The sequence below is a fragment of the Psychrobacter sp. 1Y4 genome (genome assembly GCF_051847555.1).
Window position 1 is genome coordinate 173,014 of the sequence record NZ_JBPYDE010000003.1, and the last position, 57,671, is coordinate 230,684.

46 protein-coding genes and 1 tRNA gene (2 of these 47 only partly in view) are annotated in these 57,671 nt (G+C 42.1%); 22 read left to right on the plus strand and 25 right to left on the minus strand.

Features of this window, described 5'->3' with window-relative positions:
- From exaC to ACS8FC_RS03605, 11 genes are all read left to right on the plus strand, one after another.
- On the plus strand, window positions 1–930 hold the 3' portion of the coding sequence (exaC, locus tag ACS8FC_RS03555; RefSeq protein WP_439295889.1) for an acetaldehyde dehydrogenase ExaC. The gene continues 597 nt to the left of window position 1, outside the view; only the last 930 of its 1,527 coding nucleotides appear in the window; the start codon falls outside the window, past its left edge; its stop codon occupies window positions 928–930.
- A 137-nt stretch (window positions 931–1,067) separates the two neighbouring features.
- Window positions 1,068–2,096 (plus strand): alcohol dehydrogenase AdhP, encoded by a 1,029-nt coding sequence (gene adhP / locus ACS8FC_RS03560; protein ID WP_299216969.1) that lies wholly within the window; start codon window positions 1,068–1,070, stop codon window positions 2,094–2,096.
- Between the two features lie 231 nt (window positions 2,097–2,327).
- Entirely contained in the window at window positions 2,328–3,770 is a 1,443-nt protein-coding gene (eat, locus tag ACS8FC_RS03565) for an ethanolamine permease (protein WP_439295890.1), read from the plus strand.
- Between the two features lie 60 nt (window positions 3,771–3,830).
- A complete protein-coding gene (locus ACS8FC_RS03570; protein WP_439295891.1) occupies window positions 3,831–5,210 on the plus strand; it encodes an ethanolamine ammonia-lyase subunit EutB in 1,380 nt (459 codons plus the stop codon).
- A gap of 65 nt (window positions 5,211–5,275) precedes the next feature.
- On the plus strand, window positions 5,276–6,229 hold the full coding sequence (eutC, locus tag ACS8FC_RS03575) for an ethanolamine ammonia-lyase subunit EutC (RefSeq protein ID WP_439295892.1): 954 nt from the start codon (window positions 5,276–5,278) through the stop codon (window positions 6,227–6,229).
- A 40-nt stretch (window positions 6,230–6,269) separates the two neighbouring features.
- Window positions 6,270–6,596 carry a DUF779 domain-containing protein gene (locus ACS8FC_RS03580; protein ID WP_439260461.1) on the plus strand — a complete coding sequence of 109 codons (327 nt, stop codon included), beginning with the start codon at window positions 6,270–6,272 and terminating at the stop codon, window positions 6,594–6,596.
- Window positions 6,597–7,014: 418 nt separating this feature from the next.
- Complete coding sequence (locus ACS8FC_RS03585) at window positions 7,015–8,655, plus strand: ABC transporter substrate-binding protein (protein WP_439260460.1); 1,641 nt, start codon at window positions 7,015–7,017, stop codon at window positions 8,653–8,655.
- Window positions 8,656–8,819: 164 nt separating this feature from the next.
- A complete protein-coding gene (locus ACS8FC_RS03590) occupies window positions 8,820–9,836 on the plus strand; it encodes an ABC transporter permease (RefSeq protein ID WP_299216983.1) in 1,017 nt (338 codons plus the stop codon).
- Between the two features lie 139 nt (window positions 9,837–9,975).
- Window positions 9,976–10,887, plus strand: coding sequence for an ABC transporter permease (locus ACS8FC_RS03595; protein WP_299216986.1), 912 nt, complete (start codon window positions 9,976–9,978; stop codon window positions 10,885–10,887).
- Window positions 10,887–11,963, plus strand: a complete 1,077-nt coding sequence (locus tag ACS8FC_RS03600) for an ABC transporter ATP-binding protein (protein WP_439295893.1) — start codon at window positions 10,887–10,889, stop codon at window positions 11,961–11,963. The genes ACS8FC_RS03595 and ACS8FC_RS03600 overlap by 1 nt, the downstream gene beginning before the upstream one ends.
- Window positions 11,960–12,931: a peptide ABC transporter ATP-binding protein gene (locus ACS8FC_RS03605; RefSeq protein WP_439295894.1), complete on the plus strand. Its 972-nt coding sequence runs from the start codon at window positions 11,960–11,962 to the stop codon at window positions 12,929–12,931. Before ACS8FC_RS03600 ends, ACS8FC_RS03605 begins: the two co-directional genes overlap by 4 nt.
- A gap of 188 nt (window positions 12,932–13,119) precedes the next feature.
- Here the strand turns inward: ACS8FC_RS03605 and ACS8FC_RS03610 are convergent, their stop codons facing one another.
- From ACS8FC_RS03610 to ACS8FC_RS03625, 4 genes are all read right to left on the minus strand, one after another.
- The gene (locus tag ACS8FC_RS03610; protein WP_439260453.1) at window positions 13,120–13,440 is read right to left on the minus strand and encodes a hypothetical protein; all 321 of its coding nucleotides are present in this window, start codon (window positions 13,438–13,440) and stop codon (window positions 13,120–13,122) included.
- 457 nt (window positions 13,441–13,897) lie between these two features.
- Complete coding sequence (locus ACS8FC_RS03615; protein ID WP_439260451.1) at window positions 13,898–14,581, minus strand: nuclease-related domain-containing protein; 684 nt, start codon at window positions 14,579–14,581, stop codon at window positions 13,898–13,900.
- Window positions 14,582–14,750: 169 nt separating this feature from the next.
- Complete coding sequence (locus ACS8FC_RS03620; protein WP_439260821.1) at window positions 14,751–15,461, minus strand: pirin family protein; 711 nt, start codon at window positions 15,459–15,461, stop codon at window positions 14,751–14,753.
- 149 nt (window positions 15,462–15,610) lie between these two features.
- Window positions 15,611–16,564 carry an MBL fold metallo-hydrolase gene (locus tag ACS8FC_RS03625; protein ID WP_439295895.1) on the minus strand — a complete coding sequence of 318 codons (954 nt, stop codon included), beginning with the start codon at window positions 16,562–16,564 and terminating at the stop codon, window positions 15,611–15,613.
- 247 nt (window positions 16,565–16,811) lie between these two features.
- Between ACS8FC_RS03625 and ACS8FC_RS03630 the strand changes: the two genes are divergently transcribed.
- On the plus strand, window positions 16,812–18,074 hold the full coding sequence (locus tag ACS8FC_RS03630) for an alpha-hydroxy-acid oxidizing protein (protein ID WP_439295896.1): 1,263 nt from the start codon (window positions 16,812–16,814) through the stop codon (window positions 18,072–18,074).
- Window positions 18,075–18,926: 852 nt separating this feature from the next.
- Here the strand turns inward: ACS8FC_RS03630 and tkt are convergent.
- Together tkt and serS are read right to left on the minus strand one after the other, a co-directional pair.
- Entirely contained in the window at window positions 18,927–20,924 is a 1,998-nt protein-coding gene (gene tkt / locus ACS8FC_RS03635; RefSeq protein ID WP_439295897.1) for a transketolase, read from the minus strand.
- Window positions 20,925–21,202: 278 nt separating this feature from the next.
- Window positions 21,203–22,489 carry a serine--tRNA ligase gene (gene serS / locus ACS8FC_RS03640; RefSeq protein WP_439295898.1) on the minus strand — a complete coding sequence of 429 codons (1,287 nt, stop codon included), beginning with the start codon at window positions 22,487–22,489 and terminating at the stop codon, window positions 21,203–21,205.
- Window positions 22,490–23,016: 527 nt separating this feature from the next.
- Between serS and ACS8FC_RS03645 the strand changes: the two genes are divergently transcribed.
- Both ACS8FC_RS03645 and ACS8FC_RS03650 read left to right on the plus strand, forming a co-directional pair.
- Window positions 23,017–23,679, plus strand: coding sequence for a YcxB family protein (locus tag ACS8FC_RS03645; protein ID WP_439260437.1), 663 nt, complete (start codon window positions 23,017–23,019; stop codon window positions 23,677–23,679).
- A gap of 213 nt (window positions 23,680–23,892) precedes the next feature.
- Window positions 23,893–24,378, plus strand: a complete 486-nt coding sequence (locus ACS8FC_RS03650; RefSeq protein ID WP_439260436.1) for a Dps family protein — start codon at window positions 23,893–23,895, stop codon at window positions 24,376–24,378.
- A 106-nt stretch (window positions 24,379–24,484) separates the two neighbouring features.
- Here ACS8FC_RS03650 and ACS8FC_RS03655 read toward each other — a convergent pair whose 3' ends face one another.
- The 3 genes from ACS8FC_RS03655 to ACS8FC_RS03665 all read right to left on the minus strand — a co-directional run bounded on the left by ACS8FC_RS03655 (window position 24,485) and on the right by ACS8FC_RS03665 (window position 27,523).
- Window positions 24,485–25,192 (minus strand): DUF2057 family protein, encoded by a 708-nt coding sequence (locus ACS8FC_RS03655; RefSeq protein WP_439260435.1) that lies wholly within the window; start codon window positions 25,190–25,192, stop codon window positions 24,485–24,487.
- Window positions 25,193–25,291: 99 nt separating this feature from the next.
- Complete coding sequence (gene hda / locus ACS8FC_RS03660) at window positions 25,292–26,095, minus strand: DnaA regulatory inactivator Hda (RefSeq protein ID WP_299217015.1); 804 nt, start codon at window positions 26,093–26,095, stop codon at window positions 25,292–25,294.
- Window positions 26,096–26,416: 321 nt separating this feature from the next.
- Window positions 26,417–27,523, minus strand: coding sequence for an AI-2E family transporter (locus tag ACS8FC_RS03665; RefSeq protein WP_439295899.1), 1,107 nt, complete (start codon window positions 27,521–27,523; stop codon window positions 26,417–26,419).
- Window positions 27,524–27,883: 360 nt separating this feature from the next.
- Between ACS8FC_RS03665 and purM the strand changes: the two genes are divergently transcribed.
- Window positions 27,884–28,933: a phosphoribosylformylglycinamidine cyclo-ligase gene (gene purM, locus ACS8FC_RS03670; protein ID WP_439295900.1), complete on the plus strand. Its 1,050-nt coding sequence runs from the start codon at window positions 27,884–27,886 to the stop codon at window positions 28,931–28,933.
- The gene (gene purN / locus ACS8FC_RS03675) at window positions 28,933–29,640 is read left to right on the plus strand and encodes a phosphoribosylglycinamide formyltransferase (RefSeq protein WP_439295901.1); all 708 of its coding nucleotides are present in this window, start codon (window positions 28,933–28,935) and stop codon (window positions 29,638–29,640) included. The genes purM and purN overlap by 1 nt, the downstream gene beginning before the upstream one ends.
- A 152-nt stretch (window positions 29,641–29,792) precedes the next feature.
- On the opposite strand, the gene ACS8FC_RS03680 is transcribed toward purN, so the two are convergent.
- Window positions 29,793–31,172 carry an NAD-dependent succinate-semialdehyde dehydrogenase gene (locus ACS8FC_RS03680; protein WP_439260431.1) on the minus strand — a complete coding sequence of 460 codons (1,380 nt, stop codon included), beginning with the start codon at window positions 31,170–31,172 and terminating at the stop codon, window positions 29,793–29,795.
- Between the two features lie 379 nt (window positions 31,173–31,551).
- Complete coding sequence (locus ACS8FC_RS03685) at window positions 31,552–32,541, minus strand: LysR family transcriptional regulator (protein WP_439260430.1); 990 nt, start codon at window positions 32,539–32,541, stop codon at window positions 31,552–31,554.
- 681 nt (window positions 32,542–33,222) lie between these two features.
- On the opposite strand from ACS8FC_RS03685, the gene ACS8FC_RS03690 reads away from it, so the two are divergent.
- Together ACS8FC_RS03690 and ACS8FC_RS03695 are read left to right on the plus strand one after the other, a co-directional pair.
- On the plus strand, window positions 33,223–34,809 hold the full coding sequence (locus ACS8FC_RS03690) for an isocitrate lyase (RefSeq protein ID WP_299217030.1): 1,587 nt from the start codon (window positions 33,223–33,225) through the stop codon (window positions 34,807–34,809).
- Between the two features lie 197 nt (window positions 34,810–35,006).
- Window positions 35,007–36,605, plus strand: coding sequence for a CYTH and CHAD domain-containing protein (locus tag ACS8FC_RS03695; RefSeq protein ID WP_439295902.1), 1,599 nt, complete (start codon window positions 35,007–35,009; stop codon window positions 36,603–36,605).
- Between the two features lie 121 nt (window positions 36,606–36,726).
- On the opposite strand, the gene ACS8FC_RS03700 is transcribed toward ACS8FC_RS03695, so the two are convergent.
- Window positions 36,727–37,242, minus strand: coding sequence for a L,D-transpeptidase family protein (locus ACS8FC_RS03700; protein ID WP_439260428.1), 516 nt, complete (start codon window positions 37,240–37,242; stop codon window positions 36,727–36,729).
- Between the two features lie 136 nt (window positions 37,243–37,378).
- On the opposite strand from ACS8FC_RS03700, the gene ACS8FC_RS03705 reads away from it, so the two are divergent.
- Entirely contained in the window at window positions 37,379–38,632 is a 1,254-nt protein-coding gene (locus ACS8FC_RS03705; protein WP_439260427.1) for an alpha/beta hydrolase family protein, read from the plus strand.
- A 136-nt stretch (window positions 38,633–38,768) separates the two neighbouring features.
- Here ACS8FC_RS03705 and ACS8FC_RS03710 read toward each other — a convergent pair whose 3' ends face one another.
- The gene (locus ACS8FC_RS03710; RefSeq protein ID WP_299217041.1) at window positions 38,769–40,007 is read right to left on the minus strand and encodes an argininosuccinate synthase; all 1,239 of its coding nucleotides are present in this window, start codon (window positions 40,005–40,007) and stop codon (window positions 38,769–38,771) included.
- 470 nt (window positions 40,008–40,477) lie between these two features.
- Between ACS8FC_RS03710 and pyrC the strand changes: the two genes are divergently transcribed.
- From pyrC to ACS8FC_RS03725, 3 genes are all read left to right on the plus strand, one after another.
- Complete coding sequence (gene pyrC / locus ACS8FC_RS03715; RefSeq protein ID WP_439260425.1) at window positions 40,478–41,557, plus strand: dihydroorotase; 1,080 nt, start codon at window positions 40,478–40,480, stop codon at window positions 41,555–41,557.
- Between the two features lie 276 nt (window positions 41,558–41,833).
- Entirely contained in the window at window positions 41,834–42,493 is a 660-nt protein-coding gene (gene rnt, locus ACS8FC_RS03720; protein ID WP_439260819.1) for a ribonuclease T, read from the plus strand.
- A gap of 520 nt (window positions 42,494–43,013) precedes the next feature.
- A tRNA-Glu gene (locus tag ACS8FC_RS03725) sits at window positions 43,014–43,089 on the plus strand.
- A gap of 232 nt (window positions 43,090–43,321) precedes the next feature.
- Here the strand turns inward: ACS8FC_RS03725 and ACS8FC_RS03730 are convergent.
- From ACS8FC_RS03730 to ACS8FC_RS03785, 12 genes are all read right to left on the minus strand, one after another.
- Window positions 43,322–43,942, minus strand: coding sequence for a BLUF domain-containing protein (locus ACS8FC_RS03730; RefSeq protein WP_439260424.1), 621 nt, complete (start codon window positions 43,940–43,942; stop codon window positions 43,322–43,324).
- Between the two features lie 427 nt (window positions 43,943–44,369).
- Window positions 44,370–45,119, minus strand: a complete 750-nt coding sequence (ispD, locus tag ACS8FC_RS03735; RefSeq protein WP_439295903.1) for a 2-C-methyl-D-erythritol 4-phosphate cytidylyltransferase — start codon at window positions 45,117–45,119, stop codon at window positions 44,370–44,372.
- A 123-nt stretch (window positions 45,120–45,242) separates the two neighbouring features.
- Window positions 45,243–45,551: an FtsB family cell division protein gene (locus ACS8FC_RS03740; RefSeq protein ID WP_299217052.1), complete on the minus strand. Its 309-nt coding sequence runs from the start codon at window positions 45,549–45,551 to the stop codon at window positions 45,243–45,245.
- 123 nt (window positions 45,552–45,674) lie between these two features.
- Entirely contained in the window at window positions 45,675–46,991 is a 1,317-nt protein-coding gene (eno, locus tag ACS8FC_RS03745) for a phosphopyruvate hydratase (RefSeq protein ID WP_439295904.1), read from the minus strand.
- 317 nt (window positions 46,992–47,308) lie between these two features.
- Window positions 47,309–49,657 carry a heavy metal translocating P-type ATPase gene (locus tag ACS8FC_RS03750; RefSeq protein WP_439295905.1) on the minus strand — a complete coding sequence of 783 codons (2,349 nt, stop codon included), beginning with the start codon at window positions 49,655–49,657 and terminating at the stop codon, window positions 47,309–47,311.
- A 389-nt stretch (window positions 49,658–50,046) separates the two neighbouring features.
- Complete coding sequence (locus ACS8FC_RS03755; RefSeq protein ID WP_058369205.1) at window positions 50,047–50,271, minus strand: heavy-metal-associated domain-containing protein; 225 nt, start codon at window positions 50,269–50,271, stop codon at window positions 50,047–50,049.
- A gap of 179 nt (window positions 50,272–50,450) precedes the next feature.
- Window positions 50,451–50,705, minus strand: a complete 255-nt coding sequence (locus tag ACS8FC_RS03760; RefSeq protein ID WP_439260417.1) for a heavy-metal-associated domain-containing protein — start codon at window positions 50,703–50,705, stop codon at window positions 50,451–50,453.
- A 27-nt stretch (window positions 50,706–50,732) separates the two neighbouring features.
- Window positions 50,733–51,608 (minus strand): 3-deoxy-8-phosphooctulonate synthase, encoded by an 876-nt coding sequence (gene kdsA / locus ACS8FC_RS03765; protein ID WP_439260416.1) that lies wholly within the window; start codon window positions 51,606–51,608, stop codon window positions 50,733–50,735.
- 222 nt (window positions 51,609–51,830) lie between these two features.
- Window positions 51,831–53,465 (minus strand): CTP synthase, encoded by a 1,635-nt coding sequence (locus ACS8FC_RS03770; protein ID WP_058369208.1) that lies wholly within the window; start codon window positions 53,463–53,465, stop codon window positions 51,831–51,833.
- A gap of 230 nt (window positions 53,466–53,695) precedes the next feature.
- On the minus strand, window positions 53,696–54,826 hold the full coding sequence (locus ACS8FC_RS03775; RefSeq protein ID WP_439295906.1) for a porin: 1,131 nt from the start codon (window positions 54,824–54,826) through the stop codon (window positions 53,696–53,698).
- Window positions 54,827–54,995: 169 nt separating this feature from the next.
- Window positions 54,996–56,042, minus strand: a complete 1,047-nt coding sequence (locus tag ACS8FC_RS03780) for a porin (protein ID WP_439295907.1) — start codon at window positions 56,040–56,042, stop codon at window positions 54,996–54,998.
- Between the two features lie 598 nt (window positions 56,043–56,640).
- Window positions 56,641–57,671 carry the final stretch of a malate synthase G gene (locus ACS8FC_RS03785; protein WP_439295908.1) on the minus strand. It continues 1,168 nt past the right edge of the window, so only the last 1,031 of its 2,199 coding nucleotides appear in the window; its start codon lies off the right edge, out of view — the gene reads right to left on this strand; the stop codon is at window positions 56,641–56,643.

Here is a 57,671-nt window from a genome sequence, read left to right on the forward strand (position 1 = left end):
ATGCTAGAAACCATCGGCATCGCTGATATTTTGCCAAAAGGCGTACTAAATATCGTGAATGGTTTTGGTGTCGAGGCAGGTAAACCATTGGCTTCTAACCCACGCATTAATAAAGTGGCTTTCACTGGCGAAACGACCACCGGTCGTCTTATCATGCAGTATGCTAGTGAAAACATTATTCCAGTAACGCTTGAGCTTGGTGGTAAGAGTCCAAATATTTTCTTTGCCGATATCATGGACGAAGATGATGATTTCTTAGACAAAGCAGTAGAAGGCTTAGTGATGTTTGCCTTGAACCAAGGTGAGGTCTGTACTTGCCCATCACGCGCTTTAGTACATGAAAGCATTTATGATGAATTTATGAAACGCTGTATCGCTCGCGTCGAAGCTATCAAAATGGGCAATCCATTAGACACTGACACCATGATTGGTGCGCAAGCCAGCTCAGATCAATTAGAAAAAATCCTCTCTTATCTCGATATCGGTAAAAAAGAAGGTGCAAAAGTCTTAGTGGGCGGCGAAAAAGCTAAACACAATGGCGATCTTGGGGAAGGTTACTATGTGCAGCCGACTATCTTCGAAGGTACTAATGACATGCGCGTGTTCCAAGAAGAAATCTTTGGACCAGTACTTGCCGTCACAAAGTTCAAAGACGACGACGAAGCGATGAGCATTGCTAATGACACGTTATATGGTCTTGGCGCTGGGATTTGGACACGCAGTGTACATAAAGCGTATCGTTTCGGACGTGGTATCCAAGCGGGTCGTGTATGGACCAACTGCTATCACATCTATCCGTCGCATGCTGCTTTCGGTGGTTATAAACAGTCCGGTATCGGCCGTGAAAACCATCTAATGATGCTCGATCATTATCAGCAAACCAAAAACATGCTGGTGTCTTACAGTCCTAAAAAAATGGGCTTCTTTTAAATCTATCCCTCAATGCACTTTATGGCAAAGCCGTAAAGTGCGACCTTGATGCTTACCAAGCATCTACATCTAACATAATTGGCGGTTTGAACGATTGAGTTGAGCGTTAGTGACTGCTAGTAATAAGGAGTTACACCATGAGTAACAAAATGAAAGCTGCGGTTCTGCATGAATTCAACCAACCTCTGCAGATTGAAGAAGTAGACATTCCGACCCCAGGTGCCGGTCAAATCGTAGTCAAAATGCAAGCATCAGGTGTCTGTCATACTGATTTGCATGCGGTTGAAGGAGATTGGCCAGTCAAACCTAGCCCACCATTTATCCCCGGACACGAAGGCGTAGGCCTCATTACCGCTGTTGGCGAAAACGTACATCATGTCAAAGAAGGCGACCGAGTCGGTGTCCCTTGGCTCTACTCTGCTTGTGGTCACTGCACCCACTGCTTAGGCGGTTGGGAGACTTTATGTCTAAAACAAAAAAACTCTGGCTACTCAGTGAATGGTAGCTTTGCAGAATACGTATTGGCAGATGCCGACTATGTTGGCATTATCCCTGAGAGCGTTGATTCTGTTGAGATTGCACCAGTCCTATGTGCAGGTGTTACCGTGTATAAAGGTCTAAAAATGACCGACACCAAGCCGGGTGATTGGGTCGTTATTTCAGGTATCGGTGGACTTGGTCACATGGCGGTACAGTACGCTATTGCTATGGGATTGAATGTTGCCGCTGTCGATATTGACGATGAAAAGCTTGAATTTGCCAAAAAACTGGGCGCAACAGTTACCGTTAATGCCAAGAACACTGATCCTGGTGAGTATCTACAAAAAGAGATTGGCGGCGCTCATGGGGTGCTCGTAACTGCCGTATCCTCTAAAGCGTTTGATCAAGCTTTAACTATGTTACGACGCGGTGGTACTTTGGTATGTAACGGCCTGCCAACGGGTGACTTCCCTGTTTCTATCTTTAATACGGTACTAAACGGCATCACTATTCGTGGTTCAATCGTTGGTACGCGTCTTGATTTGCAAGAATCGCTAGATATGGCAGCGGAAGGCAAAGTGAAAGCGACCGTAGCTGCTGAGCCGCTTGAGAATATCAATGATATTCTTGAACGTATGCGCCAAGGAAAAATCGAGGGTCGCATTGTGATTGACTACGCTATGTAGCCTTATAGCTTTGTGACATTTTGACATTGGTTTAATGGTTATCGTCTTTAATCATTAATAACAGGTCGTATCATTTCAACCATGCGTTACTAGCAATTTGAGTTGAAGGGATACGACCTTTTATTTTCAGCTTTCAGATGTCAGTTGTTAATAATTTTTAATGACAAGTTATTTACAGTATGAGTTAGCAGTACCCTCAGTTTACTTATAGTCTTTATGTAGGGGAATAACATGACAAGCACGCCTAACGATCATAAGAGCGCGGTCTCTGGCAGCACTCAAGCTGAAAAAGATTATTTCGCCAAACGTCAACTTAAAGAAGGCGCGGTTGGTTGGGTTTTATTAATAGGTCTTGGCGTCGCCTATGTCATCTCCGGAGACTTTGCTGGTTGGAACTTTGGCCTAGCACAAGGTGGTTGGGGCGGGATGTTTGTGGCCTTGATAGCCGTAGCTCTCATGTATCTGTGCATGTGTTTATCGATGTCAGAGATGTCCACCATGTTGCCTACAGCAGGCGGTGGATATAGTTTCGCCCGTACCGCTTTTGGTCCTTTAGGAGGATATTTAACTGGTACTGCGATTTTGATTGAATATGCCATCGCACCAGCCGCTATCGCAGTGTTCATTGGCTCATATTGCGAGTCGTTATTCGGTATCGGAGGCTGGATCATATATTTGACATGCTATATCGTCTTTATAGCTATCCACTTAAAAGGCGCAGGCGAAGCATTAAAGCTTATGTTTGGCATTACCGCTGTTGCCTGTATTGCCTTAGTGGTATTTATCGTATCGATGTTTCCTCATTTTGATAGTAAAAATCTATTTGATATTGCCGTTGGTACACAAGCAGGAGCAAGTCCGTTTCTACCCTTTGGTTATATCGGGATTTGGGCTGCCGTTCCTTATGCGATTTGGTTCTTTTTAGCGGTTGAGGGTGTGCCTCTAGCGGCTGAAGAGGCTAAAGATCCTGCTAAGTCATTACCACGTGGGCTAATCGGTGCCATGTTGATTTTAGCGTCATTCGCGCTGCTTATTTTATTCTTAGGACCAGGTGCTGCGGGTGCAGATACCTTAAAAGATTCAGGAGCGCCTTTGGTTGATGCCCTAATCGCCGTATATGGTGAAAATACGTGGTTGGCAAGTTTTGTAAACTTCGTTGGTCTCGCAGGTCTGATCGCCAGCTTCTTTTCCATCATTTATGCCTACTCTCGGCAGATTTTCGCCTTATCGCGTGCGGGTTATTTACCCAAAAAACTATCGCTAACTAACAGCAATAAAGCCCCCTATTTGGCTCTTATTGTTCCTGGCATTATAGGTTTTCTATTATCACTTACTGGTGAAGGAGATCTTCTTATTCTAATGGCGGTATTCGGTGCGACTATCTCTTATGTATTAATGATGGCCTCTCATATCAAGCTGCGTTTATCGCGTCCTGACTTGCCGCGCCCTTATAAGACACCGGGTGGCATCATGACGTCAGGTATAGCACTTGTGCTCGCCTTTTTTGCCGTAATCGCAGGGCTAATGGTCGATCCCAAAGTTTGGTTTATGGCGGCGGGGATTTATATCGTATTTATTCTCTACTTCGTCATATTTAGCCGTCATCACTTAGTGAGTGGCACGCCAGAAGAAGAGTTCGCCGAGATTCAAGCCGCGTCAGATGATTTAAGTTAATAATGTTTATAGAGCTTATATTTTATAGCCTATAAAATTGATAGATAGAAGGTGAACAAAATGGCTTATCAACATACTGTAGGGCAGAAAACCTACCAATTTGAGAGTTTAAAAGTGTTACTTGCCAAAGCATCACCGCGACGCTCAGGTGATGAATTGGCTGGGGTTGCAGCCTCTGATGCCACTGAACGTGTAGCCGCGCAAATGGCTTTAGCCGATTGTTTATTAATCGACTTTTTAGATGACATCACCATCCCCTATGAAGACGATGAAGTAACTCGGCTGATTATGGCACAGCACGACAAACAAGCCTTTGCCAAAATATCCAGCTTTACCGTTGGTGACTTAAGAAACTGGTTATTGGGGGAATCTGCCACAAGGGATGAAATAGCCCAATTAAAATATGCCTTTACTCCAGAGATGGTAGCTGCCGTTAGCAAAATAATGCGCGTGCAAGATTTAATTCTAGTCGCCAAGAAATGCCAAGTCGTTACTAAGTTTCGCAACACTATCGGTCTTGATGGTTGCTTGTCTACGCGCTTACAGCCCAATCATCCTACCGACGATATGTTGGGTATTTCTGCCAGTATTATCGATGGCTTGATGTATGGCAATGGGGACGCTGTGATTGGCATCAACCCCGCCACTGACAATCTACAAAATTTATCAGAACTACTTAAGCTGCTAGACCATGTGATATCTGAATATCAAATTCCTACTCAATCTTGCGTATTGACTCACATCACCTCCGCTATCCAATTGATTGAGAAAAAAGTGCCCGTTGATTTAGTCTTTCAGTCAATTACTGGCAGTGAAAAAGCCAATACTAGCTTTGGTATAGATTTGGCCCTATTGAGAGAAGGCTATGAAGCGGGGCTCAGCCTAAATCGTGGCACGGTCGGGCAAAATGTTATGTATTTTGAGACCGGACAAGGCAGTGCGCTGTCAAGCAATGCGCATTTCGATGTCGATCAGCAAACAATGGAAGCAAGAGCTTATGCAGTGGCTAGAGAATTTAATCCACTGTTAGTAAATACGGTCGTTGGATTTATTGGCCCTGAATATCTGTTTGATGGCAAACAAATCATTCGCGCAGGCCTTGAGGATCATTTCTGTGGCAAGCTGCTTGGCGTCCCTATGGGCTGTGATATTTGCTATACCAATCACGCCGATGCCGATCAAGATGATATGGATACCTTATTGACCTTGCTTGCGACCGCTGGAATCAACTTTATTATGGGTATTCCAGGCTCCGATGATGTCATGCTCAATTATCAAACTACCTCATTCCATGATGCCCTCTACGCTCGGCAACTGCTTGGGTTGACCCCTGCCCCTGAGTTTGCGCATTGGCTCAGTGAAAACAGCATTTATACTCAAACGCAAAACAGTATCAAATGGTCAGACAAGCCATCGTCCCTGCTTTCTGGCATTATGTAAACCTATAATAATGATTAAAATAAATCTATAAAGTCACGCAATACCGAATCATAAAGGAGAATGCTATGTCTGTGAATGATTCGCAAGTTAAGCAGTCGATTATTGACGAAGACAAACCCAAAACGAGTCAACGATCTGAATTGGTTCATCTAGATCCTTGGCAAAAGTTAAAAGAATATACAGACTCTAGAATCGCGCTAGGACGAGTTGGCTGTAGTATTCCTACCAAGCCTTTATTAAAGTTTCAGCTTGATCATGCCGAAGCCAAAGATGCGGTACTACAAGACTTAGATATCGAACGCTTAGTTGATGATTTGTCTACACAATGCCATCTTACTTTTAAAGATATGGACACAGAGAATGCAACAGAGGATTCAAAGAAAAGTAACGAGGAAGCTCTAGAACAATCAGATGAGGCATGGGAGCTATTCAAAGTAACGAGTCAGGCAGAAAACAAATCTGACTATCTTAAACGTCCAGATTGGGGAAGGCTATTAAACACTGAATCTTCTGAAAAATTAGAGTACTTTTTAGAGCAATCAGGCACGGATAAATCTTATGATGTCATCATCGTGATGGGAGATGGTCTGTCAGCACGGGCGCTAGAAGAAAATGGACCAAAGCTGGTCGCGGAGCTATTGCCATTATTTAAAGAAGAAGGCTGGAGCATCGCGCCCTTAGTCATTGCAACGGGCAGCCGTGTGGCTTTAGGCGATAAAATTGCAGAACGTCTCAAGGCCAAAATGCTGGTAATGCTTATTGGTGAGCGACCCGGTCTTAGCTCCCCTGACAGCTTAGGTATTTATTATACTTGGGACGCGCATACTGATAGCCATGACGCCATGCGCAACTGTATCTCTAATGTGCGAGCTGCTGGACTGCCCATTAAAATGGCAGCGAATCGACTATTAGCACTAATGAAAAAATCTTGTGAACTTAAACTATCCGGTGTTGATTTAAAAGATGAGCAAGAGCTGCCAACCCTAGATCAAAGTCAACCAGCGATAAAACTGCTATAAAATAAATTGCATAAATTATTGTCATGACAAGGAGTCCGACATGAAACTTGAAGCGACAAAATCCTGTAAAGAATTAATTGAACTACTAAAATCTAAGCACGGTGACCTGATGTTCCATCAATCTGGTGGTTGCTGCGATGGTAGCTCACCGATGTGTTATCCGTTGGGCGAGTTTAAAGTTGGCGGGCAAGATGTGTTAGTCGGTGAGCTTGCAGGCTGTCCATTTTATATGGGTAAAGCACAATATAAACTATGGCAGCATACCGATCTAACTATCGATGTGGTAGACGGTCGCGGTGCGAGTTTTTCACTTGAGATACCAGAGGGCAAACGCTTTATCGTGCGCTCGGAGATATGTGAAATATAAGTGATTCAATAACTTGGCTCATTATGCCTGTGCTGTCAAAGATGTACTAATTAATTAATACGCCTTAGTCATTTTTATTTATTTATTTTGATTAAATATTGGTTACTGTTTAGTTGTTTATACTCAATTAAAAAACAAACGTTCTTAATATAAGGCAGTGTTTGTTGAATTTAGTTCACAGATAACTTGCATTACTGCTGTTTGAAAGAGTATATTCAAACAATTTATTTATATTTGTTTTCTTGCATGCTTGACCTAAAGTGGTCAAAACATTACTCTTGTTCTGCATTGCATATTAAAAATATTATATTGATAAAAACTTTAAAGGGAATTAAGAGTTTGCCAATTGTGTTTATGGTTTAGGTATGAACCTGTGCATATATTGGTAAACTTCTTATCATTTACATAGGATGTAATAATGCAAAAATCACTCTTCAAACTTACTTTGTTGGCTACGGTTATTTTAGGTATTAGCGCTTGTAGCGGCGACAACAAAACCACTGATGAATCCGCTGCCAGCTCAGATGCCAAAGCAGCTAAAACATTGCTTTATTGCTCAGAAGGCAGCCCTGCTGGCTTCGATCCAGCACAGTATACTTCTGGTACTGACTTTGATGCCAGCGCCTACCCTATCTATAACGGCTTGGTAGAATTCAAAAGAGCTGACACCGAGATTCAACCAGGGCTGGCTGAAAGCTGGGATATTAGCGAAGATGGCAAAACCTATACCTTTAATCTACGTAAAGGGGTCAAATTTGGCAAAACAGACTACTTTACCCCAACCCGCGACTTTAACGCTGATGACGTTGTCTTTACGCTAGAACGTATCACCAATCCAGACTTTGAATTCAACAAAGCCTATCCTGCTGAATTCCCATATTCGGTTGGTATGGGGCTGCCTGATATCATCTCTGATATCGAAAAGGTTGATGACTATACGGTAAAAGTTACCCTTAGTGAGACCAACGCACCGTTTTTACAGAACCTAGCAATGGCCTTTGCTTACATCAACTCTGCTGAATACGCAGATCAGCTAATGGCTGCAGATAATGCCGCTGATATCAATACTAAACCTGTTGGTACCGGACCTTTCGTCTTTACTTCCTATCAAAAAGACGCGCAAATTCGCTACACCAAAAACCCAGACTATTGGAACAAAGACGATATTCACATCGATAATCTAGTGTTTGTCATTACTAAAGATTCAGCGGTTCGCGCCCAAAAAGTTCAAGCTGGTGAATGCCATGTGTCCGCCTATCCTAAGCCTGCTGAAATCGACTCTGTCAAAAAATCTGGTAAGGCCACGGTGCTTGATCAGCCTGGCTTCAACGTCGGCTATGTGGGCTACAATGTTGAGAAACCGAAGCTTAGTGACCTAAAAGTTCGTCAAGCATTGGATATGGCCATCAACAAAGACGCTATTATCAATGCGGTTTATCAAAGTGAAGGACTCAAAGCGACCAATCCTATGCCGCCAACACAGTGGGGTTATGATGAGTCGCTTAAGGACGCTTCTTATGATGTTGAAAAAGCCAAAGCGCTCATCAAAGAAGCCGGCGCTAATAATCTTGAAATTGACCTATGGTATATGCCAGTTCAACGCCCATACAACCCTAACGCCAAGCTAATGGCTGAGATGCTACAAGCAGATTGGGCGAAGATTGGCGTCGATACCAAGCTTGTCACTTATGAATGGGGCGAGTACCTGAATCGCGCTGCTAAAGGTGAGCACGATGTTATTCTAGCTGGTTGGACCGGTGATAATGGGGACCCAGATAACTGGCTTGGTACGTTATTATCTTGTGATGCTGTCGGTGGTAACAACTACTCACGCTGGTGTAATAAGGACTTTGACACTTTAGTGACCAATGCCCGCCAGATTACCAATCAAGATGATCGCGTTAGTGATTATGTACAAGCTCAGCAGATATTCAAAGAGCAGCTGCCTTGGACGACGATGGCACATTCGGTGGTGACCGTATTCACAGCACCAAACGTTGTCGATTATAAGATTAGTCCACTGGGTTCAATACGCTTCGATGGTGTCAAGGTTGAATAACCTGAACTGATAAAGTCCGGTACGACATACATGATTGTTTAATTCGTATTCGGCTAGGTCAGACCCTCTGCTCTAGCCGATTTTATATAAACTAACTGTTTTGTCACGGGCACTCTTTTCACTGTCAACACTCTAATCATTGAACCACAACTATTGAGCAGCCCATGCTACTTTATATTTTGCGCCGTATTGCCATTTTAATTCCTGTCTACCTTGGCTTAACGCTATCAACCTTTACCCTGATTCGTCTCGTCCCTGGCGATGCCGTTGAGATTATGATGGGTGAGCGTATGGTCGATCCAGAATTACATGCCCGTGCCTTAGAAAGACTTGGTTTAGATAAACCACTCATCGTCCAATATTGGGATTACTTAACCGGCATCTTGACCGGTGATTTTGGTCAGTCCTTTCGTACACGTACTCCAGTATTACAAGACTTCTTTGCCCATTTTGTCCCAACCTTAGAGCTGGCTTTGTGCGCCATTGTCATTGCTAGTGTCATTGGTGTCAGCTTAGGTATCTTCGCCGCACTCCGGCGTGGTACGTGGATTGATTACACTTTGATGTCAGGGGCGCTAGCAGGATACTCTATGCCTATCTATCTATTGGGACCTATCCTAACAGGTATATTCGCCCATTATTTAGGTCTTTTACCAGTCGCTGGAGTGATATCTGTCGCTCAGTTTTTGGATGTTCAGCCCTTGTATGGCTCATGGCTATTGGGTTCTTTGACGTCAGGAGAGCCTGGTGCATTTTGGGATGTGGTAAAACACTTTATTCTGCCGTCTATTGCCTTATCAACCATTCCTCTAGCGATGATTGCGCGGATGACGCGCTCTGCAATGCTAGAGGTGTTAGATGAGGACTATGTACGTACAGCACGAGCCAAAGGCTTATCGCCGCGCCGAGTGATATTAGTGCACGTTATGCGCAATGCTTTAATTACGGTAATTACTGTCGTTGGCTTACAGATGGCCACATTACTTGCTGGAGCCATTATCACTGAGACTATCTTTAGTTGGCCAGGTGTTGGTAATTGGCTACTTGATGGGTTCTTTACTCGTGATTATCCAATTGTGCAAAACGGTATTTTACTGGTCGCCACCGCCTTGATCTTGGTTAGTTTATTTATTGATATTTTGTATGGTCTTATCAATCCACGTATTCGACATACTTCTTAATTTAACATTGATAAATAATTATATTACAAATAGTGATGATTGGCGCTTACATGCTTTAGAGCAATTTTAAAATTTTAAGTATTTTTTAGGAATAAGACTCTAAACGCTTTTAAAGTGCTGACCACTACAGGAATTGCTCATGAAGCCTTCTGTTCTTCCCTCCGATGTCAATCTAGCAGCCACACCGCCCTCGTCTTGGCAGCTGTTTTTATCGACATTTTGCCGAAATAAAGGCGCTGTACTTGGTTTTATTGTACTCGCGTTAATGGTCATTATTGCCATACTTGCGCCCGCTATTGCGCCTCACGATCCTTATGAGCTATTCACCGGCCAAGAGCAGCTCCCACCTGCTTTCTTGGACGGTGGCAATGCAATGTTTTGGCTCGGCACTGACGATGCAGGTCGAGATACTTTGTCTCGGGTGATGTATGGCGCCCGTTACTCATTGTTTATTGGTCTAAGTGCCACTACCCTCGCTATGCTAGTCGGTGTTTCATTAGGACTTAGCGCTGCGTTTTGGCCAAAAGTTTGGGGCAAAGCGGTGATGCTAGTCAATGATATTTTGATGTCTTATCCAAGCTTGCTATTGGCTATCATCATTGCGGCTATCCTAGGCCCTTCTATGACCAACACTATTATTACCATTGCCTTGGTTTGTACGCCACCTTTTATCCGCCTGACACGTGCTACCGCGATGGTAGAGCTACAACGTGAGTATTTTGTTGCCTCACAAGTGATGGGTGCTGGCGTGTTGCGTTTATTGTTCGTGACCATTCTGCCCAACTGTATGGCCCCGCTCATCGTACAAGCGACGATGATTTTCTCCTCTGCTATTTTAGAAGCAGGTGCGATTGGTTTCTTAGGTTTTGGCGTGCAACCGCCAGATGCAGAATGGGGCGCGATGCTTGGTACAGCGCGTCAGTATATTCAAAGTAATGTTTGGCTAGCCATTTGGCCAGGTGTCGCTATTTTCTTAGCTGCTTTGTCAATTAATTTAACTGGTGATGGCCTACGCGATGCGCTAGATCCCAAATTGAAGCAGGTGACCTAATGACAGAGATTTTGAACAATGCTGCTGTAGTAAATTCAACAGATACTGCGGCAACCAATACCCCATTACTGCTAGATATTAAAAATCTCTCGGTAACCTTTGGTGAAGGGGCGCGTGCTTTTCGCGCAGTAGATGATGTGTCGTTAACGATTAGGCAAAGCGAAGTTGTGGCAGTAGTTGGTGAGTCTGGTTCAGGAAAGTCCGTCACTATGATGGCCTTAATGGGACTGTTGCCGCCCTCTGCAACGGTTCGTGCTAAGCGGGTGATGTTTGATAATAAAGACATGCTGAGTATGTCAGCCAAAGAAAAGCGTGGCATTATTGGCAAAGACATCTCGATGATTTTTCAAAATGCGATGTCTTGTCTAAATCCAAGTTTTACGGTTGAGATGCAACTGGGTGAAGTACTACGCAAGCACCTTGGTCTGCGCGGTTCAGCAGTCCAGACACGTATCTTAGAGCTGCTTGAATTGGTTGAGATGCCTGACGCCAAAAACCGACTTAAGGTCTATCCGCATCAGCTATCAGGTGGTATGAGTCAGCGAGTTATGATTGCGATGGCGATTGCTTGCGAGCCAAAACTCCTTATCGCTGATGAACCAACCACCGCTCTTGATGTCACGGTGCAAGCGCAAATCATGGACTTGCTTAGCCGACTACAACGTGAAAAACAAATGGCGATGGTACTTATTACCCATGACCTAGGCCTCGTCGCACAAAATTCACGCGATGTCGTCGTCATGTATGCCGGGCAAGTGGTTGAAACCAGTACCGTGCCAGAGATCTTTAAAACCCCTGCTCATCCTTATACTGAAGCCTTGCTACAAGCCATCCCCGAGCTGGCTATCGGTCAAGATAGACTCAATAGTTTGCCGGGTGTCGTACCCAGTCAATATGATCGCCCAAGCGGTTGCTTATTGTCTCCGCGTTGTCCTTATAAGGAGCCAGCTTGTGAAGTACCACCGCCCATTCTGGAGACGCCTAATGGCAACGTACGCTGTATTCACTCAGACCTGCCAAACTTACCTTCTCGCACTTCTATCGCTAACACTGCTACTGTGGAGTCCCAGTTATGAGTAATAAAGTGGTCTTAAAAGCAGTGAATCTACACAAGCATTACCCAGTATCGCAAGGTTTGGGCAAACCTAAAGCTTATGTTAAAGCCTTAAACGGTATCTCATTTGAGCTTGAAGCTGGCAGGACGCTTGCGGTCGTTGGTGAGTCAGGCTGCGGTAAATCGACTCTCGCCCGCCAGCTCACACTTATTGAACAGCCTACTGATGGCGAGTTATTTATTAACGATGAGGCGACGACTGGTTATAGTAGAAAAGCATTAAAAGATTTGCGCACCGAAATCCAAATGGTATTCCAAAACCCTTATGGCAGCCTCAACCCGCGCCATACTATCGGTTATCAATTGACTGAACCGTTAGATATCCATACCAAGTTATCAAAGGAAGAAAAGCGTAGTAAGATAAATGAGATGATGAGGCATGTCGGTCTACGTCCCGAACATGCTGGTCGTTATCCGCATATGTTTTCAGGTGGTCAGCGTCAACGGATTGCCCTTGCCCGCGCGATGATGCTCAATCCAAAGATTGTCGTCGCTGATGAGCCTACCTCAGCCCTCGATGTCTCGATTCAAGCACAAGTATTGAATTTATTCATGGATTTACAGGACGAATACCATACTGCTTACGTCTTTATTTCGCACAACCTCTCAGTGGTACGCCATGTCGCTGATGATGTAATGGTGATGTACTTAGGTCAGGCGGTCGAACACGGTCCTAAAGAAGCCATTTATAATGCACCAAAACATCCTTATACCATTGCTTTATTAGCAGCAGCACCGACTGTAACTGGCCATAAAAATGACTTAACCTTACATGGTGAGCTTCCAAGTCCACTTAATCCGCCAAGTGGCTGCGCGCTACATAAACGCTGTCCTTATGCCAAACCTAAGTGTAGCGAAATAGAGCCCAAGCTGCGAGAGTGGGACGGTCGATTGGTCTCTTGTTTACGGTTGGAAGAGATTTATGGTTGATATAAATAATCGCCTAGTCTTTAGTTTGCAATACAATGTTAAATACGAGATAAAAAAAGACTTAGACGCGCTGACATTAAAGTTTTTATTTACCGACTAAGGTAATATTGCAACTATAAAGTCATACACATCTAAGTCTGAATGAGTGCTACCAAATTTATATTTATTTTGGTACTTTTATATATTACTTAGTACTGCCATGGTTGGTCTTGTTCTATACCAGCCGTGTCTAATTTATTTCTTTTTTTCTTAATTTTGGTATCTATTTTTTCCTGTTTTTTACTAGCTTTTTGATTGATATCGTCAATTAAGCCTTGAATCATCTTATCTACTTTGCCTTGCTCTTTTTGACGTTTCTTATCTACTTTACCAAGCTCCTTTTGACGCGCCTTGTCTATTTTATCTTGTTCTTTTTGACGCAGCTTATCAAGCTTACTCAGCTGCTTCTTAACCTTTTTACTGAGTGTGATATCATCTTTTGTATTATTCTTAGCAGATTTGTCTGACATAAGGCAACTCCTCAATTGTATTGTATAAATCGTTTAAATACTTGATGTTAAGTTAATATCATTGTCTAATCAACGTGTTAGTACAAAACAAATACACATCGCAAAGCGCCCTTGAATTGGTAGACCAAACATAATATTGATCGTTATTCATCATGTAGTCGTTACTAAATATAGTCGTTACTAAATAAAACCAATACGTTGTAACGTGATGCGCAACTGGTATAAATTTTTCTTACTTACTTTGTCTACGCTGGCAGAGGCTACAAAAAATTTATACCAGTCTCGTTGTATCGTTTTATAGCAGATTAACTATAGAATAACCGTATTAAGCCCTATTAGCATCAAATGATTAATCGGTGTTTATCACACCGCGACATTTAGGAAACTGGCTACAACCATAAAAAACTTTACCTTCGCGCACGCCTTTTTTAGCGGTGCACTGAGTCATCTTACTGTTTCATTTTGGGCAAACTGGTGTTTGATCTAAGATTTCTATTATCTCAACGGCTGCCGTTTCAGGCGTTTTTGGCTTAGACTCTACAAATTTATTGTTAGGCGACTTACTTGGGTTGCTATGTTTATCTTTTAAATAGGCTTTATGCTGACTGTTAGTTTTCCAAGATTTGCTAAATCTATTATTTTCAATCTCCTCGACGATAGCTTTGACTTCTTCATCGTTTAATATCTTATCTTGCTTTTTCTTCACATAAGACACCATGCCGCTCGTCAATACGTGCTCAGGTAACTCATCACGGGTTTTTAGCTCACACTCACCGATGAAAGCAATCATCGAATGAAAGTAGTTCAATTCCAATCCTAATAAATCTGCAAGCGTCTTGATGTGCAGATAATTTTGGCGCAATGGGTTTTGGAATTTGAATTTCCTTCCATTTGGGAAGGCTTGCGTCCACTGTCTTTGCTTCTCGCTACCATATATCCAGCCTTTATAATTTTTGGTTTCGATGACGAAGATGCCATAGATCGAGACGATGACATGGTCAATCTGGGTGCTGCCGCCATTGTCTCTTGGCAAGGTAATATTGTTTAAACGGTGATAGATCTCTTTATCAAGCTTTAGCCACATAGCGACGTTGATAATGGTTTCACCTAGGATACCTTTAAAGCTAGAGATAAGGGACACTTTTAACTACCTATTATTTATTGAATTATCATAGTTAATAGAAAGTTAGCAAAAAACATACCTGTTTTTAAAACTTGAGATAAAAGCACCATTTAATAATTTTGAAAATATAGAGCACTCATTATCGGTACATTGAGTTTAACCTACTGGCTTTTATAGCCGAAAACAGCTATCCAACCGGCACTTCCATCACCAATACCTGCGCCTTGCTAATCACGTCCATCGTAAACTTATCAGTCTCACTAATACCTAATCCATCGCGCTGCTGTAAGACATTGCCATCAATGACCACACTGCCTGAAATGACAAATACGTAAACGCCGTTGCTAGCATCATTTAACGTATAGGTTTTAGTCACGCCTGCATCAAACTCACCGACACTAAACCATGCGTTTTGATAAAGCCATACGCCAGCATCATGCATACTTGGTGAGAGCACTTGATTAAACTGATTACGGTTTAATAGCTCAACCAAGCTGACTTGCTGATAGCGCGGTGTCACATCTTTTTTGTTTGGCTCAAGCCAAATTTGTAGAAACTTAACAGGTATCTCTGAGCTGGCATTGCTCTCAGAGTGCACTACCCCTGTACCTGCGGACATTATCTGAATCTCACCACTATTGATGACACTTTCATTACCTATATCGTCTTTGTGCAAGAGCGTACCTGACAACGAGATACTGACAATCTCCATATTACGGTGTGAGTGTGAGCTTAAGCCATGACCACCCTCGATATGATCATCATTAATCACCTTGAGAACGCCGAACCCTACCCGCTCACGGTCATAGTAGTCGGCAAAGCTAAAAGTGTGCTTACTCCTGAGCCAACCATGATACGAGCCGCCGCGTGTATTTGCTGGATGATGGATGGTTTTCATCATGAGTCCTCGTTTGGTTTGAATTACTAAAAAAACGATATTCCACATTTTATCTCATAAAAAAGAGTTGCCAGAATACTCTAACAACTCTTTTATGAAGACGACTAATCAAAAAGCTTTCTAAAATGACAGTTTGATTCAATCGCTAATTACCACATGCCGCGGCGATGGTTTTTCACCCAGCGGTGCATACCAAGCGTGTTCAGTGTTTTCATGTTACTAAAGTTGGTCCAGCTTTGTACTTCTGGGCTAAACTCAACATTGCGATATAACTGATCCCAGCTTTGTCCAGCACGTTCAAGAGTCAATACTTGCTTATGCAAATCAACCATGTAATCGCGCAGTGCGACTTGCTCAGCTTTAGTCGCTGGGGTGTAATGACCGATATCGATAATATCAACGTCTTGCTCAATCACCCAATCTAAAGTGTTGATCCAGCCATCATAATAGAAGTCTAAGAAATCATTGTAAGGCATGGTTTTGTTTTGGCAGACGTCGGTGCACTGTAGCGCTTTTTGACGCGGGAATAGCACCATGGTCATACTGTTTGAATGACTAGGATCGACGCGGTGTAGCTCAACCGTCTCACCGCCGAGAGTAATGGTCATGTCTTCGTCGAACACTCTATCAGGGATGGCATAAGGCATTCTTTCCCCAATCACAGGCTCAATCACATTTCTGTGTGCAACGATGGTCGCGCCTTGCTTTTGAAATACTTGGCTACCTGCCATGTGATCCGCATGAGCATGGGTTAAGACATTGTATTTGACAGAGACACCAAAACGACTTTTGATCTCTTTACTGAGCCATTCTGTAGCACAAGTTGCGCCGCCATCAACGACTAGTGCGCCTTCATCGGTAATCATCACGATACCACTATGTACAGCCAAGCCTGAACCATTGGTATGACGATATAAGTTGTCTTTAAGCTTCGTTAACGTTGGCGCTGCATCATCGCACATACCTACCGTAAAATCTGGCAATACAGCACGCTTAGCAACTTTTGATTTATCAACACTGATACCCGTATCAGAAGCAGCAGTTGCCGCCACAGATAAGGCAAGACTGGCAAGCGTCAAGATGGATTTTTTGAATAAATTCATTATAAGCCCCTCATGTTATTGAAATAATATTGGTATTGACTTAACCCTAAAAAAAGTTAGAGAATAGAAAAGGTAAGTCACAAGACGTTACTAACTCGTAATAATATATAATAAACAGAGGGCTATTTAAATTTTAAATTAACTTTATACGTTAATAATTAACAATAATTTAACAATAAACAATGTTTTTTATAATAATGTGTTCATAAATACTCATACCCATAACTGACTAATAAGAGGATGAATAATGGAACTATCAGTGAACGACACTAGCAAATTAACCAAAAAAACCATCTCAAGACGTAAGTTATTAGGCGCAGCTGGCATCGGTCTTAGCGCCTTGCCATTGATGAGCACGCAAGTATTTGCAGCAGCCAATGACGCTAGCAGACCATCAACTCCCTATCTCGCCAGTACCGCAGAAAAGAAAATCAACATCATCAGTCTTGATCGCTTAGAAGTCGAAGCACGCGGTGCGATTCCAAAAGCAGGTTATGAATTTGTCTCAGGCGGCGCAGGTGATGAGTGGACACTACGCGAAAACCGCCGTGCCTTTAATGATTATCGTATTGCAGCCAAACGCCTAGTTGGCTTATCTAGTAAAGATATTGATATCAAAACGCGCTTGTTAGGTTTAGACATGCCATCTCCTATCATGGTTGCCCCCATGGGCGCGCATGCTATGGTGCATGACCAAGGAGAGAAGGATACGGCTCGCGGCGCCAGTCTTGCTAAAGCTTTGTATTGCTCATCAGGTGCTTCAAACGCGACGCTAGAAGAAATCGCTCAAGCTACCAGCGGTCCAAAATGGTTTCAGCTCTATTGGAACAACGATATACAAGTCACACGCTCACTATTAACACGTGCCAAAAAAGCAGGCTATTCGGCAATTATCCTAACGGCTGATGCCCTAGGACCAGGACAGCCTGATGACTTCAAAGCGATGGGTAGCCCGTTCCGCCCCGACCGTAACTTTGGCAACCATGATCCTAAAAAAGGCGGCTCTGGTGACTTCTTTGATCAAAAAACAGCACTCACGCCTAAAGACATTCAGTTCATCAAACGACTCACAGGACTGCCGGTCATTGTGAAAGGAGTATTACGTCCAGATGATGCTGACAGATTTATCCGCGCGGACGCTGATGCCATTCAGGTCTCCAATCACGGCGGTCGTCAAATCGATGGCGTTCCTGCCAGCATGACCGCGTTGCCGCCTATCGTCAAAGTCGTTAATAACCGCGTACCCGTGATCTTAGATGGTGGTATCCGCCGTGGTATCGATATCGTCCGTGCGATTGCGATGGGTGCCGATGCGGTAGCAGTAGGTCGTCCTATGCTGTATGGCCTAGGTCTGGGCGGCGCACAAGGTGTAGAATCCGTTATTAACTTCTTAAATGCGGACTTAAAAAACACGATGCTATTATCAGGCGCTGCAAAATTATCTGATTTGAATCCTGACTATATTGAGATCGTCGGACAAAATGAAGAATATAGTACGTTTAAAGGTTAGGGCTTTTTGAGGTTTTAAATCCAACTTTTAGAGATGCGAAAAAGAGCGACCAGTGATGCTGGTGGCTCTTTTTTTTGGTTTGGGGTTTGGTTGTATTACAGGTCAGAAAAAAATTGGCCTCGATATCTGAATGGTTTAAGAGTGAGGAAATATGCGAATCATGGCTCAGTTTTCTTTAAAGGTTTATTCGTACCTTCATTTAAGCATAGCTTTCGTCTTGTCGGCTGTTTCTAGTTTAGAAGTCAATATTGGTACATTAATTGCATTTTATGAATCAGTTAATAATAGAACTAACAGTTTTAATTCAATGGATTTTATTAAACGCTTTTAGCTAATAGTAAAGGTAGAACATAGTACTTTCATGGCGTGGTTACGGCTTATTAACTCTTGTCTTTTGAGCCTTTTCTTTTTTGATACATTTATCGTTTTTTGGCTGGGACGCTGATATTGGGTTCACCTACGCTTTTCTACTCATATTATCCGCTGGCGTATTATGGATTATTGGTCATAAACTTAACGGTGATTTAGAGTATTATGATGCTCCGCATGCTTTTATGCGTGTTCGTTTACAATACTGTGGCTTATTCTATCTAATAGCCGTACCTCACTATTTTATTGCTTAGTCTGTAGGCTGGGTGGAGCTTGCGACACCCAACGTTCCGCTTAACAAGTCGTTGGGTCTCGTACTTCGACACCAACCTACCCATCGATTCATTTTTAATGATTTAAAACCAAAAACCAACCAAAAAAAGAGCCGCCAGATTTCTCCAGCAGCTCTCTTTCGTGCAACATTATTAACTTAACTAAAAATCATAGCTAAATGCTGGACTAAAGCCGCAGCCTACGATCTTTCTAAACCAAACTATCTACCGCCTCAACCACAGCGTCAGTTGTAATACCAAACTCTTTATATAGATCGCTAGCTGGTGCTGACTCACCATAAGTGGTCATGCCAATGACTTTGCCATCTAGGCCGACGAACTTATACCAGTAGTCGACATGGGCCGCTTCGACAGCGACGCGAGCACGGATATTGGCAGGTAATACAGCGTCACGGTAGCTAGCATCTTGCTCCATAAAGATTTCTGCACACGGCATAGAGACCACACGGACGCCAACGCCATTTGCGCTCAACGTTGCATACGCTTCCATAGCTAAGCCAACTTCTGAACCGGTCGCGATAATGATTGCTTTTAACTCGCCCTGTTCTTTCGCTAGTACGTAACCACCTTTAGTGATATCGGCAACTTGCTCAGCATCACGTGCTTGATGCGGCAGGCTCTGACGGCTAAAGATGAGCGCTGACGGATTATTTTCTGACTTAATCGCTTCTACCCAAGCCGTAGCAGATTCAGTCGCATCACACGGACGCCATGTACGTAGGTTTGGCGTAGTACGTAGGCTAGTCAATTGCTCAACTGGCTGATGCGTTGGGCCATCTTCACCCAGACCGATAGAGTCATGCGTGTAGACGTGGATGATACGTTGCTTCATCAATGCGCCCATACGGACGGCATTACGTGCGTATTCCATGAACATGAGGAAGGTTGCAACGTAAGGGATAAAGCCGCCATGTAGCGCGATACCATTGGCAATCGCGGTCATACCGAACTCGCGCACGCCATAGTAGATATAGTTGCCATCAGCATCGGTTTCGATGCCTTTCGCGCCTTTAAATAGTGTGAGGTTTGAGCCTGCTAGATCCGCTGAACCGCCCAACAATTCTGGTAATAATGGCTGCAAGGTATTAATCGCGTTTTGACTGGCTTTACGGCTGGCAACATCACCGCCCTGCTCTTGAGTTTGTTGGATATAATCCTGCGCTTGCTTATCAAAATCCGCTGGCAATTCACCATTTAAACGGCGCAATAGCTCACTTGCCAGTTCTGGATAGGCCTTTTTATACGCTTCAAAGTCCGCATCCCAGTTCTTTTGTTGGACATCGCCTTTGGCTTTGGCATCCCATGCTTCATAGATTTCATCATCTAATTCAAACGGTGCATGCTTCCAAGATAACGCATCACGAGTCAAGGCAATTTCATCATCACCAAGTGGCGCACCATGGCTAGCGGCTAGACCTTGTTTGTTCGGGCTACCAGCACCGATAGTCGTTTTACAAATGATTAAACTTGGACGAGTTTTCTCTGCAATCGCTTGTTCAGTTGCTTGCGTGATCGCATCAGTATCATGGCCATCAACTTTGATGACTTGCCAGCCGTACGACTCAAAACGGGCCTCAGTATCATCAGTGAACCAGCCTTCGACATCACCATCGATAGAGATACCGTTGTCATCATAGAAAAATACCAATTTGCCAAGCCCTAACGTACCCGCTAATGAGCAAACTTCATGACTGATACCTTCCATCAAGCAGCCATCACCTAAGAACGCATAGGTATGGTGGTCGACGATGTTATGACCGTCACGATTAAACTGTGCCGCTAAGGTCTTTTCAGCGATAGCAAAACCAACCGCATTGGCAATACCTTGACCGAGTGGACCAGTCGTGGTTTCTACACCTGGTGTATAGCCAAGCTCAGGATGGCCGGGGGTTTTTGAATGTAGCTGACGAAAGCCTTTTAAGTCGTCAACGCTAACATCATAACCTGATAAATGTAGTAACGAGTAAATAAGCATCGAGCCATGGCCGTTCGATAACACAAAGCGATCGCGGTTGTGCCATTGCGGGTCAGCAGGATTGTGCTTTAAAAATTTGCGCCACAGAACTTCAGCAATATCAGCCATACCCATCGGCGCGCCTGGGTGTCCAGAGTTGGCTTTTTGAACCGCATCAAATGAGAGTACACGGATGGCATTGGCTAATTTACGTTCGTTAATTGGGGTGGGCATAGAGTGTCCTAATATTCGAATGAGAAGTATGGAGGATAAGAGGAAAATCGATTGAACAATGAAATAAAAGCGCGATAAACGCTCTTGCTAATAAGGTATTTAATTAAGGTGCAATATTAACATATTTGCCATGAGCCAAGCCAAAAACGGCATCATAAAAACGTTCGTATTTAACTTATGGCTTATATTGGTTTTGTCAAACAACCTTTAACAATCGGCTAAAAGTAATAAATGACAAGTTATCATGCTAACTTGCCATTACTACAGTAAAACATTTATTAAGCTGATATAGTCTCAGCACCGCCCATAAACGGACGCAATACTTCTGGAATAGTGATACTACCATCCGCATTTTGATGATTTTCCATCACCGCAAGTAAGGTACGGCCGACTGCCAAACCTGAGCCATTTAACGTATGCGCAAGACTGGTCTGCTTGCCGTCTTTGACCCGCGTGCCCATACGGCGTGCTTGGAAATCACCGCAGTTAGAGCAACTTGAGATTTCACGATAGGTCTCTTGACTTGGTAACCATACTTCGATGTCATAAGTCTTTTGCGCGGCAAAGCCCATATCGCCAGTACACAATTTGACCGTGCGATATGGTAAGTTAAGCTGCTGCAAAACATACTCAGCTTGTCCCGTCATCGCCTCTAATAGCTCATCTGACTGCTCAGCTGAGGCAATATTGACCATCTCAACTTTCTCAAACTGATGTTGACGGATAAGACCACGAGTATCGCGGCCGTGTGAGCCGGCTTCACTACGAAAACAAGGCGTATGCGCGGTGAACTTAAGCGGTAGCTCTTTGATATCTAAACGCTCGCCGCGTACCAAGTTGGTCATCGGTACTTCCGCCGTTGGAATGAGATAAAAATCCATCTCATCATTATTGGTATGATTGGTCAATTTAAACAAATCATCTTCAAACTTTGGCAACTGACCGGTGCCAGTCAGGCTCTCAGAGTTGACAATATAAGGCACATACGTTTCTGTATAGCCGTACTTAATGGTATGCGTATTGAGCATAAATTGAATCAAGGCACGGTGAAGCTGTGCCAACTGACCTTTTAATACATTAAAGCGGCTACCAGTAAGCTTCGCTGCGGCTTCAAAATCAAGCATACCGAGCGTCTCACCAATGTGAGTATGGTCTTGAATCTCAAAATCAAACTCGCGTGGCGTGCCCCACTTGCGTACTTCGACGTTATCATCTTCTGACGTCCCCACTGGCACATCTGCTGCTGGGGTATTTGGGATTTGCAGGGCAGCTTGATTGATACGTTCTTGTAGAGTGCGCAGCTCGTCTTCTGCTGCCTTAATCTCACCGCTGACACTTTGCATCTCAGCCAATAGCTCGCTGGCATCTTCGCCTGATTTCTTTAGCGCGCCTACTTGCTTAGCACCCGCGTTACGGCGCGATTGCAACTCTTCGGTTTTGACTTGTAGCGATTTACGCTCATTTTCGATGGTTTGCCAGAACTCCATATCAAGCTCGTAGCCACGAGTGGCCAGCTGCTGTTGTAAATCGCTCAAATCGCCGCGTAAGAGTTTCGGATCAATCATAATAGTTGCCTGTAACGCTGAGTGTGAATAAAAGGTTTAAATAATATTATTAATATAATAATCGAACAGCTGAGAGTGAGAATCAAATTTGATGACAGCTGATTTAGTTATGAGAATAAATAGTAGTCGCTATAATACCAAGACCTAGCAGTTTTGACCATGTTTCGACCCTGTTTAAACTGAGTTTCGACCATTTTTTAACAAGATGATTAATTATTATTTGCAGTACATTACCTGCAGCACATTATTTGAATTATTCCAATTGCAGCACGCTAAAATGCAGTGGTTTTATACTACCCTTTTGACACGTAGAGCTCACTATTTAATCAATTGAGCTATAAATACGTGCATTAATATCATTAATATGGCATCTATCAGTGAACAGATATCCTTATATGTTCCATTTAAGAGTACTTTTCGGTAAGATAAGCGCATACCTTTATTCCACTTTCAGCCAAATATGCGTAGCTGCTTCGTTTTGGCAATTTCAACCCAACACTTTTAATATAAGTATTTGAGAAACCTTTATGGCCCTGTACCCCTACACGCTACAACCTGTCCCCCTAAACCTGACTGAGGCTGAATTTCATCAAGCACAGTATGAGCTATTTGCCAGTGCCAGCCCCTCTTTCGGTCTAAAAAGCATCAAAATGAAAGAATGGATTATTATGGCGGTGGTCGTCATACTGGCGGTTGCAGGGCTAATATTCGTGACAGGCTATTCCACTATTATATTTTGGGTCATGCTGGTCTCGGTCGTCATTTACCTATTGGTTCGTACTTTAGGCTTTAAATGGTATGTTAAAAAACAGTTTGATAAACAAGTCGCTGAACAAGAGATGCCAGATGAGATGCGTCAAATGAAGCTTGGAGTGCAAAAACACGGCTTAGTCATGGCAATGCCCTCCAATCAGCCAGACTTGATGAACAGTAATAAGATGCGCGGTATGCAGATGCGAGCTGGCGCTACCCAACAAGCGGTCATCCCATGGACTGCCATAAAAAGCTGGGATGAGACTGATGACTATATCTTTATGATGTTTGAAATGAAAGGGCAACAAGGCAGTCAAATTGTACCCAAACGTTTACAAGCACAGAAATTCCCTATCGATACTGTCCGCCAGCACTTACAAGAAGTCGTGCCGATACGCGGCTTAAACCCTGAAAGCTTACAACCACCTTCACAGTAAGGTTTTATAGAATAAATCATATAGTTATATTTATTAAAATTAACTAATGCATCATAGTTTGCTATTATTATAAGCATCAAAGGAAGAGATAGAGTATATATTGATGGATATAGATGAACGACGAAGTATTTTATCTATAACCAAATTTAGTAGAACACCTGCTCTTCTTTATTTATTATCGTATAACCACACTCACACTATAAGGACGATACTATGAGTAATTCTAATAACGCTACTAATCAGATCGGTCTAGAAAAAGCAGACATGAGCGCAGTCATTGCACAGTTAAACAATCTACTATCAACGTATCATGTATTTTATTTAAACGTACGCGGTTATCATTGGAACGTAAAAGGCGAGCACTTTTTTACATTGCATCCTCAATTTGAAGAATTATATACGTCGCTACAATTACAGATTGACGAGATTGCTGAGCGTATCTTGACCTTGGGTGGTACGCCACTCCATGCTTATAGCGATTTTACGCAGCATACTAGCATCAGTGAAGATAAAAACGTTAAAGATGGCACAAGCTGCGTTAAAGGCGTGGTTTCAGGGTTGCAAGCATTAATCGCAGAACAACGCAAAGTGTCTTCACTAGCGGCAGAAGGTGAGGATCAAGGTACTGCTGATTTGATAGATGCATACGTACAAGAGCAAGAAAAACTGATATGGATGTACAATGCATTCTTAGGTTAATAGTCTGATTAAAACATATAGAAATCAAGACACAAAAAAGCACCTATCATTAGGTGCTTTTTTATTACTTATTTTTATAATAGTGAAGCTTTTTAATACTAAGACTTTATTTTTGGATCCATTGACGCATTTTTTCGCGCTCAGCAGGGGTTGCATTAAGCCAGATCTGCATAAAGCTATCAAGCGTATTTGTAGTCTGTGCTGTAGTTGTAGAGCTTATCGCGCCAGTGTTTACTCTAGGCTGTGTGGTCACAATTTGTGATGTGCTTGGCTGTTCTATTGCAGCAATGGCACGCTGATTTTGTAGTTCAGCATCATTGCCACCACCGAATACGCCGCCTAGAGCCTTACCGATGCCTGAGAGTAAACCACCGTTATTCCCACCAAGACTTTGTTGACTAGCAATCACTGTGTCATTGCTTAGTATCGCCAGTGTTGGACGCTCAGCATATTCTTTGGCGGCTTTATAGTCTTCTGGTTGATTGGGCATAGCCAAACGGTATGTTTGGTTGTCAGCCAACCCTGCTGTTACGCTGATGTTGCCTGAACGCAAATAATCATGCTCATCATGAGATAATTTATATAAACGGTCGTATTTAGCAGTAATAGCATGTTGACCCGGCTGCAAAGTAAACGTCTTCGTTAAAGGCTGAAATGCACTTTGTTTGACTTCCTGTCCGTTGATAGCCGTTACTTTGATATGATCATCAACGTTTAAAGTAACCTCTGCATGTGAGAGCATAGATACCGCACCTACGCTTACAAATAGCATACTGGTGGTCATTTTTTTGAGCAAAGAAGCAGAGATTTTCATAAGACATCCTATCCACGATAAAAAATTTAGTGAGAAAATTAACAGTTACAGCATCAAGCTATCTATCTTTAATGAGCTTACCTTAGTGAGCTTTGATATCTAAAAATCTAAGGGTATTGTATGATTATCATTATTTGCCGCTTCACTATCGTCATGGACTTCTTGAGCAATGTCTGCAAGCTCAGCGGCAAGCGTTTGCTCATCAATAGTACGCAAAGCATCGCTTATGACTGCTTTTGATATATTGCTACGTCCAAGATTAGAGAACATCGGCTGAATATAATTGAGTACTTCCATCATTGCACCGATACGATGAGGACCATCGGTAAGCAGATGATCAATAATACGCCCATCGAACTGCCAACCTCGCCTGCGTAATATAGATTGTAATAATGCTTGACGATCAGCTAGCTCATGACCATTAGGTACTTTAAAAGTAGGCGCTTGTGCTAAACGTGTCAGTAAGTCAGTCAGCTGAAACGGCAGCTCACTGGCTGGTCGATTGGCAGCAAATAGCAACTGCCGCTGCCCTTCTCGGCTACGGTTTATCAAATGGAATAAGGCTTCTTGCCATTGACTACTATGTTCTAATACTTCCAAATCATCAATAGCAATAAGATCAAAATTTTCTAGAGATGACAGTACATGGACATCTGTATGGATCAATTCATTGAGCGATAGACAAATTGCAGTCTTGTCCATCTCAATAAATGACTCACAAATAGCCGATAATAAATGAGATTTGCCAGTAGCGGGGCTACCAAATAAGTACAGCTGACCTATCAGGCCGACATGTAGTTGCCGCACTGCATCAATAATCGACATCCAACCTGGACCTGAAAAGTCACTGAGGCTTGCATCGTGTTTAATGTCCAGATTAAGACTTAGCTGTGCTTCTGCCATGAATCATCAACTCGTTTTGCATCGTACAAAAAAAAGAAAAAACCACCTGATTAATGACTTTCTTTTAACTGACTTGAATACTGTGTAACATGAATTTCCTGCTATTGACTGTGACTTTTCTAACCGACATTTTGTTAATGAATGTCTTTTTTTAAGAACAATGAATAAGCAATTACTCTAGTCAATACTGCGCCTATATATAACATATTTATAAAATGACTGACAACTCTTTTACTCCCTAACCTACATTAACCATTTGTATGCAGACTGCTGTCCGACTACTGCCATCAATGTAGGCTATGAGCTCCGGTACTATATGACTTACTTTTTTTCGAATAAATTTAACTGTTTACGTCCTTTATAAAGATCCGTAGAACGGTAATAATCATATAAATGATGAAACAATACGTTTAGTACAGCGGATACAGGTAAGGCAATCAACATACCAACGAACCCTAATATACTTGCGCCTGCTAATACTGCAAATATCACCCACAGTGGTGACAAGCCAATCTTATCACCCAGCAACAACGGCTGTAGAATATAACCTTCTGCTGCCTGACCTACCAAAAACGCACCCACTATTAAAGACAGATAAGTCCAATTTAAACCAAATTGGAAGAGACAAGCGATAACGGCAGCAATAAAACCAAGACCAAAGCCTAGATAAGGAACAAAGCTTGCGATACCTGCTCCCATACCGATGATTATACCAAGCTCAAGCCCAATAAGTTGTAATTGTACAGCATAAATGATTCCCAATAATACCATGACCAACAGCTGACCTTTGATAAAAGCCATCAATGCACGATCACACTCTTGAGCAACCTCAATCACTGTTTTGCAATAAGCAGTGGGGATGGCAACTTTCCAGCTAAGTAAACGTTTGTCCCAATTAAACAAAAAGTAAAAAGTCAAAATGGGCACTAGCACAATAAGTCCAGCGCTATTAATAAAATTCATACTTGAGGCGATTATTTGAGTCATCCAAGTACTGGCGTCTGAAAATCTATAATGTGTTTGCATATAATCCATTAATGTCTCAGACAGCCCTTTCGCCTCTAACTCTGGTAGACGAAAACGAGTATTAGCACTAAACCATTCGCGCACAACCTCATCATACCAACTTAAAATCTTTGGTAAATATTCCCAAGCTGCCTGCAACTGATGCCATAACGTTGGCACAATCCACCAAAGTAGCAGTATCATACTCAGCGTCAATATGGCATAAACAACGATAATCGCTATCCAACGTCTAACATACTTGGATAAACGTCTAACCAATGGATTTAGTAAGTATGCCAATATAAAAGCAATTAAAAACGGTATAATAACTGGCAACATTAAATACAACAGAAATAAGGTTATAACAATAGCAACGACAATAAATAAGCGCCGAAAAAATGGATCTATTGGTTGGTTTATCATTAAGGACAATCCTACAATTAATCTGATTTAAAAATAATAACGTTACCAAGTTTGGTTATGTCATTTATAGAATAATTTACTATAGCAGCCATCATTAGTACGTTAATTTTATAATGACTTAGGCGTCTTATTATCGCAAAGTACAGTAAAAAAGCAGTCATTTTTTGTGTCTTAGCTTTTTATTTGTGACTTATAGCGAATCTTGGCTAAATATTGGTAAGTTGCTTTGCGAGTATGGTCTATTTTTGGGTATAATGCGCGCACTACATTCAGATTCTGTAACACTGACTACAACTATTCATTTTGATGAATAACTTCAATTATTGATTCCAATTATCTATCCCCAATTGTGAGATGACTATGAGTGACAAGCCTTCTTTAAGCTACAAAGATGCCGGCGTTGATATTGATGCAGGCGATGCATTGGTTCAACGAATCAAATCCGTAGCAAAAGCCACTACTCGCCCTGAAGTTGTGGGTGGTCTGGGCGGTTTCGGTGCGTTATGTCGTATCCCAACAGGGTATACTTCTCCGCTACTGGTATCTGGTACTGATGGTGTTGGTACCAAGCTTAAATTGGCTTTACGACTAAACCGTCATGACACTATCGGTATCGATTTGGTTGCCATGTGCGTTAATGATTTATTAGTATGCGGTGCAGAGCCGTTATTCTTTTTAGATTATTATGCAACTGGTAAACTAGATGTTGATGTGGCGGCAACTGTGGTCACTGGCATTGGTGATGGTTGCAAACTTGCTAACTGCGCACTTATCGGTGGCGAGACGGCTGAGATGCCAGGCATGTATCAAGATGATGATTATGACTTAGCAGGTTTTTGTGTCGGCGTAGTCGAAGAAAGCGAAGTTATCACAGGTGAAAACGTCAGCGAGGGCGATGTATTAATCGCGCTTGCTTCAAGTGGCGCGCACTCAAACGGCTACTCTCTTGTACGTAAAGTTATTGAGGTAAGCGGTGTTGATGTCACTAGCAGCAATGAGCAGCTAGATGGTCAGCCTATTCAAGATGCCCTAATGGCACCGACTCGTATCTACGTAAAAGCCATTAAAGCTTTGCAAGATACGCTTGGTAGCTCGGCTTTACATGCAATGTCGCACATTACTGGTGGCGGCTTAACAGACAATCTACCACGCGTATTACCAGATAATTTGGCTGCTAGTATTGATACGAGTAGCTGGCAGTTCTCAGAGCTATTTACGTGGCTACAAACCCAAGGTAATATCGAGCAAAGCGAGATGTATCGCACCTTTAACTGTGGGGTTGGTTTTGTTATCGTAGTACCAAAAGACAAAGCAGATATCGCTATTAAAACGTTGAACGAGGCAGGTGAAAACGCTTGGCAAATCGGTGAAATGGTTAGCCGTGAAGCAGACGCAGTGGTATACCGTTAATGCCAGACAGTCATAAAAAAGATAGTCATAAAAAAGGGAATCATAAGCCATTGCGCGTGGCTGTTTTAGTATCAGGCAGTGGTAGCAATTTACAAGTTTTAATAGACGCGGTACAAGCAGGTACACTACCAGTTGAGATAGTCGGGGTCATCAGCAACCGCGATGACGCTTATGCCATCACACGCGCAAAAGATGCTTCTATTCCAGTAGCAGTGTTGTCACACGTTGCGAGCGGTAAACGCATGGGGATTAAGACTTTTGAGACTCATGCCAGCGCCCAGTTAGCGACATGGCAACCTGATCTGATTGTATTGGCGGGCTTTATGCGGGTGCTAGGCGCCGAATTTATCGACAATATGTCAGCGCCAATGATTAATCTACATCCTTCTTTATTGCCGGCCTATAAAGGGCTTGATACGCATCAACGCGTCATACAGGCAGGCGAGCGTCAGCATGGTTGTAGTATTCATGTGGTTACAGCTGAGCTGGATGCTGGTGCTGTTTTGACCCAAGCAGTGCTAGACATAAATCATAAAGATACTGCTGATAGTTTGCAAACACGTGTGCAAACGCTTGAGCATCAATTGTTACCTTGGACAATTTTGCTAATATCCAAAGGTGTCTTGTCGTTGAACAACGAGCAATTATCAAATCAGAAACCTACCTATATGCCGACATTACCTTTGAAGCTATATTTAAACAGTTAAAGCAATGGCAAGAAGCAAAAAAAGATATTAACCATTTAAAACTATCGATCATAAAAAAGCCCAATCATTCATACTTTGAATAACTGGGCTTTTTACTGTTCACTTTTAAAGAGTATTTAGAGGGTTTTAGCTCTCAATACTTTTATGCATTATTAACCTTTATGGACGTGTACACCTTTGATGTTAACAAACTCTTTAATACCAAAGCCACCATGTTCACGGCCATGACCTGAGTTTTTTACGCCGCCAAATGGTAGTGCTGGATTGGCAAGACCATAGCCATTGATATATACCATACCTGTATCAAACTCTTCATTGGCTAAGCGAATAGCTTTGTCTTCATCTTTAGAGAAAATTGCACCGCCCAAACCATAACGGCTGTCATTAGCAATACGTAAGGCATCATCTTGATCTTTAGCACGTATTAGCGATGCTACTGGACCAAATAGCTCGTCGTCATAAGCTGGTTGGCCTTTTTCAACATTTTCCAAAATAGTCGCTGGATAGAAGCTGCCCTTACCTTCTGGTAATTTACCACCAACAGATACAGTAGCACCTTTGCTTACACTCTCTTCTACTTGCTCATGCAGTTTTTCTTGCAGATCTTTGCGCGCTAGCGGACCAAGATCAGAGCTATCATCCATCGGATCGCCTGCTTTTTTGCTTTCAAACTCTTCAACGATGCGCTTACGGAACTCGTCATACAAACTATCAACAACGATAAAGCGTTTTGCAGCAACACAAGTTTCACCATTATTAATAAGACGCGCGAGAGTGCAAGTTTGTACTGCAAGCTCTAAGTCAGCATCTTCCAAAACGATAAATGCATCGTTTGAGCCCAACTCTAGGACTGCTTTCTTGATTGCTTTTGCTGCTTGCTGACCGACGATGCTACCTGCACCATCACTACCAGTAAGCGTCACACCGCGTACTTTATCATGGCCAATTAGAATTTCTGACTGATCATGATCAATTAGAATAGTACGGAATAAGTCGTTCGGTAAGTCAGATTCATGGAATATTTTTTCAATTAATAAGCCAGAACCAGTCACGTTTGCTGCGTGCTTAAGCAGAATGCTGTTACCTGCCATCAAATTGGCGATGGTATAACGGAACACTTGATAAGCTGGGAAATTCCAAGGCTGCATACCATAGATAACACCAATGGGCTGATAAGTGACAACACCTTTTTTGAGACCTTCAATGTCACGTTCATCATCAGCAAGCGCGGCCACACCCTTCTCTGCGGTGTAATCACAAATCGCTTTACATAGATCAATTTCTTGTAAACTCTGACTATAAAGTTTACCGCGCTCCTCAGTCATAAGTCGAGACAGCTCCTCTTTGTACTTCATCAAGGTCTCGCCAATAGAGTTAATAACCTTCGCACGCTCTTCATGGCTAGTTTTGCGCCATTCTAAAAACGCCTGATGTGAGGCTTCAACAATCTTATTGACCTCTTCATTACTCATATAGTTATATTCTTTAATGTCTTCGCCTGTTGCTGGGTTTACAGTAGTAATATCTGCCATGATTATTAACCTTATCTATTTGTTTAGTTAATTGATAAATTGCTTAGATGACACTAATTATGAAAAATATATTTCTTAGCCTGATCATCTAGGCTTAATTAGTTATTATTTTGAAAATATTCGTTAGACGTTCATTTTAAATATCTTCTTGCTTAACGTTTAACTTTTTTAAGTTGGAAGTATCATAACAAAACTATTTGGCTTACAGTTTTACAAGATATAAAGAAATGTGCTAAATATGTTAAGAGTGTGACTGTCTTATTAAGAAATACTTAACCAATGCCAGGTTTAAGCAAATAAAAAACCAGCACGGTAGCTGGTTCTATACTGTCTCTTTTCTAATAAATATATGAATAAGAGATGCTTATTCGTCATTTTTTTAGAACAGATGATTAATAGTAGGTATTTCTTGCTCCTGATTCTCTTCATCAGCAACCACTTGCCGTGCGACATGCATAATTAGTTGCCGTAACCAGCGATGAGCTGGATGATGCTGTAGTAACGGTGACCACGCCATTGTTAGCTCAAACTCAGGAATAAAAAATGGTGGCTCTTTCATCATGATGCTGTCGTTGTTAGCCTGCATGCGTGCAACTCGTGTCGGCAATGTGGCAATCAAATCTTTATTTGCTGCAAGCATCGCTGGCATCTGATAATGACGAGTAAAGACGCTGATCTGTCTTTTTTGTCCCAAACGTTGCAATGCTTGGTCAATAGAGCCAAGTCCCCCAGATTTTTCTGGATTGACACCGAACCCCACGCCCATACCAGTTTTAGACACCCATACATGTTGCGCTTTTAGATAGTTTTTGAGATTAAAACGATTGGCATAAGGGCTTTCTGATGCTAGCAAACAGCTAAAAGTATCACGCCAAACCAATACTTGATGAAAGCTTTGTGGTATCTCATTAAAGCGGTTAATCGCCAAATCGACTCGGCCCTGCTCCATATCACGATAAGACACATCTGATGGCGTTAAGAAGTCCAAAATGACATTGGGTGCTTCAGAGCGTAAGGCTTTGACCAATTTTGGTACTAATGTCGCTTCGGCATAATCTGAGGTCATAATACGAAAGACACGTGATGTGCTATACGGACGAAATTCTGTACGGGGTTCTAGCACTTGAGTCAAATCAGCAAGTATTTCGCGAATACGCGGTTGTAACTCTAAAGCTCTCTCAGTCGGCGTCATGCCTTCAGATGAACGTACTAACAATGGATCATTAAACAGTTTGCGTAAACGACGCAGTATATTACTCATCGCAGGTTGAGTAATGCCAAGCTGCTCAGCTGCACGAGTAACGTTTTTTTCTCGTAGCAACACGTCTAAATGTACCAGTAAATTCAAGTCTACCCGCTGCAAATTCATATATGTGTCTCTTTACCTTAGAATAAATACCACTATAAACGCGGCACTTTTTGTCCTGTTATTGAGTACAAGCCATCTATATTAAAATGAAATAAGGATAATTTTGGAGTGGCTTTCTTATTATATACGCATTATAACTTAATTCATCTATCATAAATCGTTGTTTTATAAATACTATCATCATAAAAAATACCCAAGATAATAATCATAAACTAGATAAATCAAGATAACCTAGCTATAGTGTTTAGCAAGTGCTTAATTAGTTTTTGTTATTTATCAGGCTATCACTGTGAACTTAATAGATTAGTTACAACGTGTATTTTATCGCATTTTCATGCGGAAATACGGACATAACATTTATTACCCCTACTTATTTTTTGCTATTGTTTGTTCTTAAGCTTGGATTAGGTATCTGTATCTTTCAAGATAACAAGCACTTTGTCCATCGAATAAGCCTTATAAAAGAACCCATTTAGCCTGAAATAAAAAATAAACAATAAAAGCTGACCAAATCGACAGGTTTTATTTGCTTTTATGATAATTTTCTTATAGTTTAGTAGAGCTTGCTAACGCAAAAGGTTTATATTTTAATTTTTACTTCTGCCAGCATTTTTCTATACATACCAAAATTATTCCAATACTTCTAACTTACTGTTTTACACCCCACCAAGGAGATTATAGATGTCAACTGCTTATAAATCAGCGATCGATGTAGTACGTGAACTAAAACAAAAACACGGTAACTGGCAAAATATCAGTGAAACCGATGCGGCGCGTATGATGTTACAAAACCGTTTTAAAACAGGTTTAGATATCGCTAAATATACTGCAAAAATCATGCGTCAAGACATGGAAGAATATGATAATGATACCTCTCAGTACACCCAGTCTTTAGGTGCTTGGCATGGTTTTATTGCTCAACAAACCATGTACGCTAAGAAAAAATACTTTGGCACGACTTCTAAAACCTATATTTACCTATCTGGTTGGATGGTTGCTGCTCTTCGTTCTGAGTTTGGTCCTCTACCTGACCAATCTATGCATGAAAAAACCTCAGTTGGTAAGCTAATCGAAGAAATCTATACCTTCTTACGTCAAGCTGATGCTAAAGTATTGAACGACTACTTCCGTGAGTTAAATGCAGCTGAAGAAGCGGGTCAAGACACTAAAGCTATCTTAGAAAAAATCGAAAACTTTGATTCACATGTTGTGCCAATTATTGCTGATATCGATGCAGGTTTTGGTAACGAAGAAGCGACTTACTTATTGGCCAAACAGCTAATCGAAGCGGGTGCTTGTGCGCTACAAATCGAAAACCAAGTATCTGATGCAAAACAGTGTGGTCACCAAGCTGGTAAAGTAACTGTCCCTCATGAAGACTATATCGCAAAGTTAAATGCTATTCGCTATGCATTCTTAGAGCTTGGTGTAGAAGATGGTGTTATCGTTGCTCGTACTGACTCTGAAGGTGCGTCTCTCACGCAAAAAATCCCAGTATCAAACGAGCCAGGCGATCTTGCTTCTAAATATATCGACTTCCTAGAAATGGAAGAAGTGAGCATTGAAGAAGCCAACGAAAACGACAGCTTACTCAAGCATGACGGCAAATTAGTACGTCCAGTACGTATGCCAAACGGCCTATATAGCTTCCGTGAAGACACCAATATCGATCGCGTGGTACTTGACTGTGTGACGGCGCTAGAGAACGGTGCGGATTTATTATGGATTGAAACCCCAACGCCAAACGTTGAACACATCAAAATGATGGTCGATCGCATTAAAGAGCAGCAGCCAAAAGCGAAGCTTGTTTATAACAACAGCCCATCGTTCAACTGGACGCTAAACTTCCGTAAGCAAATCATCGCTCAGTGGGAAGATGAAGGTAAAGACATCTCTAAGTACAATAAAGATGACTTGATGAGCGCTGATTATGATGGTACTGAGCTTGATACAGCAGCTGATGAAGCAGCTAAAAACTTCCAAAAAGATGCTTCACGCGAAGCAGGTGTATTCCATCACTTAATCACCCTACCAACTTATCACACTACAGCATTAAGTGTACATGAGCTTGCTAAAGGCTACTTTGGTGAAGAAGGTATGCTTGCCTATGCTGCTGGCGTCCAGCGTAAAGAAATCCGTGAAGGCATCTCTTGTGTTAAGCACCAGGCAATGGCAGGTTCTGACCTTGGTGATGACCACAAAGAGATATTCTCTGGTGACAACGCGCTTAAAGCTGGTGGCGGTAAAAACACCATGAACCAGTTCTAGTAACCCACTACCTATAATGGTATTTTATAAATACCAGTTATAAAAAAAGCCGCTCTGCATTATGTAGGGCGGCTTTTTATTGCCCTCTGTTAAACCAAGCAAAAATAAATTTTTACTTGTTATTCAGCGATAGCTTTCATACGATGGTAGTCACCTAGATAATAACTTATATAGTATTAAAATAATCGGGAGCCATTATGCAAGAGATTGAGCTAAAGTTTTTGGTACCAGAGTCGCGACTAAAAGGTCTAATGCGTCAAGCGCAAGTTAAATCCTCAAAGCATATGCAACTGGCGGCGCATTATTACGATACGTCTGATCAAAAGCTTGCGCAGGCTGGCATTGGTTTACGCATCCGTAAAGAAGGCGATACTTGGGTGCAGACCATCAAAGCTGGTGGTGATGGTATTGCTGCGCGCCTAGAGCATAATGCTGTATTAGATAATGAGCAAGTACAGGCAATGCTAGATAGCGACACACTAGTGCCTGATTTAACAATTTACAAAGATACCTCGGTAGCCCCTGCTCTTGCTGCTTTTAAACTCAAAAAGTTGGCTAAAAAACTTACACGACTATATGTGACCGATGTAGAGCGCATCACGCGCTTATTAATACAAGGCAATAACGATGAAGATGGTAGTAGCATTGAGATGGCATACGATCATGGCGAGGTCATCCATGGTCTTGATGATACTCAGCGAGACTCTATTCAAGAAATCGAGTTTGAACTGGTAACAGGAGATGTAGATTTTTTGTTTGCGACAGCCAAGACATGGTGCAAACGTTATAAGCTTTGCTTGTCTACTGTCACCAAAGCTGAGCGCGGTGGATTACTGATAAGAGGACAAAACCACAGTGCAGCGGTTAGTGCTGACCTAAGCCAGCTAGCCGTCAATAAAGACAGTAGCATGCCTGCATTTGTGCGCGCAGCCGTGCACAACTGTCTATTACATATATTACCAAATAGCAGTGCTATCGTAGCGGGTAGCATTGATAATACACATGTCTTGCAATTGACTATCGGACTCACTCGCTTGCAAGCTGCCTTGACAGTGTTTGCTGATTATTCTGATGAGATCAATCCTGATTGGCTACCAATATTAACACAAACCGCAGCCTTACTTAGTGACTACCAAGAGCTTACTTACCTAGCCGCTCACATCGAGCCCAAGCTACAAAGTTGCGGCGCACCTAGCGTTGATTGGACAGCAGATATCGATACACTCAAAATTCAGCCACTTGATGTCGTAAGCGCCAATGACTTTCAACTTACGTTATTAGAGCTGATTGCTTTTATAATGAGTGATCCAAGTCTCGAACCAAAAGCAGATAAGCCTGCTGTCGACAAATTGGCGAAGACTCTATCGAAGCAGTATACAAAATTTATTGAAACTGAGCGAAGATTACAGGATAAAAATGCAGCCAACGACAATGGGCCTTATAGTGAAGACTCAAAAAGCGTTAATCTAAAAAGCAGAAATCATAATCAGGTCCAAGACGACTTATATTGTCAGTTAGTAAACTTGCGTTATGCCAGTGAATTTGCCTCACGCTTATTGAATAAGAAAAAAGCTAAAAAGAAAACCAAACGCTGGCTAAAACATGTATTAAAAGCACAAAAAGCAATGGAGAAATATCGTAAACATGCACTATATCAACAGCGTTATCAGTTAAAATCTGCAACAGATATTAATGCGCTATATGGTGCAGGATGGTTTGCTGCCACGCTAAAAAAAGACGTTAAACGCGCTAAAAAACGCTTGGCTAACGTTCAAGATAGCCCCACCTTTTGGTAAACGTGCTAATAACGGTATAACAAAGATATAGAGTAAAAAAGACAGCCCTATTGGTAGGTGCTGTCTTTTTAAGCTTTAAATGAATAAATATAACGTTATCTATTGTCTACAAAATCATTCATTAGCTTGCAACTATAGTAACGGCATCTCCCTCTTCAACTTGATCAAATAGCTCAACGATATCCTTGTTACGCATACGTACGCAGCCGTGTGAGAGGGGGATACTCATAGGTTCAGTATCTGGTGTACCATGAATATAGATGTAACGCTGATAAGTATCACAGCCACCCTGGTTATTATGGCCTTTATTTACCCCTTCTTCTAGACCACTTAACCATAATATACGGCTCAATATCCAGTCGCGATTAGGATTTGATATACCAAGAGCTGCGTTGTATACCTCGCCTGTTGGCACACGTCCAACAAACACAGCATTCATAGGCTCACTACCTCCTATCTTTTCTGCAACGATGTGCTCGCCAAGTGGTGTACAGCCACTATCTTGCTGACTGCCAATGCCGTTTTTTGCCGTTGATACCGTATATTGAACTGCAACTTCGTGCTGCTTGTATAGAGTCAAAGTCTGCTGAGCAATGTTAATAATTAGCTGTTTATCAAGACTTGCGTGATTGTTCATAAAAGCATCCGATTGTTATTCATGACATGACCAATAGCGTTATGATTAAAATTGGTCAAAATTTCTATTATTAAGGGATTGTATCAAGACATTTGGCACCGTAATATAGAGGCACATTCTTTGATGCTAGCAGATTATGACGACTATTTCACCGACACGTGTGTCGATGTATGACTTTTTATATCAAGATATCCAGCCGATGATATCATTATTAGCTGATGTGTCTCAGCTATCATTACCGCAGACGCGTCTTGCCGTTGGTTCTGGCTTACAAGCAATAGTATGTGCTTTACTTACGTATCAGCAGCGTTATCAAGGACAGTCGGTTAGCAAAAAACTATTCAATCGCAGTGCTATAAAAGAGCTGCGTCGATATAACTCTATGAATTTTGCGACTATCGATGCGACATTATACTATCGTCATGATACTGCTGATACTGTATTTAAAGACAGCACTGATATTATTAAAGCTAGCGATCACATTGCCAGTCAAATTGATGCTACTACTGTGCAGGTACAAACATTACTTAAGTGCTTGTGCATTATTGCTCTACGCGAACTTGCGATACTAGCAGACTATAGTCAACTTGATTATGATGAGATAGACAAGTGGTTCGCCTTACAGCCTCAGTTTTTATCAGCGGAGCGATTTACCACTACTGTGTCAGACATTATCCCTACGAATGTAGAACCCACTACTAGTAAAGCACCTAATATAGAAAATACAGAGACCGAGCTAGAAAACACAGAGTTAAAACGTTTAAATAACGAGCAGTTATCAACTATGCCACCAGCCTTTGATCCCTTTTGGTATGAGCTGATGGCATTTACCCCGAACAATAATGAATCTGCACAAGACATGCAGCTTGCAACCGGTAATTATTTAAAGGCAATTGGTCGTTCATCTGAAAACATACAGCAAGGCGGCCATAATGATTTACTTATGTTCGCAGAGATGTCCGCTGTTACGTTACCACACCAGCGCTGGTTACTACAGTTGGCTAAAATTTCAGAGATTTACTTGCAGCGTAATCGTCTGCGTATTACTTCTGAACCCGAAAATCCACCAAAACCTCCGTTGGTTAGCTTAGGGGTTATGAACGGCAATAGCGATAATACTCCAGCGACCATTAGCGAAAAACCGATTGAGTATGACGCCCCGGCTCCTATTTGGAAAAATCCTGTCATTTTAATTGTTATTCTTGTCATCGGAAGTCTTAGTGCTCTTGCTACTTTGAAATATCAGATGCAAAAGTCTGCTGGTGTCGTCTCTGCAACAGAAGAGGTATTGGCTCAAGATTCTGTCAAAGAGCGTCAGCAGCAGGATGTCGCTATTGTCATGGTAAACGATGACGAAAATGAGGCTAAAGAAACCGCTACAGCTGAGTAAATAGCAACTAGGATTACATAGTTTTAAATGCTGTGCTAGAACACATTTATAATAAAAAACAGAGACACTACGAATATAGGTCTCTGTTTTTTACGCTTTAGAGGGTTATTTAACTATTAAAGATAGTTTCTTTTGATTATTTTGATAAGTCGCGGCCACGACTGGCTTCGATAGCCAAGCGCAACCCATTTAGACGGATAAAGCCTTCTGCATCTTTTTGATCGTAAGCACCAGCATCATCTTCAAAAGTTGCAATTTTTTCGTCAAATAACGAATCATCAGACTTACGACCAACGACGCTGACACTGCCTTTATACAGCTTCACACGTACCGTACCATTGACGTACTCTTGTGATTTGTCGATTAGCGCTTGTAGCATCATACGCTCAGGGCTGAACCAATAACCGTTATAGATGATTTTTGCGTAGCGCGGCATCAGCTCGTCTTTTAGATGGGCAGCTTCACGATCTAGCGTTAGTGATTCAATACCGCGATGCGCTTTTAACATGATCGTGCCAGCTGGCGTCTCGTAACAACCGCGTGACTTCATACCAACGTAACGGTTTTCTACAATATCCAAACGGCCGATACCATGTTTACCGCCAATCTCATTGAGCTTAATCATGACTTCGTAAGGCTTAAGGGCTTCACCATCGATAGCAACGATATCCCCTTTTTCATACTCAAGTTCTAAATACTGCGGCGCGTCAGGCGCTTCTTCTGGGCTCACTGACCAGCGCCACATATCATCTTCGGCTTCTGTATACGGCTCCTCTAACACACCGCCTTCATAAGAGATGTGCAAAAGGTTGGCATCCATCGAGTATGGTGACTTTGTCTTTTGATTGGCATAATCAATGGCAATGTCGTGCTCTTCGGCGTACTGCATCAAGCTCTCACGGCTAGATAAATCCCATTCACGCCATGGTGCAATCGTCACAACATCTGGAGACAAGGCAACCGCACCCAGCTCAAAACGTACTTGGTCATTACCTTTACCAGTCGCGCCATGGCTAATTGCATCAGCATTGTGTTCTTTGGCAATTTCAACCAAACGTTTGGCAATCAATGGTCGTGCAATAGAGGTGCCGAGTAGGTACTCGCCTTCATAAATAGCATTGGCACGGAACATTGGGAACACATAATCGCGAGCAAACTCTTCACGTAAGTCTTCGATATAGATGTTTTTGATACCCATCGCTTCAGCTTTAGCGCGTGCTGGCTCAACTTCCTCACCTTGACCGATGTCAGCTGTGAAAGTAATCACTTCAGCATCATAAGTTTCTTGCAGCCATTTAGCGATAATTGAGGTATCAAGGCCACCTGAATAGGCTAATACGATTTTATTAATATTTTTTGGGTCAAGCTGAGCCATGAACAACTCCTAATATAAGAATGTAGTTATCAGAAAAAACACTGACAATGAATCGAAGTTTAAATTGCTTAATCAGTGTACATCATATTCACAATTGGCAAAAGGACAACGACTTTGTAAGCGATGATTTATCAGATATATCTGTCATATCTGCTAGTAACGCTATCATGTTTAAAAAGCATCACTATTAATAGCAGATTACGCGGTTATATTCGGGCATATATTTAGTCCAGCGGTCAAATCTGCTATGATGGTTAAGGTTCATACAGCATTATAAATAAACAGGGTGATGAACACACAGCGTTGTGTAAAGCAGGCCATTTGATCACACGTTTTTATAGCTAAAATAATTGCACACAAGCTTTTGCTCAAATCAAAGTGGCCAGGTCACAACGTTTATACCTTAGTATGTTTATACCTTAGTATATTTTACACTCCCCTTTTTTCACTACCTCAAGACATAGAACACTATGACTCAAATTACTGATTCCATTAAAGAGCTAACCATTCTGCAGCCAGACGATTGGCATATTCATTTGCGTGATGATGACGCGCTAGCGACTACTGTAAAACACGCAGCTGCAAGTTTTAATCGCGTTATTTGTATGCCAAACTTGGTACCCCCAGTCAAAAACGTAGATGATGCCCGCGCTTATCGTGAGCGCATATTACAACACCTGCAAGCCAGTGACTTAGAGGCGGGACGCAAAGCTGCCTTTGATCCGCGAATGACTTTATATCTAACCAATCAAACCACTCCAAAAGATATCGAATTAGCTGCTCAGTCTGGTATCGTACAAGCAGTCAAGCTTTATCCTGCAGGGGCCACAACCAACTCTGCTGATGGGGTAACTGACATCAATGCTTGCGTTAATGTGTTTGAAGCCATGGAAAAGCACAATTTACCACTGCTATTACATGGCGAAGTGACGCACGATCATGTCGATATTTTTGACCGTGAAAAAAGATTTTTAGAGGAAGTGCTTGGACAAATTATTGCCAAATTTCCTACCCTTAGGATTGTGATGGAGCATATTACCACTAGTGACGCCGCTGACTTTGTCTTGGCTCAAGGCAATCAAGTAGCAGCTACGATTACCCCGCAGCATTTGATGTTCAACCGTAACCATCTCCTACTTGGCGGTATTAAACCGCACTTTTATTGTTTGCCTATTCTAAAACGTAAACAGCATCAAGAAGTACTGCTCAATGTGGCTACTAGTGGCAGTCCAAAGTTCTTTTTAGGAACGGACTCAGCGCCACATGCTAAGGATAAAAAAGAGGCTGCTTGCGGCTGTGCTGGTTGTTATAGCTCATCAATAGCCCTACCTTTATACGCAACCGCATTTGATAGTATTGGCAAAATTGACAAACTAGAAGGCTTTGCCAGTCGTTTTGGTGCTCAATTTTATGGCCTGCCAGTCAACGAAAACACTGTTACTCTAACCAACAACCCTATGCAAGTGCCGGCAGGTTACCCTTATTTTGATGGACAAACGCTTACCCCACTCATGGCTGGTGAGACGCTACCATGGTCTATCAAAGCTTAAACCGTACTTAAAACTCTTAATGCGACTGAGATGCTGTGAGTGTTCCATTACTATTACGTTAGTAGTATTGGACACTTTGAGCATGTCAATGTATTTATATCATCGATAAAAGTGACTTAACTTAATATGACCATTCAAAACGACGCTACCTTGTCTAATGATGATTCATTACACATTCAAACTAATAAGCCTTCATGTAATCATAAAGGTATAGACTTACCTACTGACTCTAATGCCAACCAAACCCATGAGGAGACCGAGCAAGACTTGGCTCCCATGACTATGAAAGAGCGCTTTCGTAAGTTTATACCCGTCATTGTAGATGTCGAGACGGCTGGATTTAATGCACAAACCGATGCGCTGCTTGAGATTGCCTGTATTCCAATTCTGTTAAACGAGCAGGAAGTATTCTATCCAGGAGAAGCGCTTAATGCTCATATTGAACCTTTTGAAGGAGCCAATTTGGAGCCACGCTCATTGGCCTTTACCGGTATTGATCCTAACAATCCTATGCGTAAAGCGATTGCAGAAGATGAAAAAACTGCCCTGCGTCGTATATTTAAAGGTTTAAAAGAAGTGCGCCGTGCTGAAGACTGTCGTCAATGTGTGCTAGTTGGTCACAATGCTCATTTTGACTTAGCATTCTTAAATGCCGCAGTCATGCGTACTAATAACAAAAACCATAATCCATTTCACCAGTTTTCAGTATTTGACACAGTCACTTTATCAGCGCTGGCTTTTGGTCAGACGGTACTTGCACGGGCTTGTAAAGCCGCAGGACTTGAGTTTGATGGCAATCATGCTCACTCAGCGCTCTATGATACCCAAAAGACTGCTGAGTTATTTTGCCATATTCTAAACCACTACCCTATGTTGCCAAATGCTTTACATACTGAGCAAACAGAGGTAGAGTTGAATGACAACGATGACGAATAAACAGTAACGGACGAATATTGTTACCTTTATGAGCCAGTGAGTTGATTTCAATATTTAGATGACTTTACCATCTTGATTTTATAATCCATAACAAAGGTAACTGTCTATTAAGGTTCATATATTTCACGGCATAAACACAATTGATAGGTTCACTTCTCTTTTTTATTCTTATCCATATCAATATAGAAATTTTCTATAGATGATCTAAGTTGCTCATATTCTATACCGCGTATGTGATACCTTATATAGGAACAACGGAGGGACTTTATAATGGATCCACAATTCAAATTATGGGCTACCATTCTTGGTTATATGTTATTGGCTGTGACTATTAGTGCTTGCACATCACTGTGGATTCGCCATCATTTAAAAAGTAAAGACTTGCATCCCCGCCGCGCTATCAAAAAAAGATATTTAATTTTAAAAAGACGAAGAAAAAGGCTTGACACAAAGCGTCGACGCCATTAAAATGTGCACCACTTCAGCATAAACGGTGAAAGCAGCTGAAGCGTAGTACCTAGTCCCCATCGTCTAGAGGCCTAGGACACCGCCCTTTCACGGCGGTAACGGGGGTTCGAATCCCCCTGGGGACGCCACATATTAAAACGCTATAGCAGTTAATTTAGCGTTTTTTAAGCCCATAAAATCTAATAGATTTTATGGGCTTTTTTTATGTCTATTTTTACCCTAATAGCTTTATTATTTTAGACATAAAACATAAAACATAAAACATAAAACATAAAACATAAAACATAAAACATAAAACATAAAACATAAAAAGCCAGCAGGACGCTGGCTCTTTGTAAAGCATTGAAGATTTATCTATTATTAGAATTTATCAGAGAGCATAAACCATAACAATGCCAATATAATAAGTGCACCCAATACAGTTTGGATTAGGAAAAAGGCTTGATGCTGCCCCACTACTTTCCCTAATGTCAGACCTAGTGCATTGTACTTAATCGGTTGAGCATCGATGTCGCCTGTTCCCTCTTGCTCTTTATAATAACCTTTTAAAATTTTCAAGAATTGCTTCCATTCATTAGGGGCCCAATTGTAGGGCTTAAAAGGCATAAGTGCCTTCGCTTTAGGATCGTTAACCATCCAACGTTCAAGGATGATGGAGCGTAACGACCAGCCAGTAAATCCGCGCTCACTAATCGCCGAAAAGTCTAGAGTCTGTATATCTTTATGTCTATCATCTAACAAAAGACGGTTTTTCAAGTTGGTTAATACTTGCTCCGTCCCTTCCACACACTGAAAAAAATAACCGTTGCCATAGCAGAGTACGCCAGTAATGTTATCGCTCTTATTATTCTTTATAGAAAATTCAGCGATATCATTTAGGGTACTCGCGCCTGATAATCCAGTAGAAGTAATTCGGCTAACATATACAAACTGATAGAGTTCTAATTCTTCTGATGTATTCATAGTAGTAACGTCTGACAATCAATTGCCCCTTAAAGTCAAGCGAATGAACGCCTATTATTTTTAAAATAAAAAAATATGATAAAAAACAAGACTTCATACATTGTCATAGTATTGATATTATAAGTTTTATTATTTATTGTATGAACTTGGTTACATAATAAGGCAGTTTGGTCAACTAAGCAACTTAATATGTAACATGGCAACAAAGAATTGTAACCAGACAATGTTCTGTATTTTGCTTTATATTCGCGAATGCAGATATATAGAGGGCTAAAGTCATTTAAGATCAAAAAAGAGGTAGAATAAAAACGTTCTACTTCATTCTCTTTGTTACTGCTCTATGCCGATAAATATTTATAACGACGAAAATGAGTATTATTAGAAAAGTCAGTAGCGTACTAAGATTGCTACTGATAGTCATAGTGATGTAAAAAGAAGGAGGGTATTAGTTTTGAGCAGTTAGGATAGCGGCTAGCAATATAATATCGTCAGGATAAGTAAGTTTGATGTTTTGACGACTGCCATCAACCAATCGAATAGGAAGGTTTAGATGCTCAAAAGCACTGGCTTCATCTGTAATCACCAGCTGATGTTCAGACACATAAGCCAATACTTGCTGCAATTGACCTATGCGAAATACTTGCGGCGTTTGCGCTTGCCACATATGACTACGATCAATCGTACGTTTGATGTAAGAGTGCTGATTGTTTGTACTTACAGGTCTATCTGTGGGTTCATATTGATCGTTAGAGTCAGTAGACACTTTAAGCGTATCAGCCACAGGAGTGGCTAGAATCGCGCCATAAGGCTCCAGCATTGCCGCTTCAATAACTTTATCAATATCAGAACGTGGTACAGCAGGACGCGCAGCGTCGTGAATAAGAACCAGATCTGAGTCCTTAGCACCCGCGTTAGCAATAGCCTCTACGCCTGCTTGTACTGACTGCCAACGCTCGTTGCCGCCTATAGCATAATCGATAGGAAGCGCAAAATCTAAAGTCTGTGCCGTGCTGTCATCTGCTGATATAACCAATAAGCACTTATCAATATAGGTACTACTAGCAAGCCTTGCAACGCTGTTTTGTAGTAGCGTCTGCCCTTGCAATTTTGTGTATTGTTTAGCGACAGATGCACCGAAACGGCTACCGCGACCTGCAGCGACAATCATCGCGTGTACACTAGGTTTGGTATTCATAACGTGCTACTCATGATTTAAGCCCATCACAACGTTGCTTAAAAAAGACAAAGCTTGAAAGTTACTAAAGAAATAAAGAGAATCGTCGTTATATAAGAAGGATTTGATGAAATATCAAAAAAGCTACTGACGACTATGAGTGTTGGGTGCAGTTGATACTTGTACAAAGGTCTCGTTTGGCTTAATTAAGCCTAGGTCTAAACGAGCATGCTCTTCAACTGCTTCAAGACCATTTTTTAGGTCATGTACATCAGTGCGTAACAAGTTATTTGCCGCCACTTGATTGTCGTTTAGGCGCTGCTGATCTTCAATTTGAGTAAGCAGTTTATTATGTTCAAATCGACCATTTTCACCCAACCAATACTGATATTGCAACCCTAACAGCACTGCCACAGCTAAAGCGAGTAATATAAATTGGCTGAAGTATTTCATAAAACAATAACGCCAAATAATCTAAAGAGGATAAAAGAAAGACTAACTAAGCTGACTAGACAATATATAAATTTCTATATACCGTCTAGCACTAACACTTAATATAGCTTTATAGCTTAAACATTAACCACGTAGACCGATGAACTCTTCACGGCCACGATAGCTTGCGCGTACTTGTTGCTCGATACGTAATAGCTGGTTGTATTTTGCTACGCGATCTGAACGACACAATGAGCCTGTTTTGATTTGTCCTGCCGCTGTACCTACTGCCAAATCTGCAATGGTGCTGTCTTCAGTTTCACCTGAACGATGCGAGATAATCGTTGCGTAACCGTTTTTCTTCGCCAGATAAATTGCATCTAGAGTTTCTGATAACGTACCGATTTGATTAAATTTAATCAAAATTGCATTGGCGATATTTTTATCAATACCTTCTTGCAAGATGGCAGGATTGGTCACAAACAAGTCATCTCCGACCAACTGAACCTTATCACCGATTTGCTCAGTCAAATATTTCCAGCCATCCCAATCAGACTCATCAAGACCGTCTTCGATAGAGATAATCGGATACTGGCGCGCCAACCCTACTAGATAATCTGAAAAACCTTGGCTATCAAAGGCTTTATTGCCCTCGCCTGCTAAGACGTATTGACCATTTTTATAAAACTCAGTAGCGGCGCAATCCAAAGCTAAATGAATGTCGTCACCAGCCTTATAACCAACTTGCTCGATCGCTTGCATGATGACAGTGATGGCTTCTTCGTTGCTACGTAAATTCGGTGCAAAGCCGCCTTCGTCACCGACCGCTGTATTTAGACCTTGTGATTTTAGGACAGATTTTAAGCTATGGAAAATCTCAGTGCCAGCGCGCAATGCTTCTGAGAAGCTTGTAAAACCAACTGGCTCAATCATAAACTCTTGGATATCAACTGTGTTATCCGCGTGCTCACCACCGTTTAAGATGTTCATCATCGGTACAGGCATCGTTAAAGAAGTCTGATTCCGCAAGTCAGCGATGTATTGATGCAATGGCAAATTTTGTGATTTAGCAGCAGCTTTAGCAGTTGCTAGAGAGACGGCCAACATGGCATTAGCGCCTAGATTGTCTTTGTTTTCTGTCCCATCTAGCGCAATCATCGCATCATCGATGCTTTGCTGCTCAGTGACATCTTTGTCCATTAATGCACTACGAATTTGACTGTTGACATTGGCAACGGCTTTTTTGACGCCTTTACCCATGTAGCGATCTTTGTCGCCATCACGTAGCTCAAGCGCCTCACGTGAGCCAGTTGATGCGCCACTTGGAGCAGCAGCACGGCCAACAGTGCCATCAGCCAAGATAACATCGGCTTCAATCGTTGGGTTACCGCGCGAGTCTAAAATCTCACGAGCGCGAATGTCTTTAATTGCGGTGACGTTGGTAATTTCTTCAGCGTACATAATGTCTGTTAATTCCTTTGGTCATGCCAAGTTTGTGGGATAAAAAACGGCAACTAGAATACAAAAAATAAAGAAAAATATCTGATAGCTCATGCATTTGCAACAATGATAAACCATCATACAACCAGCTGTTTTTGAAAGTCATTGAAGGTCTATTCGTTACAATAATACTCGGCTATAGTGCTTGGCATCATAGCATATATTTAGTTAAACTTCCCTTATCTTACACCAACTGGCGTCCATAAAACCAAACATTTATATAACGCTTGGCATCATTGTCTCGTTTAAGTGCATATATTATTAAAAAAATATATTATTTACGTTTTTGCTGGGTTCTGGCTGTTCATATTAGACGCAGATACGGTGTTATTCAGTTCAACCTTTGTCTTAAATTGTGTTAATCGTAGCGCATTCATTAATACTGAAATAGAGCTCAGCGCCATAGCAGCAGCAGCGATCATAGGGTTTAAAAAACCAAAAGCGGCAAGCGGTATACCTAAGCAATTATAAATAAAGGCAAAAAACAAGTTTTGTTTGATATTGCGTAAGGTTGCTTGAGCGATCTTTTGCGCAGCGTCAATATGCATGAGCGACTCGCCCATCAAACGTGCAGACGCACTATGCTGAGCCACATCTGTTCCCTCAAACATGGCAAAACTGGCGTCAGCGGTTGCCATCGCTGGTGCATCATTAACCCCATCTCCTGCCATCGCCACTTTATGACCCGCCGTTTGCAGTACAGCAATTTGGCTGGCTTTATCACGAGGACTCATCTTGCCATAAGCTTGCCCAATACCCAGCTGTCCTGCCACATGATCGACGACAGACTGTTTATCACCACTCATCAAAATAACATTGATACCAGCATCTTGTAGTGCAGTAATAGCCTGCGGAGTATCCGTCTTTAGATCATCAGCAAGGGCAAAGGCGCCTAAGGGTTCATCATTAATACTGACAGCAACCGTACTGGCGATTTGCCACACTTTTGGCATCAGCTTAGGTAAATTTAGACTGGCAAACTCTGCCGTACCGACTTTAACCAAACCAAGACCTTCTATATTTGCTTGTATACCAGCACCTCTAATGACGCTAATATCAGTGACCGTCAACAACGACAGCTTGCGCGCTTTTGCTGCATTGATAAGCGCCGTTGCCAGCGGATGACTGGCATGTGCTTCAACACTTGCAGCAATTTGCAACACATCATCTATTGGTAAAGATTTATCGACCATCACTTGATCAACGATCGTCGGTTTGCCAACAGTTAAGGTACCGGTTTTATCCAAAACGACAGTATCAATATTACCTGCTGCCTCAAGGCTTTGCGCGTCTTTAAACCAGACACCATGACGCGCAGCGACACCCATACCTGCCATAATAGCCGCCGGCGTCGCCAAACCAAGGGCACAGGGACACGCAATCACCAATACTGAAACTGCATGCATTAAGGCCGTATCGATCGCACCGGTCAGCCACCATGTCAGCGCAAAGGTGACGATAGCAATGGCCACAACAACTGGGACAAATACTGCTGTTACTCTATCAGCCAGACGCGCCAAATTGGCTTTGGAGCCTTGCGCATCGCTAAGCGCTTGCACCATATCACCAAGTTTGGTATCGCTACCTTTTGCACTGACGCGGTATAATAAGCTACCATTCTCGACCAAAGCGCCTGCAAGCAGCTCACCTCCTTCTTCTTTTTTTAGGGGCACAGACTCGCCAGTTAAATGACTCTCAACGCACCAGCCACTACCATCAATGACCACGCCATCGGTGGCAACGCGACTGCCTTGTTTGGCACGCAGGATATCTCCGACCTGCACGTCTTGCAGTGCGACATTGTGAAAGTCGCCATTTGACTGTTGTTGTTCGACTTCATCTGGCGTCAATGACAACAATAGATCGATACTATTAAGACTATGCTTTTTGGTACGTTCCTCTAAATACTTACCCGTGCGGACAAAAGCAATGACCATCACCCCTGCTTCAAAATATACAGCTGGTCCGTGTCCACTACCATGACCGCTTTGCAATAGACTGTTTAACGTACCATCGCCATGCGTGAGCCATAGATACGTTGAATATGCCCAAATAGTGACCGTACCAATGACCACCAGCACATCCATATTGGCAAGACCGCCCTTGATGGACGCCCAAGCACTTTTATAAAACGGCAACGCCAAGCCAAATTGTACAATGGTTGCAAGGATAAATTGAATCCAAACAGGCGGCATCCACGCCATACTCTGTCCAAAGAGCATCCCCGCCATACCGACCAAAAAAGGCACCAAGCAGACCCATAGCGCAATCAATCGCCATGGATACTCTGTCGCGGTGTCTGTATCCGTCTTGGCAAACAATCTATCTCCTGCCTGCACGTTTGCGACAAAACCTGTTTTACTTACCCACTCTGTGATTTGTTCAGGCGTCGTCTGCGCTGGATCATAATCGACATTGGCAGTCTCACCTGCGAAGTTGACATTCACCTCATAAACTGAGGACTTCTTGTTAAGGACTTTCTCGATTCTAGATGCGCAGGCCTGACATGTCATACCATCAATGGCTAGTTGCAAGTGCGCACGCTGAGGCTCAAGCAGCGTATTGGACTGAATGTCAGTATCGACATCATAGGATTGGTCATCGGCAGTACGGATAGAATCATTCATAAATAAAACTCGTTACAATGTTTATGGAGAGCGTTTATAGAGCATTTATAGATTGTTATGAGCTATAAAAAAGGCTAACTGTTATGCAAAACTTTAAGCGTATCAGGTAGCTTAATCAGTCTGGTAGTTTAACTGGGTCTCAGCATAGATATCTGATCTGTAGCCCCGAATAACCTACATATTATTATACTAAAATACATATTGATATACATAGTAGATGGTTGTGGTCACTAACATTTCAAGGGCATTCAATTAAACAGCATGAACATAGATGATAGATAAATCATAGTGACCAGCTACAAATTATAATCGTTAAAAACTACTAAAAAGATAATAAACGACCATTAAAAAAACCAGCTATGATAGCTGGTTTTTCTGTAGAAAAAAACTTAAGAGTTGGCGACTGTGGCATCAAATCCTGCCTCATCGATAGCAGACGCAATAGCCTCTGCGCTGGTCTTACTATCGTCGAAAGTCACCGTTGCTAGATTGTCAGCAAGATCGACAGAAATAGTGTCTATACCATCAATACTGTCAGTCGCAGTATGCACACTTGCCACACAACCGCCGCAAGTCATACCGTCGATTTTGATAATACGTGTTTGGCTTGCCATGTTGAGCTCCTTATTATTATAAATTAATGAATTGCTTGTATGAAAATCTAGTAATTAACTATTAAAGACTTATCAAAACAACGTTCGACTAGCATAAGCCGAATCATCGTTAACAACAACACCTTTTGGTTATCACTTTATTAAAGAATAATAGCTTTTTGCTAACATGATAAGGTTATTTAATTATCATAATTTGGATTTTGCGGTGCATCAATAGGATATGGCTGGGTCACATAATCGACCGTACTAATCGCAGCTGTTAGGGCGTGAATACTGGTATCGGTATCATCGTAGCGCACGGTTGCGATGCTACTCGCTGCATCAAGATCTATCGCAGTGACCCCTGTGATGTTCTTTAACGCTATCATGACACTGTCTAATCCTTCAGCGTCATCGATATTCTCAATACTCACTTGTGCTGTCTGAATCGCCATTGTGCTGCCCTCTTTGTTACTTATCCATTAATGAGTATCTAACACCTCAAAGCTTTTTACTAAATCATCCACTTGCTTTAACTGACGCAAAAATGGCTCTAATTGACTGGTTCTCAAGGCGCATGGCCCATCACACTTTGCCGTTTCTGGGTTTGGATGCGCCTCTAAAAATAGCCCTGCTAGTCCGGTTGCCATACCAGCACGTGCAAGGGTTGTGATTTGCTCACGGCGTCCGCCTGCACTGTCACTACGTGCCCCTGGCTGCTGTAGACTGTGGGTCACATCAAAAAACACTGGTATATTCATCTGCTTCATCGTATCGAACCCGAGCATATCGACGACCAGGTTATTATAACCAAAAGCACTACCACGCTCACATAGAATAAGTTTATCGTTACCTCCTTCAAGACATTTATTAACGATATGACGCATCTCATGCGGCGCTAAAAACTGCGCTTTTTTGATATTAATAATCGCATCAGTCTTTGCCATCGCATGCACTAAGTCAGTCTGACGCGATAAAAACGCCGGTAACTGAATAATATCGGCAACCTCAGCGACGGGTGCTGCTTGATACGGCTCGTGCACATCAGTGATGATCGGTACTTGAAACTTTTCTTTAATTTGACCGAGCCAATCGATACCTTGTTCCAATCCAGGCCCACGATATGAGTGTAAGCTTGAACGGTTGGCTTTATCAAAGCTGGCCTTAAATACATAGCCAATCCCTAAACGCTGGCATATCTCGACATACTGCTCAGCAATCTCAAATGCCAACTCTTTAGACTCCAAGACGTTCATACCGCCAAACAACACAAACGGCTGATCGTTACCAATATTAATCGTATTATTGTTAGGAGTAGTAAGCTGAATATGCGATTGAGCTGTAGATAAATTATCCATGAAACAGTGATCCTCTTTATAGTTATCGATATCTCTATCCGCTATTGTAACCGATGGCTCAATTAAAAAAAGTATCTAAGCGTAATTAGAGGCCACAGACAAATGGTAGATGGACAGATACAAATATTGTGAAAGTTCAGCCAACTATCAGCTCATAAAAAAAGACCAATCCGAAGATCAGTCTTTTAATTAATATAATAGCTGTAACAAAAGCCTAAAACCCTATTTAGCTTCGCTATAGTTCTTCGCAGCTTTCACAAAGCTGTTGAACAGTGGATGACCACCGCGTGGCGAGCTGGTAAATTCGGGGTGGAACTGTACCGCGATAAACCAAGGATGATCGCTAATCTCAACCGACTCGACCAGATGCTGCTTGGCTGAATAACCTGATATAGTCATGCCTGATTGCTCTAATGGCTCGATATAACGGTTATTCATCTCATAACGATGACGATGACGCTCTGTGATATTACTAGCACCATAGATTTGGCTTAATTTGCTACCAGAAACCAGTTCAGCTTGCTGTGCACCCAGACGCATCGTCCCACCAAGATCTGAATCATCGCTGCGAATCTGTAACTCGCCGCGCTCATCTAACCACTCAGTAATCAGACCAATGATAGGCTCTGCAGTCTTGCGATCAAATTCAGAAGAGTTAGCATCAATTTTGATTACATTACGAGCATACTCAATCACTGCCAGCTGCATACCAAGGCAGATGCCTAGATATGGGACGTTGTTTTCACGAGCATAGGTGATGGCTTGTATTTTGCCATTCGTACCACGCTCTCCAAAACCACCTGGCACTAAGATGGCATCAGCATCATTTAACTGTGTCAGTAAGCTCTCATCATCTTCTAAATGCTCAGCATCAATGTAGTTGATTTTGACATCTGCTTTATGAGTAATACCAGCGTGTAGCAATGCTTCGTTGATAGACTTATAAGCATCAGGCAATTCGACATATTTACCCACCATTGCTACTGTAACAGTCGATTCAGGGTTTAGCTGAGCCTCAACCACCTTGTCCCAATCGCTCAGATCCGCTTCAGGTACATCAAGACCAAAACGCTCACAAATCAAATCATCAAGGTCTTGCTCATGAAGGGTACGCGGTATCTGATAGATACTTTGGGCATCTTCACACATAATGACCGCACGCTCTTCGACGTTGGTAAATAGTGCAATCTTACGGCGGTTGTCTTGAGAGATATGATGGTCAGAGCGGCAAATCAAAATATCAGGCTGCAACCCAATAGAGCGCAGCTCTTTCACTGAATGCTGAGTGGGTTTGGTTTTGGTTTCACCTGCACTGGCAATATAGGGCACGAGCGTTAAATGCATTAGCATGGCGCGATTACGACCAAGCTCTACTTGCATCTGACGTACCGCTTCCATAAAGGGCAGTGATTCGATATCACCGACCGTACCGCCAATCTCGATAATAGCGATATCATAGCCTTCGCCACTGGCTAGAATCTTACTTTTAATCTCATCAGTGATATGCGGAATCACCTGTACCGTACCACCAAGATACTCACCGCGGCGCTCTTTATTCAGCACGTTTTGATAGATGCGACCACTGGTAAAGTTGTTGCTCTTACTCATCTTAGAATGACGTAAAAAACGCTCATAATAGCCTAAATCTAAATCTGTCTCCGCCCCATCTTCAGTGACGAAAACTTCACCATGCTGGAACGGGCTCATCGTCCCTGGATCAACGTTTATATACGGATCCATCTTGGTCATGGTTACACTCACACCGCGCGCTTCTAATATCGCGGCAAGGGAAGCTGCGGTAATACCTTTCCCTAGTGAGGACACTACCCCACCGGTCACAAATATAAACTTGGTCATAGTACTCTATCGGTAATTGGTAAAAGAGGATTTTACTAAAAATACGCCATAAAATATAGGGTAAAAACTCAAAGTCTCTTAAACTCTTAGGTTTTACTGGCTGTTACCCTATTAAAGTTGGCACAACGAAAAAACCCACCCCGAAGGATGAGTCCTTTAACATTATATAGTTATGATGTTTAGCTATCACTTGGACGATTTTACAATACAGACTACTTAGATAAAAGCCACTAGAACAGATATTCCAAACCGCCACCAACGGCGAAGACCTTAATATCTGCGACAGAGTTGGTAGGATCTAAAGGACTGGTATAATCGGCTGAGTTTTGACCAACATAAGCGTGAGCGATCACATTATCTTTCAACTCGTATTCACCGCCCAATACAATCTGATCCGAATTATTATTGTCGATACCGTTTAGATTGTCTGTTTTGTTATATTGAAGATAGACAGAAGCTGGGTGAGCAAAGTTCTCTAATGCCATTTTGCCACTAACTATCAGGCCTTTTTCTTTATGAGAGCCTACAAAGTCATAGTCAGCTTGCTGATATACTGCCCCTAAGGTTAAGGGAGTTGACATATCTATATATTCATCTAAATCGACGGTTATCGTACCGCGAAAGGCATCACCGCCATAATTTATAAGACCTTCAGCATTATCATCAGTGACAAAGTCTAAGGTATTGATACTACCACTTGCCTCGATATCCTTACTATAAGCGATCGCAGCAGTGTAACTATTTTTATCTAGCTTGAGTGCAGCCCCATAGCCATCTTTGTCTTTGTTGTCATCAGAACCCTCATCAGCCACATACTGCACTACCAGCTGCAAGTCTTTATATTCAGGGGCAATCCACAACACCGAGCTATCAGAGCGCGTGTAGTCAAGCATATTTAGTGCAGCAACTCCGCCATTGTCATTCAGGGTTCTTTTCCCTAGATTATCCCAGTAAGCTCTTGCAACCATCGGATCGTACACATACCCTAATACAGAGGTATTACGGCCAACGCGAAACTCGCCGTAGTCTTTATTTACTAGACCTAGATAAGTATCACGACTTGTAAAAGTATTACTGTCATCGCCATCGATATCAATGCCATACTCTAATCGATATATTACATCAGTATTTGCAGTAATCGCTTCAGAACCTCTGAGACCTAGTCGTGAAAAGTTTGAGTTAATTTGTACTGAGTCCACATCAGAGTCCTCAGGGGCATCATCTACACGATTAGTGTAATCCGCCTCGTCATTAATATAATCAGTGGTCAAGAATGCTTTGCCATAGATTTCTGGGGCTGCTTGCGCAACTGGTACAGATACAATAGCAATCGCTGATGTTAAAAGGAGTTTTTTCATCATAAATATTCACTCTAATACTTGGTCATTCATTAAGCAGGGTATTAAATGCACAAAGCCTAGAATGGCCTTGCGTTTTTACGTTTTTTTCTGTCTGTTCTAAAGCAAAATTAACACAACAAAAAAACCCACCCCGAAGGATGAGTTTTTTAGAAGCAAATTCTAGTTCATACTAGAATAAGTATTCTAGACCAGTACCAACTACGATTACTTCCGCGTCACCTCTTGGTGCAACTTCAAGTTCAGCTGGATTATATGGTACGTTATCAGCTTTATTCATACCAGCATAGGCATGAGCGATGATGTTATCTTTATAGAAGTATTTACCACCAACAACAATCTGATCTGAATCAGCATTATCAAAGCCGCCTAGGTTTGACGTATTGTTGTATTGCGTGTATACAGACGCTGGACGAGCAAAGTTAGTTAAGCCCATTTCAGCACTGATTACAAAGCCTTTTTCTTTTGATTCGCCGCCATCGTAATCACCTACTTGGTATAAGGCACCTAGATTGACTGGATAAGCCATGTACTTACCTAGATCTACAGTTGCTGTACCGCGGATGATGTCACCGTCGATGTTTTGATCTTTGTCATAAGCAATACCAGCGGTAAAACCAGTACCTTGATCAAATAGCGCTGCTACACCAAAACCTTCGTTATCATTGCCATTTGCATCGTCAGAGCTGTACATAGCAGACAGTTGTACTGGTAGACCTTCATACTTTGGTGCAGTCCAGATAACTGAACTATTGATACGACCACTATCAGCCATATTTAACGCTTCAACAACCTCACTTTCATTTTGAGTTTGACCTAAGTTATCCCAGTAACCTTGGTTCACTACAACGTTGTCAATACGCGCTAGGCTAGATTGGTTTTTACCAACACGGAACTCACCAAATTGCTTGTTGACCACACCAAGATAGGTATCACGGTTAGTGAAGGTAGCATTATCACCATCAATACTTGTGCCATACTCTAACCGATAGATCACATCAGTATTCGCAGTCATGGCTTCAGAACCTTTAAGGCCAATACGTGAAGCATGAGAGTTAATCTCTAACGTATCTTCGTCGTACATGTTACCAGAAGGACCATCAAACTCAGCGTTTTCGTAGTCAGCGGCTAAAAAAGCTTTACCATATAGAGTTGGTGCGGCATTAGCTGCAGATACAGATAGAGCAGCAACTGCTGAAGCTAAAAGTAGTTTTTTCATGGGTGTATCTCCACTTTACAATTTTAGTAATGAGCGAGCTGTTATTAGCTAATGCTCAAAAAGGTATCGTCACAAATCCTCAAAGATATAATGTGTAACTGGCTACCGAGATTAGTCAGAAACAAGTGTGGCGAAGTTCTATTACCGTAAGATGAAAAAAACCATGACTTACATAACTGATACTAACCGCGTAACCACTATGTAAACTTAGGTCTTTAACGCTCTAGTGTGTAACATCCGTTACCAAACTCATACTTCGCCTATAAGCATAACAACTCTGACATAATTTGCAACATCTTTTTTACTGCTTAATCACAGAATGTTGCTCAAATATTTATAGCACAAAATTCGAGAATTATTTAGTAACAACAAATGAATATTCATAAAAAAACCACCAGCCTTTGAAAAGACTAGTGGTCATGCTTATAACCATGATTAGCAAAGCTACTTATTGACAGCCTAATAACCTCTAAAAACCTTTCAAAACACCCTAAAAAATATTCTTAATTTTTATAAAAATAGTGAGTATTTTGATAAAGAATGTTCCGTTATAGAGTAAATAATGGCCAATTTTGCTATTTTTTGCTATTTAATGAGGTTATACGTTGGCTTTTAGGTCCAAACGAGCTTGATGCAATAATGGCTCGGTATAGCCACTTGGCTGCTCGCGTCCTTTGAATACAAGATCACATGCCGCTTTAAATGCGTAAGAATCTTCAAAGTTAGGAGCCATTGGCTGATAATCTGGGTCATCTGCATTTTGCTCGTCCACAACTTTTGCCATGTGTTTCATCGCATTCATCACTTGCTCTTCGCTGACGATATCATGATGTAACCAGTTGGTGATGTGTTGACTTGAGATGCGTAAAGTAGCACGATCTTCCATTAGACCCACATCATTGATATCTGGCACTTTAGAGCAGCCAACGCCTTGGTTTACCCAGCGTACGACATACCCTAAGATACCCTGAGCGTTGTTCTCAAGCTCTTGTTGCTTCTCTTCTTCTGTCCAGTTGGTATCTTTGGCCAATGGAATGGTCAAGATATCATCTAAGCTTGCACGCTGGCGCGATTTTAGACTGTCTTGGACATCAGCGACGCTTACTTGATGATAGTGCATGCTATGCAAGGTTGCGCCAGTTGGAGACGGAACCCATGCAGTATTAGCACCCGCTTTTGGATGCGCCGCCTTGGTATCCATCATCTCTTTCATTTCATCAGGCTTTGCCCACATGCCTTTACCAATCTGAGCATGACCTTGCAGACCTGTCTCTAGCCCGATATCAACGTTCCATTGCTCATAGGCTGGCTGCCACGCTTGTGACTTCATCTCGCTTTTAGGGACGAATGCTCCTGCATTCATGCTGGTATGCATCTCGTCACCCGTACGATCCAAGAAGCCTGTATTGATAAAGATAACGCGCTCTTTGGCTTGACGAATCGCTTCTTTTAAGTTGACCGTCATACGGCGCTCTTCATCCATAATACCGATTTTAATAGTATTGCGCTCTAAGCCTAACAAGTCTTCTGAGGCGTTAAACAGGTCATTGGCCATTTTGACTTCATCAGGACCATGCATTTTTGGCTTGACGATATACATTGAGCCTGTGCGCGAGTTTGACAGCTGAT

What these genes read in the sequence shown, in the direction of transcription:
- adhP (WP_299216969.1), top strand. Translation starts at nt 1,068, where the DNA reads ATGAGTAACAAAATGAAAGCTGCGGTTCTGCATGAATTCAACCAACCT.
- eat (WP_439295890.1), top strand. Translation starts at nt 2,328, where the DNA reads ATGACAAGCACGCCTAACGATCATAAGAGCGCGGTCTCTGGCAGCACT.
- ACS8FC_RS03570 (WP_439295891.1), top strand. Translation starts at nt 3,831, where the DNA reads ATGGCTTATCAACATACTGTAGGGCAGAAAACCTACCAATTTGAGAGT.
- eutC (WP_439295892.1), top strand. Translation starts at nt 5,276, where the DNA reads ATGTCTGTGAATGATTCGCAAGTTAAGCAGTCGATTATTGACGAAGAC.
- ACS8FC_RS03580 (WP_439260461.1), top strand. Translation starts at nt 6,270, where the DNA reads ATGAAACTTGAAGCGACAAAATCCTGTAAAGAATTAATTGAACTACTA.
- ACS8FC_RS03585 (WP_439260460.1), top strand. Translation starts at nt 7,015, where the DNA reads ATGCAAAAATCACTCTTCAAACTTACTTTGTTGGCTACGGTTATTTTA.
- ACS8FC_RS03590 (WP_299216983.1), top strand. Translation starts at nt 8,820, where the DNA reads ATGCTACTTTATATTTTGCGCCGTATTGCCATTTTAATTCCTGTCTAC.
- ACS8FC_RS03595 (WP_299216986.1), top strand. Translation starts at nt 9,976, where the DNA reads ATGAAGCCTTCTGTTCTTCCCTCCGATGTCAATCTAGCAGCCACACCG.
- ACS8FC_RS03600 (WP_439295893.1), top strand. Translation starts at nt 10,887, where the DNA reads ATGACAGAGATTTTGAACAATGCTGCTGTAGTAAATTCAACAGATACT.
- ACS8FC_RS03605 (WP_439295894.1), top strand. Translation starts at nt 11,960, where the DNA reads ATGAGTAATAAAGTGGTCTTAAAAGCAGTGAATCTACACAAGCATTAC.
- ACS8FC_RS03610 (WP_439260453.1), bottom strand. Translation starts at nt 13,440, where the DNA reads ATGTCAGACAAATCTGCTAAGAATAATACAAAAGATGATATCACACTC.
- ACS8FC_RS03620 (WP_439260821.1), bottom strand. Translation starts at nt 15,461, where the DNA reads ATGAAAACCATCCATCATCCAGCAAATACACGCGGCGGCTCGTATCAT.
- ACS8FC_RS03625 (WP_439295895.1), bottom strand. Translation starts at nt 16,564, where the DNA reads ATGAATTTATTCAAAAAATCCATCTTGACGCTTGCCAGTCTTGCCTTA.
- ACS8FC_RS03630 (WP_439295896.1), top strand. Translation starts at nt 16,812, where the DNA reads ATGGAACTATCAGTGAACGACACTAGCAAATTAACCAAAAAAACCATC.
- tkt (WP_439295897.1), bottom strand. Translation starts at nt 20,924, where the DNA reads ATGCCCACCCCAATTAACGAACGTAAATTAGCCAATGCCATCCGTGTA.
- serS (WP_439295898.1), bottom strand. Translation starts at nt 22,489, where the DNA reads ATGATTGATCCGAAACTCTTACGCGGCGATTTGAGCGATTTACAACAG.
- ACS8FC_RS03645 (WP_439260437.1), top strand. Translation starts at nt 23,017, where the DNA reads ATGGCCCTGTACCCCTACACGCTACAACCTGTCCCCCTAAACCTGACT.
- ACS8FC_RS03650 (WP_439260436.1), top strand. Translation starts at nt 23,893, where the DNA reads ATGAGTAATTCTAATAACGCTACTAATCAGATCGGTCTAGAAAAAGCA.
- ACS8FC_RS03655 (WP_439260435.1), bottom strand. Translation starts at nt 25,192, where the DNA reads ATGAAAATCTCTGCTTCTTTGCTCAAAAAAATGACCACCAGTATGCTA.
- hda (WP_299217015.1), bottom strand. Translation starts at nt 26,095, where the DNA reads ATGGCAGAAGCACAGCTAAGTCTTAATCTGGACATTAAACACGATGCA.
- ACS8FC_RS03665 (WP_439295899.1), bottom strand. Translation starts at nt 27,523, where the DNA reads ATGATAAACCAACCAATAGATCCATTTTTTCGGCGCTTATTTATTGTC.
- purM (WP_439295900.1), top strand. Translation starts at nt 27,884, where the DNA reads ATGAGTGACAAGCCTTCTTTAAGCTACAAAGATGCCGGCGTTGATATT.
- purN (WP_439295901.1), top strand. Translation starts at nt 28,933, where the DNA reads ATGCCAGACAGTCATAAAAAAGATAGTCATAAAAAAGGGAATCATAAG.
- ACS8FC_RS03680 (WP_439260431.1), bottom strand. Translation starts at nt 31,172, where the DNA reads ATGGCAGATATTACTACTGTAAACCCAGCAACAGGCGAAGACATTAAA.
- ACS8FC_RS03685 (WP_439260430.1), bottom strand. Translation starts at nt 32,541, where the DNA reads ATGAATTTGCAGCGGGTAGACTTGAATTTACTGGTACATTTAGACGTG.
- ACS8FC_RS03690 (WP_299217030.1), top strand. Translation starts at nt 33,223, where the DNA reads ATGTCAACTGCTTATAAATCAGCGATCGATGTAGTACGTGAACTAAAA.
- ACS8FC_RS03695 (WP_439295902.1), top strand. Translation starts at nt 35,007, where the DNA reads ATGCAAGAGATTGAGCTAAAGTTTTTGGTACCAGAGTCGCGACTAAAA.
- ACS8FC_RS03700 (WP_439260428.1), bottom strand. Translation starts at nt 37,242, where the DNA reads ATGAACAATCACGCAAGTCTTGATAAACAGCTAATTATTAACATTGCT.
- ACS8FC_RS03705 (WP_439260427.1), top strand. Translation starts at nt 37,379, where the DNA reads ATGACGACTATTTCACCGACACGTGTGTCGATGTATGACTTTTTATAT.
- ACS8FC_RS03710 (WP_299217041.1), bottom strand. Translation starts at nt 40,007, where the DNA reads ATGGCTCAGCTTGACCCAAAAAATATTAATAAAATCGTATTAGCCTAT.
- pyrC (WP_439260425.1), top strand. Translation starts at nt 40,478, where the DNA reads ATGACTCAAATTACTGATTCCATTAAAGAGCTAACCATTCTGCAGCCA.
- rnt (WP_439260819.1), top strand. Translation starts at nt 41,834, where the DNA reads ATGACTATGAAAGAGCGCTTTCGTAAGTTTATACCCGTCATTGTAGAT.
- ispD (WP_439295903.1), bottom strand. Translation starts at nt 45,119, where the DNA reads ATGAATACCAAACCTAGTGTACACGCGATGATTGTCGCTGCAGGTCGC.
- ACS8FC_RS03740 (WP_299217052.1), bottom strand. Translation starts at nt 45,551, where the DNA reads ATGAAATACTTCAGCCAATTTATATTACTCGCTTTAGCTGTGGCAGTG.
- eno (WP_439295904.1), bottom strand. Translation starts at nt 46,991, where the DNA reads ATGTACGCTGAAGAAATTACCAACGTCACCGCAATTAAAGACATTCGC.
- ACS8FC_RS03750 (WP_439295905.1), bottom strand. Translation starts at nt 49,657, where the DNA reads ATGAATGATTCTATCCGTACTGCCGATGACCAATCCTATGATGTCGAT.
- ACS8FC_RS03755 (WP_058369205.1), bottom strand. Translation starts at nt 50,271, where the DNA reads ATGGCAAGCCAAACACGTATTATCAAAATCGACGGTATGACTTGCGGC.
- ACS8FC_RS03760 (WP_439260417.1), bottom strand. Translation starts at nt 50,705, where the DNA reads ATGGCGATTCAGACAGCACAAGTGAGTATTGAGAATATCGATGACGCT.
- kdsA (WP_439260416.1), bottom strand. Translation starts at nt 51,608, where the DNA reads ATGGATAATTTATCTACAGCTCAATCGCATATTCAGCTTACTACTCCT.
- ACS8FC_RS03770 (WP_058369208.1), bottom strand. Translation starts at nt 53,465, where the DNA reads ATGACCAAGTTTATATTTGTGACCGGTGGGGTAGTGTCCTCACTAGGG.
- ACS8FC_RS03775 (WP_439295906.1), bottom strand. Translation starts at nt 54,826, where the DNA reads ATGATGAAAAAACTCCTTTTAACATCAGCGATTGCTATTGTATCTGTA.
- ACS8FC_RS03780 (WP_439295907.1), bottom strand. Translation starts at nt 56,042, where the DNA reads ATGAAAAAACTACTTTTAGCTTCAGCAGTTGCTGCTCTATCTGTATCT.